50 protein-coding genes, 1 tRNA gene and 1 other RNA gene (1 of these 52 cut by a window edge) are annotated in these 57,274 nt (G+C 71.2%); 18 read left to right on the forward strand and 34 right to left on the reverse strand.

From position 1 onward, the window contains the following. Positions 1-516: LPXTG cell wall anchor domain-containing protein (locus ASE44_RS00525; protein ID WP_162235718.1), on the forward strand; the 516-nt coding region annotated here is incomplete at its 5' end. A 218-nt stretch (positions 517-734) separates the two neighbouring features. Here ASE44_RS00525 and ffs read toward each other — a convergent pair. Continuing rightward, an RNA gene (gene ffs / locus ASE44_RS18125) (signal recognition particle sRNA small type) lies at positions 735-831 on the reverse strand. Positions 832-985: 154 nt separating this feature from the next. Between ffs and ASE44_RS00530 the strand changes: the two genes are divergently transcribed. From ASE44_RS00530 to ASE44_RS00560, 7 genes are all read left to right on the forward strand, one after another. Then, positions 986-1,636, forward strand: coding sequence for an SDR family oxidoreductase (locus ASE44_RS00530; protein WP_056776438.1), 651 nt, complete (start codon positions 986-988; stop codon positions 1,634-1,636). Between the two features lie 298 nt (positions 1,637-1,934). Beyond that, the gene (locus ASE44_RS18335; RefSeq protein WP_056776441.1) at positions 1,935-2,504 is read left to right on the forward strand and encodes a hypothetical protein; all 570 of its coding nucleotides are present in this window, start codon (positions 1,935-1,937) and stop codon (positions 2,502-2,504) included. After that, on the forward strand, positions 2,501-3,544 hold the full coding sequence (locus ASE44_RS00540) for a MoxR family ATPase (protein ID WP_082455680.1): 1,044 nt from the start codon (positions 2,501-2,503) through the stop codon (positions 3,542-3,544). The genes ASE44_RS18335 and ASE44_RS00540 overlap by 4 nt, the downstream gene beginning before the upstream one ends. A 58-nt stretch (positions 3,545-3,602) precedes the next feature. After that, positions 3,603-4,973, forward strand: coding sequence for a DUF58 domain-containing protein (locus tag ASE44_RS00545; RefSeq protein WP_056776445.1), 1,371 nt, complete (start codon positions 3,603-3,605; stop codon positions 4,971-4,973). Continuing rightward, positions 4,960-7,437: a DUF3488 and transglutaminase-like domain-containing protein gene (locus ASE44_RS00550; RefSeq protein ID WP_056776448.1), complete on the forward strand. Its 2,478-nt coding sequence runs from the start codon at positions 4,960-4,962 to the stop codon at positions 7,435-7,437. Before ASE44_RS00545 ends, ASE44_RS00550 begins: the two co-directional genes overlap by 14 nt. Positions 7,438-7,533: 96 nt before the next feature. Further along, positions 7,534-7,621, forward strand: a tRNA-Ser gene (locus tag ASE44_RS00555). Between the two features lie 250 nt (positions 7,622-7,871). Further along, positions 7,872-8,315 carry a MarR family winged helix-turn-helix transcriptional regulator gene (locus ASE44_RS00560; protein WP_056776451.1) on the forward strand — a complete coding sequence of 148 codons (444 nt, stop codon included), beginning with the start codon at positions 7,872-7,874 and terminating at the stop codon, positions 8,313-8,315. A gap of 58 nt (positions 8,316-8,373) precedes the next feature. Here ASE44_RS00560 and ASE44_RS19025 read toward each other — a convergent pair whose 3' ends face one another. After that, on the reverse strand, positions 8,374-8,505 hold the full coding sequence (locus ASE44_RS19025) for a hypothetical protein (RefSeq protein WP_255353607.1): 132 nt from the start codon (positions 8,503-8,505) through the stop codon (positions 8,374-8,376). Positions 8,506-8,567: 62 nt separating this feature from the next. Between ASE44_RS19025 and ASE44_RS00565 the strand changes: the two genes are divergently transcribed. Next, complete coding sequence (locus ASE44_RS00565) at positions 8,568-10,115, forward strand: MATE family efflux transporter (RefSeq protein WP_082455566.1); 1,548 nt, start codon at positions 8,568-8,570, stop codon at positions 10,113-10,115. A gap of 111 nt (positions 10,116-10,226) precedes the next feature. Here the strand turns inward: ASE44_RS00565 and ASE44_RS00570 are convergent, their stop codons facing one another. Continuing rightward, positions 10,227-10,718 carry a GNAT family N-acetyltransferase gene (locus ASE44_RS00570; protein ID WP_056776454.1) on the reverse strand — a complete coding sequence of 164 codons (492 nt, stop codon included), beginning with the start codon at positions 10,716-10,718 and terminating at the stop codon, positions 10,227-10,229. Between the two features lie 45 nt (positions 10,719-10,763). Then, entirely contained in the window at positions 10,764-11,129 is a 366-nt protein-coding gene (locus tag ASE44_RS00575) for a hypothetical protein (protein WP_056777032.1), read from the reverse strand. A gap of 56 nt (positions 11,130-11,185) precedes the next feature. On the opposite strand from ASE44_RS00575, the gene ASE44_RS00580 reads away from it, so the two are divergent. Next, positions 11,186-11,902, forward strand: coding sequence for a DeoR/GlpR family DNA-binding transcription regulator (locus ASE44_RS00580; RefSeq protein WP_056776456.1), 717 nt, complete (start codon positions 11,186-11,188; stop codon positions 11,900-11,902). A 58-nt stretch (positions 11,903-11,960) separates the two neighbouring features. Here ASE44_RS00580 and ASE44_RS00585 read toward each other — a convergent pair whose 3' ends face one another. The 5 genes from ASE44_RS00585 to ASE44_RS00605 all read right to left on the reverse strand — a co-directional run bounded on the left by ASE44_RS00585 (position 11,961) and on the right by ASE44_RS00605 (position 17,130). Further along, the gene (locus ASE44_RS00585) at positions 11,961-12,707 is read right to left on the reverse strand and encodes a glycosyltransferase family 2 protein (protein WP_056776458.1); all 747 of its coding nucleotides are present in this window, start codon (positions 12,705-12,707) and stop codon (positions 11,961-11,963) included. Further along, positions 12,707-14,116, reverse strand: a complete 1,410-nt coding sequence (locus ASE44_RS00590; RefSeq protein WP_056776462.1) for a bifunctional PIG-L family deacetylase/class I SAM-dependent methyltransferase — start codon at positions 14,114-14,116, stop codon at positions 12,707-12,709. The genes ASE44_RS00585 and ASE44_RS00590 overlap by 1 nt, the downstream gene beginning before the upstream one ends. Beyond that, on the reverse strand, positions 14,116-15,138 hold the full coding sequence (locus ASE44_RS00595) for a hypothetical protein (RefSeq protein WP_056776464.1): 1,023 nt from the start codon (positions 15,136-15,138) through the stop codon (positions 14,116-14,118). Before ASE44_RS00595 ends, ASE44_RS00590 begins: the two co-directional genes overlap by 1 nt. 204 nt (positions 15,139-15,342) lie before the next feature. Next, complete coding sequence (locus ASE44_RS00600) at positions 15,343-16,353, reverse strand: 1-aminocyclopropane-1-carboxylate deaminase (RefSeq protein WP_056776467.1); 1,011 nt, start codon at positions 16,351-16,353, stop codon at positions 15,343-15,345. A gap of 108 nt (positions 16,354-16,461) precedes the next feature. Further along, positions 16,462-17,130, reverse strand: a complete 669-nt coding sequence (locus ASE44_RS00605; RefSeq protein WP_056776469.1) for a GntR family transcriptional regulator — start codon at positions 17,128-17,130, stop codon at positions 16,462-16,464. 197 nt (positions 17,131-17,327) lie between these two features. Here ASE44_RS00605 and ASE44_RS00610 point away from each other — a divergent pair, with 197 nt between their 5' ends. After that, on the forward strand, positions 17,328-17,861 hold the full coding sequence (locus tag ASE44_RS00610; protein WP_056776471.1) for a hypothetical protein: 534 nt from the start codon (positions 17,328-17,330) through the stop codon (positions 17,859-17,861). Positions 17,862-17,885: 24 nt separating this feature from the next. Here ASE44_RS00610 and ASE44_RS00615 read toward each other — a convergent pair whose 3' ends face one another. Then, entirely contained in the window at positions 17,886-18,488 is a 603-nt protein-coding gene (locus ASE44_RS00615; RefSeq protein ID WP_056776474.1) for an N-acetyltransferase, read from the reverse strand. Positions 18,489-18,531: 43 nt separating this feature from the next. On the opposite strand from ASE44_RS00615, the gene ASE44_RS00620 reads away from it, so the two are divergent. Beyond that, entirely contained in the window at positions 18,532-19,431 is a 900-nt protein-coding gene (locus ASE44_RS00620; RefSeq protein ID WP_056776476.1) for an aminoglycoside phosphotransferase family protein, read from the forward strand. Positions 19,432-19,440: 9 nt separating this feature from the next. Here ASE44_RS00620 and ASE44_RS00625 read toward each other — a convergent pair whose 3' ends face one another. The 10 genes from ASE44_RS00625 to ASE44_RS00670 form a co-directional block, all read right to left on the reverse strand. Further along, positions 19,441-21,402: a helicase HerA-like domain-containing protein gene (locus tag ASE44_RS00625; protein ID WP_056776479.1), complete on the reverse strand. Its 1,962-nt coding sequence runs from the start codon at positions 21,400-21,402 to the stop codon at positions 19,441-19,443. Between the two features lie 67 nt (positions 21,403-21,469). Further along, positions 21,470-22,984, reverse strand: a complete 1,515-nt coding sequence (locus tag ASE44_RS00630; RefSeq protein WP_056776483.1) for a cryptochrome/photolyase family protein — start codon at positions 22,982-22,984, stop codon at positions 21,470-21,472. A 118-nt stretch (positions 22,985-23,102) separates the two neighbouring features. Beyond that, positions 23,103-24,266: a Gfo/Idh/MocA family protein gene (locus tag ASE44_RS00635; protein ID WP_056777034.1), complete on the reverse strand. Its 1,164-nt coding sequence runs from the start codon at positions 24,264-24,266 to the stop codon at positions 23,103-23,105. A 23-nt stretch (positions 24,267-24,289) separates the two neighbouring features. After that, positions 24,290-25,132: a sugar phosphate isomerase/epimerase gene (locus ASE44_RS00640; protein ID WP_056014290.1), complete on the reverse strand. Its 843-nt coding sequence runs from the start codon at positions 25,130-25,132 to the stop codon at positions 24,290-24,292. A gap of 109 nt (positions 25,133-25,241) precedes the next feature. Next, the gene (locus ASE44_RS00645) at positions 25,242-26,603 is read right to left on the reverse strand and encodes an MFS transporter (protein WP_056776485.1); all 1,362 of its coding nucleotides are present in this window, start codon (positions 26,601-26,603) and stop codon (positions 25,242-25,244) included. A gap of 328 nt (positions 26,604-26,931) precedes the next feature. Then, a complete protein-coding gene (locus tag ASE44_RS00650; RefSeq protein WP_056777036.1) occupies positions 26,932-27,528 on the reverse strand; it encodes a TetR/AcrR family transcriptional regulator in 597 nt (198 codons plus the stop codon). A 178-nt stretch (positions 27,529-27,706) separates the two neighbouring features. After that, positions 27,707-29,215, reverse strand: coding sequence for an alpha-N-arabinofuranosidase (locus ASE44_RS00655; protein WP_056776487.1), 1,509 nt, complete (start codon positions 29,213-29,215; stop codon positions 27,707-27,709). A gap of 123 nt (positions 29,216-29,338) precedes the next feature. Further along, positions 29,339-30,355, reverse strand: coding sequence for a LacI family DNA-binding transcriptional regulator (locus ASE44_RS00660; RefSeq protein ID WP_056776490.1), 1,017 nt, complete (start codon positions 30,353-30,355; stop codon positions 29,339-29,341). A 43-nt stretch (positions 30,356-30,398) separates the two neighbouring features. Beyond that, positions 30,399-31,472 (reverse strand): LacI family DNA-binding transcriptional regulator, encoded by a 1,074-nt coding sequence (locus ASE44_RS00665; RefSeq protein WP_082455570.1) that lies wholly within the window; start codon positions 31,470-31,472, stop codon positions 30,399-30,401. Between the two features lie 245 nt (positions 31,473-31,717). Continuing rightward, entirely contained in the window at positions 31,718-32,503 is a 786-nt protein-coding gene (locus ASE44_RS00670; RefSeq protein WP_235522511.1) for a phosphatase PAP2 family protein, read from the reverse strand. A 113-nt stretch (positions 32,504-32,616) separates the two neighbouring features. Here ASE44_RS00670 and ASE44_RS00675 point away from each other — a divergent pair, with 113 nt between their 5' ends. Next, positions 32,617-33,045 (forward strand): YchJ family protein, encoded by a 429-nt coding sequence (locus ASE44_RS00675; protein ID WP_056777041.1) that lies wholly within the window; start codon positions 32,617-32,619, stop codon positions 33,043-33,045. 223 nt (positions 33,046-33,268) lie between these two features. On the opposite strand, the gene ASE44_RS00680 is transcribed toward ASE44_RS00675, so the two are convergent. Further along, positions 33,269-34,510 carry a multidrug effflux MFS transporter gene (locus tag ASE44_RS00680; RefSeq protein WP_235522512.1) on the reverse strand — a complete coding sequence of 414 codons (1,242 nt, stop codon included), beginning with the start codon at positions 34,508-34,510 and terminating at the stop codon, positions 33,269-33,271. 330 nt (positions 34,511-34,840) lie between these two features. Between ASE44_RS00680 and ASE44_RS00685 the strand changes: the two genes are divergently transcribed. Next, positions 34,841-36,727 carry an HSP90 family protein gene (locus tag ASE44_RS00685; protein WP_056777045.1) on the forward strand — a complete coding sequence of 629 codons (1,887 nt, stop codon included), beginning with the start codon at positions 34,841-34,843 and terminating at the stop codon, positions 36,725-36,727. Then, positions 36,724-39,633: a hypothetical protein gene (locus ASE44_RS00690; protein WP_056776491.1), complete on the forward strand. Its 2,910-nt coding sequence runs from the start codon at positions 36,724-36,726 to the stop codon at positions 39,631-39,633. The genes ASE44_RS00685 and ASE44_RS00690 overlap by 4 nt, the downstream gene beginning before the upstream one ends. A gap of 55 nt (positions 39,634-39,688) precedes the next feature. Here the strand turns inward: ASE44_RS00690 and ASE44_RS19070 are convergent, their stop codons facing one another. Then, positions 39,689-40,669, reverse strand: coding sequence for a cyclase family protein (locus ASE44_RS19070; protein ID WP_056776494.1), 981 nt, complete (start codon positions 40,667-40,669; stop codon positions 39,689-39,691). Positions 40,670-40,764: 95 nt separating this feature from the next. On the opposite strand from ASE44_RS19070, the gene ASE44_RS00700 reads away from it, so the two are divergent. Further along, positions 40,765-41,862 carry a hypothetical protein gene (locus tag ASE44_RS00700; protein ID WP_056776497.1) on the forward strand — a complete coding sequence of 366 codons (1,098 nt, stop codon included), beginning with the start codon at positions 40,765-40,767 and terminating at the stop codon, positions 41,860-41,862. A gap of 18 nt (positions 41,863-41,880) precedes the next feature. On the opposite strand, the gene ASE44_RS00705 is transcribed toward ASE44_RS00700, so the two are convergent. The 10 genes from ASE44_RS00705 to ASE44_RS00745 form a co-directional block, all read right to left on the reverse strand. Then, entirely contained in the window at positions 41,881-42,201 is a 321-nt protein-coding gene (locus ASE44_RS00705; protein WP_056776500.1) for a hypothetical protein, read from the reverse strand. 150 nt (positions 42,202-42,351) lie between these two features. After that, positions 42,352-43,869 carry an L-arabinose isomerase gene (gene araA / locus ASE44_RS00710; RefSeq protein ID WP_056014267.1) on the reverse strand — a complete coding sequence of 506 codons (1,518 nt, stop codon included), beginning with the start codon at positions 43,867-43,869 and terminating at the stop codon, positions 42,352-42,354. A 100-nt stretch (positions 43,870-43,969) separates the two neighbouring features. Beyond that, positions 43,970-44,677, reverse strand: a complete 708-nt coding sequence (locus ASE44_RS00715) for an L-ribulose-5-phosphate 4-epimerase (protein WP_056014264.1) — start codon at positions 44,675-44,677, stop codon at positions 43,970-43,972. Continuing rightward, on the reverse strand, positions 44,674-46,434 hold the full coding sequence (araB, locus tag ASE44_RS00720; protein WP_056014261.1) for a ribulokinase: 1,761 nt from the start codon (positions 46,432-46,434) through the stop codon (positions 44,674-44,676). The genes ASE44_RS00715 and araB overlap by 4 nt, the downstream gene beginning before the upstream one ends. A gap of 163 nt (positions 46,435-46,597) precedes the next feature. Further along, positions 46,598-48,313, reverse strand: coding sequence for a hypothetical protein (locus ASE44_RS00725; protein ID WP_056776502.1), 1,716 nt, complete (start codon positions 48,311-48,313; stop codon positions 46,598-46,600). Between the two features lie 58 nt (positions 48,314-48,371). Continuing rightward, positions 48,372-49,625: a multiple monosaccharide ABC transporter permease gene (mmsB, locus tag ASE44_RS00730; RefSeq protein ID WP_056014255.1), complete on the reverse strand. Its 1,254-nt coding sequence runs from the start codon at positions 49,623-49,625 to the stop codon at positions 48,372-48,374. Positions 49,626-49,656: 31 nt separating this feature from the next. Beyond that, positions 49,657-51,165 carry a multiple monosaccharide ABC transporter ATP-binding protein gene (mmsA, locus tag ASE44_RS00735; RefSeq protein ID WP_056014741.1) on the reverse strand — a complete coding sequence of 503 codons (1,509 nt, stop codon included), beginning with the start codon at positions 51,163-51,165 and terminating at the stop codon, positions 49,657-49,659. Positions 51,166-51,376: 211 nt separating this feature from the next. Then, positions 51,377-52,489: a multiple monosaccharide ABC transporter substrate-binding protein gene (gene chvE / locus ASE44_RS00740; protein ID WP_056014252.1), complete on the reverse strand. Its 1,113-nt coding sequence runs from the start codon at positions 52,487-52,489 to the stop codon at positions 51,377-51,379. Positions 52,490-52,596: 107 nt separating this feature from the next. Next, complete coding sequence (locus ASE44_RS18340) at positions 52,597-52,773, reverse strand: hypothetical protein (protein WP_157579740.1); 177 nt, start codon at positions 52,771-52,773, stop codon at positions 52,597-52,599. Between the two features lie 240 nt (positions 52,774-53,013). Further along, entirely contained in the window at positions 53,014-54,033 is a 1,020-nt protein-coding gene (locus ASE44_RS00745) for a serine hydrolase (protein WP_056776504.1), read from the reverse strand. 134 nt (positions 54,034-54,167) lie between these two features. On the opposite strand from ASE44_RS00745, the gene ASE44_RS00750 reads away from it, so the two are divergent. Then, positions 54,168-55,187 carry a LacI family DNA-binding transcriptional regulator gene (locus tag ASE44_RS00750; RefSeq protein WP_056014246.1) on the forward strand — a complete coding sequence of 340 codons (1,020 nt, stop codon included), beginning with the start codon at positions 54,168-54,170 and terminating at the stop codon, positions 55,185-55,187. 208 nt (positions 55,188-55,395) lie between these two features. Here ASE44_RS00750 and ASE44_RS00755 read toward each other — a convergent pair whose 3' ends face one another. Beyond that, positions 55,396-56,592 (reverse strand): ROK family protein, encoded by a 1,197-nt coding sequence (locus tag ASE44_RS00755; protein ID WP_056776506.1) that lies wholly within the window; start codon positions 56,590-56,592, stop codon positions 55,396-55,398. A 96-nt stretch (positions 56,593-56,688) separates the two neighbouring features. On the opposite strand from ASE44_RS00755, the gene ASE44_RS00760 reads away from it, so the two are divergent. Further along, positions 56,689-57,126 carry a GNAT family N-acetyltransferase gene (locus tag ASE44_RS00760; protein WP_056776509.1) on the forward strand — a complete coding sequence of 146 codons (438 nt, stop codon included), beginning with the start codon at positions 56,689-56,691 and terminating at the stop codon, positions 57,124-57,126. A 107-nt stretch (positions 57,127-57,233) separates the two neighbouring features. On the opposite strand, the gene ASE44_RS00765 is transcribed toward ASE44_RS00760, so the two are convergent. Further along, positions 57,234-57,274 carry the 3' end of a hypothetical protein gene (locus ASE44_RS00765; RefSeq protein WP_200920982.1) on the reverse strand. It continues 571 nt past the right edge of the window, so 41 of the gene's 612 nt are visible here — the last part of the coding sequence; its start codon lies off the right edge, out of view — the gene reads right to left on this strand; its stop codon occupies positions 57,234-57,236.

The raw sequence follows: 57,274 nt of genomic DNA on the forward strand, positions 1-57,274 counted from the left end.
AACACCGTCCTCGGCGCTCCGAGCATCACCAGCCCGACCGAGGGCCAGACGATCGTCGGCGACCGCGTCACGTTCACGGGAACCGGCGAGCCCGGCGCCTACATCGGTCTCCTGACCGTGCCGACCGCCGCCCTGGACGAGGTCTCCGCGAACGCCCGCGCTGCAGCCGAGCCGGCCGACCCCGCCGACGACATCCTCGTCGACGAGAACGGTCAGTGGAGCGTCACGCTCGCCTTCGCACCGAACGCGTACACGACCGTCGCGATCCAGAGCACCGTCCCCGCCCCCACCGAGGCTGACCAGATCTCGGCTCCGTCCGAGCCCGTGTCCTTCACCCTCGCTGCGGCTCCGGCCGCTGTCGCACCGGGTGCAGCCACGCCGCCGGCAGCCAACGCCGGGAACTCCCTCGCGTCGACCGGTGTCGACGGCACCGCGTTCCTCGGTCTCAGCGCCCTGCTGATGCTCGGTGGAGCCGCACTGCTCGTCGTCCGGAAGCGTCGCGCACAGCTCAGCTGATCTGACGCACTCCCGAGCCCCGGGGTCCTGCCACGTGCGGGGCTCCGGGGCTTTCATGTGCGTCCGCGGTCGACGGCAGACCGGCGCAGGAGCAGGAGATCGGCGCGAGAACAGGAGGAACAGGCCTCGGATGTCCTGCTGCGAGGCGGATGTCCTGCTGCGACGCGGACGGCCTGATCGTGCCGGGCCAGAGACGGGCACCGCATGCACCGAGCGCACGAAAAGACTCCCCGCGCACCCGCCAGAGCCCGGTTACCCTTGCTGCGTTTCCGCCCTGGGGGAGTTGGCCTGGATGGCGCCACGCGGGGAGCCGTCACCCAGTGTACCCGAGCCGCGACCGGGTTGCGTACGCTCCGCCGGAGGCGTTGACTGGCGGATCTGGGGCCACCGGCCGCAGACCCTCGATCGACCGCCGCTCCCACGAACGGGCGGCGCGAGGATCGACACCGCATCGAACGAGAGGACTCACATGACCGACGTCGTCATCGCCGGAGGACACGGACAGATCGCGCTGCACCTGCAGCGGCTGCTCGCCGAAGCAGGCCACACCCCCGCGGGCATCATCCGCAACCCCGAGCAGGTGGGCGAGCTCCAGGGCATCGGCTCCCGCGCCATCGTCCTCGACCTCGAGCACTCCTCGCCGGCCGAACTCGCCGACGAACTCGCCGGGACCGACGTCGTCGTGTTCGCGGCCGGAGCCGGCCCGAACAGCGGCGCCGACCGCAAGCTCTCCCTCGACCGCGACGGAGCCGTGCTCCTCGCCGAGGCAGCCGAACTCGCGAAGGTCCCGCGCTACATCATGGTGTCCGCGATGGGCACCGACGACTTCGACCCGGAGTCGGACGACGTCTTCCAGGTCTACCTGCGGGCGAAGTCCGAGGCGGACGCCGACCTGCGCGGCCGCGACCTCGACTGGACCATCGTCCGCCCCGGTGGCCTGACGGACGACGCGCCGACCGGCACGATCACCGCCGCGACGACCACCGACCGCGGCTCCATCCCGCGCGCCGACGTCGCCGCCGTACTGTTCGCGCTCATCGAGTCCGGTGCGGCCTCCCGCACGCAGTTCGAGGTCATCGGCGGCGAGACCCCGATCCGCGAGGCGCTCTCGGCGCTGTAGGACACGCGCTCCTCGACAGGCTCGGCGAACGGACCCCCGTTCCCGGGCCTGTCGTCGTTTCCGGAGCGCGCGGCCCGGGGCCTGGTGCCTGAGCCGGTCGCAGGGCAACGCAAGCGATGTGCCCGACGGCTCCGAAGATCTCCCTGACCGGTACCGACCCGGTGTGTGCGCGACGTGGTGCACATATGGAGTTCCTGTGGGCGACCCGTCCAGGGGTGTTACCTGTTCGTTATCAGTCCTAGGATCGGGCAGACGGGTTCCGGCCCGGACGATGCACGCAGCGCGACGGAGGCCGACGATGGACCAACGCTACGACCCCGCGTTCCAGCGCGGACACACCGATCAGCGCTCCCGCCCGAACGCCGTCGACTCCGGCCGTCGGAGCCGACTCGCCTCCCTCGAGGAGGTCGCCCCGCAGCTCATCCAGCCGCCGACCGACGGCCGCCCGGTCCGCCCGCCCACCGACGACCGCTTCGACGACGGCCCGCGCGCCCGCGTCGAGCCCTTCCGCCAGGGGGCGCCGGCCGGCGCCGCCCCGGAAGCCGGCCCGTCCGCCGAGGACCTCGCCCGCTGGGCCGACGAGGACGAGGAGGCCCGCGGCGCCGCATCGGCCAAGGCCGCGCAACTGGAACGCGCGCTGTGGGCGGTCGGTGTCGTCCTCGCGGTCGGCGGTGGCCTCGCCATCTGGTTCGCGACGAGCAACGGCTACCGCGGCTGGAACGGCACCGGCGACGGCCCACCGATGGCGTTCCTCATCTTCCAGACCATCCTGGCGATCGGTCCGTGTCTCGTGACCGTCGGACTCGCCACCATCGTCGGGCTGCTGTTCAGGCGTCTGCACGACCACGACCGCAGGAGCCGACCATGACCGAGCAGAGCAGTCTGGGCCGCACCACCAGGGACTCCGTCGCCGAACTGAACCCCGCGTTGACCGCCGTGGAGTTCCAGCTCCTCGCCGAACGGATCCTCGACAACGTCGAACGTGTCATCGACGGCAAACCGTTCGCCGCCCGCATGGCGCTCATCGTGATGCTCGCCGAAGGGCACCTGCTCATCGAGGACGTCCCCGGCGTCGGCAAGACGGTCCTCGCGAAGGCCCTCGCGGCCTCCGTCGGCAGCTCCGTCCGCCGAATCCAGTTCACGCCCGACCTGCTCCCCTCCGACGTGACCGGCGTCTCGATCTTCAACCAGGTGGACCGCGAGTTCGAGTTCAAGCCGGGCGCCGTGTTCGCGAACATCGTCATCGCGGACGAGATCAACCGCTCCTCCCCGAAGACGCAGTCGGCGCTCCTCGAGTCGATGGAGGAGGGCCAGGTCACGGTCGACGGCGAGACCCACGCGCTGCCGTCTCCGTTCACCGTCGTCGCCACGCAGAACCCGCTCGAGATGGAGGGCACCTACGCCCTGCCGGAAGCCCAGCGCGACCGGTTCATGGCGCGCATCTCCATGGGCTATCCCGACCCCGACGCGGAACTCGCGATGCTGCGCCAACGCGACACGGTGAACCCGCTGGACACGATCGGTCCGGTCGCCTCGCGCGGTGACGTCGAACGCCTCATCGCCTGGGCGCGCGGCGTGTTCGTCTCGCCGATCGTGGAGCAGTACTGCGTGTCGCTCGTGCAGGCGACGCGGGTGCACCCGGAGCTCCGCCTCGGGGCGAGCCCCCGTGCCACGCTGCAACTCATCCGCGCCGCGAAGGTCCTGGCAGCGCTCGACGGCCGCGAGTTCGTCCTCCCCGACGACATCGACCAGCTGCTCGCGCCGGTGCTCGCGCATCGCCTCATCCCGACGCGCCGCGCGGTGAGCGCCCACGACCGCTCGGGCGTGCAGGCGGTCGCCGAGGTGCTCGTCGAACTCCTCGAACGGACCCCGGTGCCGCACTCCGGCCGAGCCGAGGCGAGGTCCTGATCGTGTGCCCGCACGGCGATCGCCGGGCCCTGGTGACGCGCCAGGAGGTTCCGGGCCCATGAGGCGTCGGATCCCGCTGACGAGGCGCGCCGTCGGCGTGCTCGTGGCGGCAGGCGTCTGCCTCGTCTTCGCCCGCGGCATCGGTTCGCCGGAGCTGCTCGCCGCCGCCGGACTCCTCATCGCCCTCGTGGCCGCCAGTTTCGGCGCCGTCTACCTGGAACGCCCCTCGCTCCGGGTCGACCGCACGACGCGGCCGGACCTCGTCGCCGTCGGCGGTCGCATCTCGGTCGAGGTCTCCATCGCCGAGACGAGCGCCCTGCCGCACGTGCACACCGAGTGGAAGGACCGCATCCCGTCCGGGCTCGACGGCGACGCGAGCGGCACGCTCCCGAGCACGGGCGTCGCCGGTATCGGCTCCCGCAAGCGGACCGCCGAGTACACGGTGACGGCGCTGCGCCGCGGCCAGCACGAACTCGGTCCACTCGGCCTGGCGGTGAGCGACCCGTTCGGGCTGGTCGTCCGCCGGCGGAATGTCGGTGGAACCCACGCGGTCGTCGTCCTGCCGGAGGTCGTGGTCCTGCCGGAGATCCCCGCGCTGACCGCCAGCCGCGACGGCTCCACCCGCCCTTCGTCCCTGCGCGCGGGTGCCGGCGAGGACGACGTCATCGCCCGCCCCTACCTCCCCGGCGACGCGATCCGACGCCTGCACTGGCGGGCGAGCGCGCATCACGGTGAGCTCATGGTCCGGCAGGAGGAGCAGCGCAACGACCCCGAGGCGACCGTGCTCCTCGACACCGCGGCCGCCCACTGGGCCTGGCCCGACGACGACCCGTCCCACCTGCCGGCGTTCGAGCAGGCCGTCTCCCTCGCCGCGTCGATCACCGCGCACCTCGTCGACGCCGAGTACCGGGTGAACCTCGTCGGCGCCGGGAGCGAAGCCCTCTCCCGCGAGGTCGGCGCCGGCTCGTCGGCGAACGGCCTGCGCTCCAGCCCCGTCGGCGGCATGGGCGACGCACTCGAACGCGGCGGGCAGCACCTCGAGGACGACGACCTCGACGCCGCGCTGCTCGACCTCGCACTCCTGCGGCCGTCGCACGAGCCGACCCGGTTCCTCGACCTCTCCCCCGTCATCTCGGCACGTCGCACGCAGCCCGTCATCGCGATCCTCGGCGACGTGGAGGAGGGCGACCTCGGCGAACTGACGGCGGTCGCACGGCTCTCCCCGCTGCCCATCGCACTGCTCCCGGCCGGCGCGCGACGCCGGACGGTCGAGCTGCTGGAGCTCGCCGGGTGGCGATGCCACGTCGGCGAACGCGGGGCATCCTTCGCGGCGCTGTGGCTCGACAGCAGCGGTCCCGCCAGCGCCGCCGGGGCGTCACGGTCGACCAGCCGCCAAGGTCGTCGCGGGGGTGCGTATGTCCGTCGCTGAGGGACGTCGCGCGGCCGGGAACGCCAACGGGAGACGACCGACCGCCGGCCCCGCCTCACGCGACCGGGCTCGCCCGACCGGAGCCGGGACCAGCGGCGGATCGTGGTCCGGCGTCGACAGCGGTCGACCGGAAGACGCACGAGCGTCCGCGACCAGCGGAGACCTCCGACTCGCCCTCGCCGCGTTCGCCCTCCTCGTGACCGGCGGCCTCGGTTTCGGCCGCGTGCTCGACACGCTCGACTGGTGGGTCGTGGCGAACGTCGTCATCGCGATCGTCCTCGCCAGCGCCGTCCTCCTCCGTCGCACCAGGCTGCCGGCGGTGTTCGTATGGGTCGGCTCCGCGATCACCTGGCTGCTCACCATCACCATCGGCTTCGCGAGCGGCACCGCCATCCTCGGCATCGTGCCGACACCCACCACGGTCACCACCTTCGAACGCCTCCGCGACGCCGGGTTCCAGACCTTCCACGACGGGTCCGCGCCGCTCGACACGGACGCCGGGGTCGTCTTCGTGATGGCCGCCGGCGGTGGCCTCGTCGCCCTCGCCGTCGCCTGGCTCGTCCTCGGCCGACACGCGCCGGTCCTCGCGGGCGTCCTCGTCTTCGCGGTCTACGCCGGCCCCACCGTCGCCGTGTCGTTCCCGCTCGACCCCTGGGTGTTCGCCGCCGTCGCACTCGCCTTCCTCTGGCTGCTCCGCGAGGACGTGCGACGCCGGGAACGGTTGCGAGAGGCCGCCTCGGCCCTTGCGGCCGGCTCCACCCGACGGACGGGATCGACGGCGCTCGCGGGACGCTTCGGCAGTGTCGGCCCCGCGGTCCTCGTCGGCGCGGTCGCCGTGGTCGTCGCCCTGCTCACCCCGGCCGCGCTCCCCGACCTCGCCGTCCGCGACGTGACCGCCGGCGCCCGCGGCAACGGCCCCTTCGCCAACGGCATCAATCCGCTCATCTCCCTCGGCCAGAGCCTGCGTCGCCCGGCGAACACGACCGCGCTCGAGTACACGACCACCGCCGACGACGCGCCCTACCTCAAGGTCACCGACCTCAGCGACTTCACGGGCAACGTCTGGGGTCCCGACAACTCCGGCTACAACGACGGCAACTCGCTCGACGCCTTCCCCGCGCCGGCCGGGCTCAGCGAGGCGATCCCCGTGGAGACCTTCGAGACCACCGTCACGGTGGACTCGCTGTCGAGCCCGTGGCTGCCCCTGCCGTATCCGACGCAGAAGGTCGACGGGCTCCGCGGTGACTGGCGGTTCGAAGCCGCCGGGCTGACGGCGATGGCGGAACGTGGATCCACCCGTGGCCAGACCTACACCGCGACGAGCACCGCGATCCTGCCGACGGCGCAACAGATGCGCGACGTCCCGCCCGTCGCCGACCCGGCGTCCGCGGCCCAGTACCTCGAGCTGCCCGACGAGCTGCCGCAGATCATCCGAGACACCGCCGCAGAGGTCACGGCAACCGCCTCGACCGACTACGACCGGGCGATCGCCCTGCAGCGGTACTTCCGCAGCTCCTTCGAGTACTCCGAATCGGCACCCGTGGAGGAGGGCTTCGACGGCAGCGGCGCAGAGGTCATCGCGACGTTCCTCGAACGCAAGGCCGGGTACTGCATCCACTTCTCCTCCGCGATGGCCGTGATGTCGCGCGTCCTCGGCATCCCGGCGCGCATCGCCATCGGGTATCTGCCCGGCACGACCATCGACAACACGCCGTCGAACCGCGGCACCTACATCGTGACCTCCGACCAGCTGCACGCGTGGCCGGAACTGTACTTCGAGGGCGTCGGTTGGGTGCCGTTCGAACCGACCGCGAGCCGTGGGGTCGTGACGCAGTTCACCGACACGAGCGCTGCGACACCGGGAAGTGGATCGGTGAGTCCCGACAGCCGTCCGGCTCCGACCGCGGCATCGACGCCCACGCCGACGGCTGGGGCCCTCGGCGGATCGACGGCCACCCAGACCGGCGGTGGGCTGCCGGCCATGCTGGTGCCGCTCGCGGTCCTGCTCGGCGTGCTCGTGCTCCTCGCCACCCCCTCGATCGCCCGTGGTGTCCGGCGTGCGGCTGGGCGTCGACGGGCCCACGCCGCCGGGACCTCGGCCGGCTGGGCGTGGACGGAGTTCGTCGACAGCGCCAGGGATCTCGGGTTCCCGGTGACGACGTCGGAGTCGCCGCGTGGCTTCGCGGCGAGACTGCGCGGGCAGTTCCAGGTCGATTCGCCCGCGATCGAGCGGCTCGTCACCGCCGTCGAGCGGGAGAGTTACGCGCGGGCCGCCACCGACCGGGCGTCCGGTGGCGAACCTCCGGCGAGCGCCGACGCCGTCGAGGCCGCGCTCGGCGAGGCGAGAGCTGCCCTGCGCGCCGTGAGCCCGCCGATCGAACGGGTCCTGTCGGTGGTGTTCCCGCGGTCGCTCGTGTCGCACCGGGACCAACGCGTCGACTGGCGACCCCCTGCCGCGAGCTGATCCGTGGTGCCGAGCGGTGCGTGGTTCCGGCAGGTGGCGCGCGGGAGTCCGCGAACCAGGTATGCTGCTATCTGGCCGTTTTTCACAAACAGCCGAGGAGAATTCGCCTAGTGGCCTATGGCGCACGCTTGGAAAGCGTGTTGGGTTAACGCCCTCGGGGGTTCGAATCCCCCATTCTCCGCCAGCATCACCACAAACGCCCGACGCATCCGCGTGGGGCGTTCTGTGTTTCCGTAGCCCGTAGCCCGTTGCCAGCGCGGTGCGCTGACGTGAGCGCGGGTCACACGCGTGAGCGCGGGTCTCCGGAGGGGTGCGCCCGCGGCTCCGACCCGCGCCCAGGCCGAACGGTCACCGTTCGCGTCAGCGCACCGCACTGGCAAGAACAGATCATTCACGGGTTGACGGTTAGAGATCAAAGCGTTAGTGTTCTAACCATGGACGACGAGACACCCGCCTTCACCAGCACCCTGCAGATGGTCCGTTGGATCGGGTGGGCACAGCGCAAGGCCGGCGAGGACTGGATCCGCGCCCGCGAACTCAGTCACGAACAGGCCTTCGTCCTCGGGTACCTCGTCCAGCATCCCGGCTCGATCCAACGCGACATCGCCGAGGTGAGCCGAACGAGCGCCGCGAGCGTTTCGAGCCTCCTGCAGGGGCTCGAACGCCGAGACCTCGTCGAACGCCGCGCGGAGGACGGGAACGCGCGCACCAAGCGCGTCTTCGCCACCCAGCTCGGCGCCGACCTCATCGACGGGTTCGAAACCGCGATGGCCGACGCCGACGACAGCATCCTCACCCCGCTGGACCAGAGCGAACGCGACACCCTGCACGCTCTGCTCACGAAGCTCACGGCGAACCTGCCGCAGCCGACCCGCTGACCATCGCTCGGTTGACCCGAGCTCCCTGACCACGCGCCGAGACCACTCGCCACGCGCGTCACCCACCGCCGACGGCGACCGCGACCGCGACCGCCATCACGCTCGCCATCGCCATGACGGCGCTGTCCGTCGCGCCCGGACGCCCGCTGAGCTCGTCCGCCCAGCCCGCGACCGTTCCCCTCTTCCCCATTCACCCCTCGCCGCGCCGGCGCTCATCGTCGCGCCCGGAACCTGCCCGAAACGGAGCCTTCCATGCACCCCGAACACCACACCGATCACGAAGCCGACCCGTCCATCCCCGGCGACGCCGCTGCTTCATCGACCGCCGCCGCTCCCTCGACCGCCGCCACTCCCCCGACCGCCGCCACTCCCTCGACCGCCACCACGACCGCCGCCGACACGGTCGGCAGCAACCGCTGGTACCTCTCGACCGCCCCGATCATCCGAGCACTGGTCCACCTGTGCGTCCCGATGGCGGCCGCGCTCGTCGTCAGCGCCGTCTACAACCTCATCAACGCCGGCGTCGTCGGCTCGCTCCACGACACCACGCTGCTCGCCGCGATCACGCTCGGAGCGCCGATCCTCGGATTGATCATGGCCATCGGCGACCTGTTCGGCGTCGGCGGCGGCGCGCTCATCTCGAGGCTCCTCGGCGCCTCGGAACGCGACCCCGCGCAAGCCGGTGACATCAAACGCGCCGCCACCTTCGCCGTCTGGGGAGCCTTCCTCACCGGTGCCGTCCTGGGCGGGATCGGCCTCGTCTTCCTCGGCCCCCTCGTGTCGCTGCTCGGGGCGGATGCGGTCACCGCCCCGGCGACCTCCGCGTTCATCGGCGTCATGCTCGCATTCGTCCCCGTCATGGCGACCGCGTTCTGCCTGGAACAGCTCGTCCGAGCCGAGGGTGCCGCCCGTCAGGTGATGATCGCGCTCATCGCCTCCGCCGTCGCCAACCTCGTCCTCGACCTCGTCTTCATCCTCGGGCTCGGCTGGGGTGTGGCCGGGGCGGCGCTCGCGATGGGCCTTGCCAACCTCGGTGTCGTCGTCTACTTCGTCGCTTGGTTGCAGCGCAACAGCGAGCACGTCAGCCTGGCGCCGCGCTGGTTCACGCTGTCGCCGACGATCCTCAAGCCGGTCCTCAGTGTCGGCGTCAGCACGCTCCTGCAGTCCGGCTTCCTCATCGTCACCGCGCTCGTCCTGAACACGCTGGCCGCCGGCTACGGAGACGCACCGCTCGCCGCCATGGGGGTCGCGGTCCGGATCGCCCAGGTACCGGAGTTCCTCGTCATGGGGGTGACGTTCGGCGTGCTCCCCCTCCTCGCCTACGCGTTCGGCAAGGGTGACGGTGCGCGCCTCCGCTCGGCCCTTCGAGCCTCGGCCCTCACGGTCGGTGGGATCTCGGTGCTCTTCGCCGGTGTCGTCTTCGTCCTGCGCGAGCCGATCGTCTCCGCGTTCATCGCCGATCCGGCCGTCCTCGGGCTCGGCGTCACGATCCTCGTCGCGCAGCTCACCGCGATGATCGCCAACGGCTTCACCGGGCTCATCACCTCGCTCTTCCAGGCGACCGGGCGGGCGCTCGCCGCGACGGTCATGGCCGTCACCCAGGGGGTGTTGTTCGTCCCCATCGTGCTGCTCGGCAACCTCTGGTTCGGACTCGGGGGCATCGTCTGGTCGCTGACCGTGACGGAGGTCATCGTCTTCCTGGTGGGCGTGCTCCTCTGGCTGGGCTCGCGGGCGGCCATCGGCCGCGGGCTCGCCGCCGGCTCCCCGGAGCGAGCCGACACCCAACTCACCGACGCCTGACGGACTGCCAGCGCGGTGCGCTGACGTGAGCGCGGGTCACCCGCGTGAGCGCGGGTCTCCAGAGGGCCGCGCCCAAGCGTGCGACCCGCGCTCACGCCGATCGCACCGATCTCACGCGTCGAGGACCATCCGCATCACCGCGTTCTCGATGAGCACCCCACGACGCTCGACCCGCTGCTCACGGACTACGACGAAGTCATGACGCTCGAACACCGGCTGCGCCGTCCGACTCGCCTGCACGGTCACCTCCCGGAGTCCCACCGCCCGGGCTTCGTCGAGCACCTGACGGATGAGCGCGGAACCGACGCCGCGTCGTCCGGCGTCCGGATCGACGAACAGCATGTCGAGGTAACCGGTCTCGACGTCCAGGTCGGTGAATCCGACCACCGAGTCGTCGATGACAGCGACCCACGTCGTCACCGCGGCACGTCGGGCGGCCCAGTCGTCGAGTACCACAGCCAGCGGGTCGTCCGGCACCCATGCGGTGCGTTGTTCGGCCGTGTAGTGGGCGGCAGCGGTCACCCGCACCGCGCGTTCGAAGATTGCTCTGGTCGCTCGGGCATCGGTGTCGCGGTACGGGCGGATCAGGAGGTCGTCGAGCACGCCGGTCAGCCTAGCCGGACCGCCGCGACTCGGCGGGCGGCGGCGTCAGCCCTCGATCGCCGGGATCTCCGCGAGGTCGGCGTACACGGGGATCCCGCGCTCGCGGGCGATCGCGACGTCGGTGTCGGCACCGGAGGACTCACCCGGCAGCCGGAGCACCGCGTCGCAGTGCTGGAGCAGGCGCCTCGCCGTCTCGTACATGACGTCGCCGTCGCCGGCGGTGTCTCCGGCGTCAATCCCTCGGAGGATCGGCAGGGCGACCCATTCGCCGATCATCGGCACGTGGCCGAGGGCGTAGATGGGGGCCGCCGCGGCTTCGAGTCGTTCGAGGTTGCGGGCGATGGCGGCGGGGTCGCCACCGGTTCCGGAACGGTAGGGGCCGGCGATGAGGATCAGGAGTGGTGTGTTCATGCCCAGCACTGTAGCGTTAAGCACGCACAAACGTGCAACATCGTGAAGGAGTACGCATGCTGAGCGCACAACGTCGAACGCACCTCCTGGACCTCCTCGAGCGCGACGGCCGGATCGTCGCTAAGGAGGCCGCAGCCGCACTCGGGGTGTCGGAGGACTCGATCCGCCGGGACCTCCGCGACCTGGCCGACGCCGGCCAGTGCATCCGCGTCTACGGCGGAGCGCTGCCGGTGCCCGCGGCCGACCGCCCCTTCGCGGAACGCCTCTCCCTGGAGACGGACAGCAAGGAGCGCGTCGCCCGCGTCGCCGCCGCACGCATCCTCCCGGGCAGCACCGTCATCATCGACGCCGGCACCACGGCCCTCGCCCTCGCCCGCCTGCTCCCCGACGACCCGACCCTCACCGTCATCACGCCGAGCCCCGCGGTCGCGCTCGCCGTCGCCGAGCATTCGCCGGCACGCGTGATCATGGTCGGCGGCGAACTGGGGCGGCACTCGATGGTCACCAACGGAGCCCTTGCCACCGAGGCGATCCGACGGCTGAGTGCCGACGCGTGCTTCCTCGGCGTCACCGGGGTGCACCCGGAACACGGCCTCACCACCGGGGAACTCGACGACGCCGCCACGAAACGCGCCCTCGCCGAGCGCAGCACCGAGGTCTACGTGCTCGCTAGCGAGGAGAAGATCGGCGCCGTCTCCCGATACCCGGTGCTCGACCTCGACGAGGTCACCGAGGTCATCGTCGACCCGGAGGGCACGACCACGACCCCGTGAGGTGGCGTCAGGCGCGCCGGCGCGTCAGATGGCCGGGCCCGCCAGACGATCAGAGCGCTCAGACGATCGGGTAGGTCTCGGCGAGGAACGCCGCGTACCCGCCCGGCGTGCGACCACGGCGGCGCCCCGAGGTCTCGACCGCGCCGTCCAGCGTCGGCACGACCCGGAACCCCGCCGCCCGAGCCCGTTCGACGACGTCGACGTCCTCGTGCTCGGCCAGTTCGCGGAACCCACCGATCGCCTCGAGCCGATCGGCCCGGACACCGAGGTTCGCCCCGTGGACGTTCCCCGGCAGATGCCCGGCAGGATGCGTCTCCAGCCACCGCTCCACGTCGCGCTCGGAGAAGTCGCCGAAGTCGGGACGGACCGTGCCCAGCAGGACGTCCACACCGGCGTCGAAGGCGTCGGCGTGCACGGACAACCAGTCTGCCGGGACGCGGGAGTCTGCGTCGGTGTTCGCGATCCACCGCTCGGTCGGGTCGGCGTCGCCGAGTCGCGTCGCGGTGTCGACACCCGCGCGGCGGGCCGCTCCGACGCTGCGCTCCTCGATGACCACCACGGACGCCGCGGCTGAACCGGCGTCGTGACCGATCCCGCCGGCGCCGTCGTCGAGGCCGTCGAGGCGTTCCGTGACGATCCGGGCCGTGTCGTCACGGCAGTCGTCGAGGACCACGACGAGGCCCACCTGCAGGCCGGGGCGACGCCGCTGCACCTCAGCCCGGGCGACGAGCAGGGCGTCCAGGCAGGCGCCGATCAGCTCCTCCTCGTCGTGGGCCGGCACGACCACGTCGATCCGTCGCAGCATCAGGAGGTCAGACCGTCCACCGCGGCGACACTCGCCTCACCGGCCGGCACGAGGACGTCGAGCAGGAAGTCGTCCTCGACGTGCTGGACCGAGCGACGGCCGGGCCAGCGTTCGAGCAGCCGACGGTGGACGAGCTCGGCCGAGGTCGCCGCGTGGTCGTCCGGGTGACGCCAGTGGCACGCCACGATAGTGCCGTCCGGGGTGAGCGATCCGAGGATCCGGTCGATGACCCGGTCGAGGTCCGCCTCGGACAGGTAGTAGCCGACCTCGGACAGCACCACCAGGTCGAACTCGCCCGCCGGCCACTCGTCCGGCACGGTCCGGCGTTCGAAGCGGGCGGTGGGGACGTGTCGTCGGGCGAGCTGCAACGGCGCCTCGGCGATGTCGACACCGAGCACCTGGTCGCTGCGTTCCGCGAGCCGGGCCGTGAGCACGCCGGTGGCGCAGCCGAGTTCGAGCACCGAGCGGTATCGCTGGCGCGGCAGCGCGGCCAGGAGCACCTGACGCTTGCGCGCCTCGTACCAGGACCCGAAGTCCCAGCCGTCGGGGTGCTCGCGGTAGTGGTCTTCGAAGGACTCCTGCGACCGCGAGCCGTCGGCCTGCCCGACCGCCGCCGTGTGCACGTCCGGCTCCGCGGTGAGGTCGAGCGCCCGCTGGTTCGGGAAGAGCACCTCGAAGCGACGCGCGTAGTGCTGCAGGTGGTGGTGGTCGACGATGGCCTCGTCGCCGGGGGCGTCGGACAGCGGCTCCGTCTGTGACGGGTAGGCGTCCATCGCGGCGATCTTCGCCCCGTGCGCCGCGGCGTCGAGGGGCACGATGCGCGCCTCGTTCCACGGCAGCGTGTCGTCGTCGGTGTCGGCCCAGTGCCAGAGCCAGATCGGGAACTCGACGAGCGCGAGGTCGCGTTCGGTCGCGAGCGCGGCGGCGAGTTCCCCGGCGATGCGATGGTCGCGGTGGCCGTCGCCGCGCCAGGGGGCGACGATGAGCGGCCTCGTCCCGGCGGCCTCGACCGCCGAGCGCAAGGACGCGGCGATGCCGGAGCGTTCGGCGTCGAGCCCGCCGTCGGGGACCCGCAGGACCTCGTGGGCGACCTCGGTACCGAGTCGGGTGACGGCCTCGATGAACTCCGCCTCACGGCGGGGAGCGAGCTCCGCCGGGGTGGCGGTCGGCGAATCGGGGTGCGAGCGCTCGCCGAGCGTGACCAGGAGGACGGTGACGGGGATGTCGGCGGCTGCGGCTGCGGCGATCAGCCCGCCGGCGCCGAGCGACTCGTCGTCCGGATGGGGCGAGAGGACGACGAGGCCGGTCGCCTGCCGCCAACCGTCCCAGACGGGCAGGTCGAGCTCGTGCAGGCGCGTGCCCCAGGCGGCTGCGGAGGTGCCGGGGTCTCGGTGGTCGAAGGCGGGCATCAGTCGGCCTCCACCAGCATGCGGCCGTAGCGCGCGAGGTCGCGATCACCGTGGTCCTGCTGTACGTACAGCTCGAGGTCGGACATGCGCTCCAGGTAGGCCGGTTCCGCGGTGAGCGGGCCGGGTCCGAGTGCCCCGAGGACGCCGGAGCGGATCGCGTCCACCCTGGCCCTCACCGTCGACCGGACGCGCTGCGCGAGACGAGGACCGGCAGCGCCGTCGGCCAGGCCCCCTTCGATCGCCGCGGCCGCGTCCGCGATCGCCTGTTCCGCGATCGCGAGGTCGATCGCGGCGGATCCGAGGGTGCGGAGGAGGAGCTCGGCGTCAGGTCGTGCGCGTGCCGCGGTGAGCAACCGCTCGACGAGGGTGCTCGCGCCGCCCCACCAGCAGGCCGCGACGCCGATGCCACCCCAGGAGAAGCCGGGTCGCCGGAGGTACCAGCCGTCTTCGCCGACGGGTGCTGCGGGGACCACGTCGAAGCCGACGGGGGCGCTCGGGACGAGCGGCATTCCGCGGGCGAGCCAGGCGCTGTCGTCGGTCGTGACGCCGGGGGCGGCGAGCGAAACCGCGAAGAGGCGTCGCTCGTTCGGGCCGGTGTGGGCGGTGACGAGGGCGTCGCTGAGGCTCGAGGCGAGCGAGCACCACGGCTTCGTCCCGCTGAGGATCCAGCCGTCGTCGACGCGGACGGCGTCGAGCCGGACACCGGGCGCCTCGGCCGCGAAGACCCCCCACGTGGAGTCCGGGGAGGGGTCGAGCTCCGCCTGGCGCAGGATGGCGAGCGCGTCGAGGTGCGGTTCCACGACGCGCGCGAGCGTGACGTCGACGGCGGCGATCGCTCCGAGGCCCGCGAAGACGCGCCCCGCGGTGTGCTGTTCGAGCGGACCGACGAGCTCGACCGCCTGTCGGGTGAACGCGAGCCGCGATGCGAGATCGGTGATCGAGCCCGCCGCCGCAGCGTCGAGGGCCGGGAGGTCGAGAGCGGTGCCGCTGGTCGGCCAGGCGGTCGACTGCAGACGGATCATGCGATCCGGTTCTGGTGTCGGGGTTCCATCGGTGCGCGCATGCGACCTCCTCGCGTCGTGGATGCGTCCAGTTTCGCACCACTCCGGGCCACATCCCGCGGCTGGACCCGGGCGATCGTCCCTGATAGGGCGATCACCCGGATCTGGCGAGCGCGACGGGCCGATCCGCGGGGCGACCGGACGCCGTGCGAGGCGCCCGCAGGATCAGTCGCGGAACAGGGCGCTGTACGCGTTGATCGCCGGCTGCCCCCCGAGGTGTGCGTAGAGCACGTTGCTCGATGCCGGGATGTCACCGCTCGTCACGAGGTCGATGAGCCCCGCCATCGACTTCCCCTCGTAGACCGGGTCGATGATGACGCCCTCGAGTCGTCCCGTCAGCCGGATCGCCTCCATCGTCGATTCCACCGGGATCCCGTAGAGGTCGCCGGCCCAGCCCTCGAGCACGGTGATCTCGTCGTCGCGCAGCTCGCGGTCGAGCCCGATGAGCGCAGCCGTGTTGCGGGCGATGCGCGCCACCTGGTCGCGGGTCTCCTGGATCTTCGCGGAGGCGTCGATCCCGATGACCCGGCGGGGTCGATCCTGGCCGGCGAACCCGGCGATCATGCCCGCGTGCGTCGATCCGGTGACGCTGCAGACCACGATGGTGTCGAAGAACACGCCCAGCTCGCGCTCCTGCTGCTCGACCTCGGCGGCCCAGTTCGCGAACCCGAGCCCGCCGAGTCGATGGTCCGACGCACCCGCCGGGATCGCGTACGGGACGCCGCCGCGCTCGCGCACGTCGTCGAGAGCGCGCTCCCAGCTCGACTTGAAGCCGATGCCGAAGCCGGCGGGGTCGAGGCGCACCTCGGCGCCCATGATCCGCGAGAGCATGATGTTGCCGACGCGGTCGTTGACGGAGTCCGGCCAGTCCACCCAGTTCTCCTGCACGAGCACCGCCCGCATGCCGAGCTTCGCCGCGACCGCCGCGACCTGGCGCGTGTGGTTCGACTGGTACCCGCCGATCGAGACGAGGGTGTCGGCCCCCTGGGCGATGGCCTCGGGGATGAGGTACTCCAGCTTGCGGGTCTTGTTGCCGCCGTAGGCGAGACCACTGTTGACGTCCTCGCGCTTGGCCCAGATCGTCGCGCCACCGAGGTGGGCGGTCAGACGGTTGAGCTCGTGGACGGGGCTCGGCCCGAAGGTGAGCGGGTAGCGGGCGAAGTCGCTGAGGGACATGGTGCTCCTGGAGGTCGGTGGTGCGGCGGGCGTGCAGGTGGCGGTGCGATGCGGCTGATCAGTTCGGCGGGTGATGCCCGCGACGGGCTGTTCCGAGGACCGGGTTCCTCAGTCCTCGTCGAGGTGGGCGACGACGAGGTCGGCGAGCGTCGTCCAGTTGCCCCGGACGAGTGCGGCGGCGGCGTCGACGTCGCCCTCGGCGCACCGTTCGACGAGCGCGTCGTGCTGCGCGATCGAGCCCCGGGCGGCGACGGAGGAGAACCGGAGGCGTTCGACCCGGCGCAGCAGGGGCGTGACGGCTTCGAGCGCGTCGCGGACGAAGGGGTTGCCGGCGACGTCGACGGCCACGGCGTGGAACGCGTCGTCCGCCTCGAGCGCGGCATCGGTGTCGTCCCGCTGCAGGGCGGCCTCGAAGTCACGGTTGGCCGCGCGCATGCGGTCGAGGTCGGCGTCGGTCAGGTGCGGCACCGCTTCACGCACGGCGAGTTCGTGCATGGCCGCGGCGACGGCCTGTGCCTGCAACGTCGCCCGCGTGTCGACTGGGGCGACCACGGTCGACCGGCCGGGTTTCGCGATCACGAGCCCGCTGCGCGCCAGCCGGAGGATCGCCTCCCGGATGGGCGTCCGGCTCACGCCGAGCCAGCGTTCGAGGTCCGTGTCGACGAGCTTCTCCCCCGGCGTGAAGGTGCCATCGACGATCGCGTTCCGCAGGGAGCGGTAGACGTCGTCCCTGAGCAGGGCTCGGCGATGCGGCTGGGCGGTTGCAGGAGCGGGCATGCAATATATTGCACATCGCAGGCCGTCGAAGTCAAGGATCCAATCGCCTCCCGCCGACAACGGAGTCCCCGACATCCGACCGAAGTGGGACATTCGTCCTACTTGTCCCCCAGATGGCGGGTTGTCGCACCACTGAAAGCACGCCACGATGGTCGGCGGGGAAAGAGGTGCGCGTGATGCAACGGGGGGATGAACCGGTGACGGTCCGACCGCATCCCCGCATCCTGTTCAGCACCGTCCTGAGTGCCGCCATCGTCATCCTGCCCGTCTGGGGCGTCTCGCTCTGGCTCGTCGGGCCCGGGCCGAGCATGGAGCACACCTGGGTGGTCACCTTCGGCATCGTCGGCCTGGTCGCCCTGCCCGTGCTCGCGATCCTCTCGCGTCGCCAACGCATCGTCGTGTGCCACGACGGCTTCATCGAGCAACCCGTCCTCGGACGCCGACGGTTCGTCCCTCGTGAGGCGATCGGCCGCAGCCTGCTGTTCGAGTTCAGTGGTCGCGGCCAGCGGACGAGTGCACAGTTCTTCGTCTGCGACACGGAGAACCGGCCCCTGCTCCGCATGCGCAGCAGCCGCTGGGGCAACGACAGCATCGCGGCCGTCGTCGCCGCCTACGAGGGTCCGGTGGAGCGGCCTCGGCAGCCGGTGTCACTCGACGACCTCCGGGAGGACCACCCCGGTCTCCTCACGCCGCTCGAGCGCTTGCGGTGGGCGCGCGCCGAACTGCTCTAGCCCGCACCCGCGGATCGCCTCGCGTCAGAGCGCCTTCGCGTACCAGTGCGCGCCAGAATCGCCGTCGACGCGGGTGAAGCCCGTCCGCTCGTAGAACCGCTGTGCGCCGGTGTTCGAGACGCCGACCCCGAGGTGGACCCCCGGCACACCGCGTTCCGCGAGCAGACCGCAGAACGCGTCGATGAGCCGCCTCCCGAGCCCCATCCCCTGCGTCTCGGGGAGGAGGTCGATGTGCAGATGCGCCGGGTACTGCGCGAGGAGCTCCGGCGCCAGGCCGATCCGTTCCGTGGCCGAGCGGACGATCCCACGCTCCTGCTCGGAGGCCGCGCCGGACGATGCGGCGGTCTCATACTTCCCGACGACCGTCGGCCACCAGCGTTCGACGAACCACCGGTCGAAGGCGACGGTGTCCGCCGTCCCGAGGATGTAGCCGATCGGGCCGGCACCGGCGTCCACGAGGAGCGCCAGCTCCGGCTCGTGGTCGACGTAGGGCAGCGCGTAGACGTCCGGCAGCAGCTCGTCCGTGCTGAAGTGCCCGGTCGCGTCCGCCCCGGAGTCGCCGGTCCGGGTGCAGATCGTCGCGACGGCGGAACGGTCGGTGGGGCGGTAGGCGCGGATCTCGGTCACCGCGCCAGCCTAGACCCCGGCCCGGCTGTCTAGGCTGGCTCCCATGGAGTGGCGAGCGGGGACGGTCGACGCCGCCGTCGAGCAGTGGGGACTCGTCCGCGACGGCGACCCGATCGTCACGGCGTCGAGCCATCTGCTCCCGGTGACGCACCGCGGTCGACCGGCGATGCTCAAGGTCCCCCTCGTCCACGAGGAGGCGCTCGGTGGGCGGCTCCTCGCCGCCTGGCGTGGCGAGGGGTGCGCGGCGGTGTTCGCCGCCGACGAGCACTCGGTCGTCCTGGAACGCGCGGTGGGCGGGCGCGACCTCACCTCGCTGACCCGGGCGGACGACGACCTCGGCGCGATCGGGGTGCTCGGCTCGGTGCTCGGCGTCCTGCACGGGGCCGTCGCGGTTCCGGCACCCGCTGCGACCACGGCTCACGACACGGGCGACGTCCTCGCCGAACTCCCCTCGCTCGACGAGTGGTTCCGCGCGCTGCTGCTCACCGATGCTGCGGCACTCGGCGCGCTGACCGACGATGCGGCGAGCGCCGCGTTCCTCGGTCGCGGGCGGATCCTCGCGCGTCGCCTCCTCGACGACACGACGCCCGCCGACACGGTGGTCCTCCACGGCGACCTGCACCACGAGAACGTGCTCGAGTTCGCTCCCGGTGACTGGCGGGCGATCGATCCGAAGGGGATCGTCGGCCATCGGGTGTTCGACGCGGCGGCGATGCTCGCGAATCCGGACCGGGCGACGGCGCAGGACCCCCGACATCTCGAGCAGCGGGTGGAGCTGCTGCGTCGCTCGCTCGGGGTCGACCGGAGCACGATCCTCGCGTGGTCGGTCGCCCGGTCCGCGCTGTCCGCCGTCTGGTCGCTCCAGGACGGGGGCGACGAGGATGCGCGGGACACCATCGCGGTGGGTCTCCTCGCGGAGCGCGCCCTCGGTGCCGCCCGCTGAGGCCCGGGTTCAGCGGCGGCGGCGTGTCCCGAAGATCCCCTCGACGACGCCGGTGAGGATCGAGCGCGTCGCCTTCGAGCCGAGGATCTCCTCGAGCGGACTCTTCGAGGAGCTCGACGTCGACCTCGTGGACGTCCGCCTCGTCGTCCCGGCGGTCTTGCGGAGCAGCCGCTCGTATTCGGCGTCCGCCTTCCGCTGGGCGGCGGCCTGCGCCTTGTCCGCCGCGGCCTGCTGTTTCGCGAGTTCGGCGGCGATGCGCTGACGTTCGAGCTCTGCTTCCGCGGCGAGGGCGGCCTGGTTCGCCTCCTCGAGCTTCGCGGTCAGGATCTCCCGCGCCGACTCCCGGTCGACGGGCGTCCCGTACCGCGCGAGGAGCGGTGACGCAGCGATGGTCGAGTCGATCGCGGCGTCGGGTGTCGGCGACATGAGCCCCTCCGGCGCGCGCAGTCTCGTCCACGCGACCGGCGACGGTGCACCCTTCTCGTTCATCACCGTCACGACCGCCTCGCCGGTGCCGAGCGAGGTCAGCACTTCGCCGAGGTCGTACCCGGACGTCGGGTACGTCGACACCGTCGCCTTCAGGGCCTTCGCGTCGTCCGGGGTGAAGGCGCGGAGGGCGTGCTGCACCCGCGAACCGAGCTGCGCGAGCACCTCCCCCGGCACGTCCTTCGGGGTCTGCGTGACGAAGAAGATCCCGACGCCCTTCGAGCGGATGAGCCGCACCGTCTGGGTGATCTGCGCGAGGAAGTCCTTCGACGCGTCACGGAAGAGCAGGTGCGCCTCGTCGAAGAAGAACACGAGCTTCGGCTTCTCGGGGTCGCCCACCTCGGGCAGGGTGTTGAAAAGGTCGGCGAGCAACCACATGAGGAACGTGGAGTAGAGCGCCGGCTGGTCCTGGACCCCGGGGACCTCCAGGAGGCTGACGATGCCCCGGCCGCTCGGGTCGAGGCGGATGAAGTCCGCGGTGTCGATCTCGGGTTCCCCGAAGAAGACGTCGGCGCCCTGGTCGGCGAAGGTGATGAGTTCGCGCAGGATCACCCCGACGGTCGCGCCGGACAGGCCGCCGAGGTCCTTCAGCTCGCTCTTGCCGTCGTCGCTCGCGAGGTAGGTGAGGACGGCGCGCAGGTCGCTGAGGTCGAGGAGCGGGAGGCCGGCCTGATCGGCGTAGTGGAAGACGAGACCGAGGCTCGACTCCTGGGTGGCGTTCAACCCGAGGACCTTGCTCAGCAGCAGCGGGCCGAAGGCGGCGATGGTCGCCCGGATGGGGACGCCCTTGCCCACCCCGCCGAGCGCGAAGTACTCCGTGGGCGTGGCGGCCGGGGTCCAGTCCTGGCCGATGCCGCGCGTGCGGTCGAGCAGTTTGGGGCTCGACTCCCCCGGCGTCGCGATGCCGGAGAGGTCGCCTTTGATGTCGGCGGCGAACACCGGGACGCCCGCGGCGGAGAGCTGCTCGACGAGCCCCTGGAGGGTGCGGGTCTTACCGGTGCCGGTGGCGCCGGCGACGAGGCCGTGCCGGTTCATGACGCTGAGGGGGATGCGGACCTGCACGCCCGGAAGCGGATCTCCGTTGACCAGCGCACCCATCTCGAGCGCCGGGCCGTGCACGACGTAGCCGTCGCGGATCCGCACCACGTCGTCGAGACCGAGGGGGCCGGGGCCGATCGTGTCGGAGGTGAGCGCATCGGCGGGGAGCGCATCGGTAGCGAGCGGTTCAGCAGTCGCCGCGACCGCCTCCGACGGGACGACGGTGGTGGGCGCCTCGCCCGGAGCGCTGGCCGGAGCAGTGCCCGGTGCCCCGCCCGACGCCGTGATCCCGGCTCCAGCGAGCGCCGCCGCCGCTTCGGCGGCCTTCACCTTCGCCGCGGCGAGCGCCGCCTGCGCCTGGGCGGCTTCGAGTTCGGCCTGGGCCTGCTCGGCGGCAGCCTGGAGTGCGGCGATCTGCGGGTCGGATGCTGCATCACTGGGCGTCATGTGCCGAGCCTAGCGACGCGCTCCCCACCGGTCGAGGGGTCGCGTGAGGGCGGAACGGCCGCACCGCTCACCACTGTTCGCGCGTGCGCTCCTGGTCGACGACGGCGGCCAGGTCGGACAGTCGACGGAGTCCGGCGAGTGGCTGCGCCATGCGTGTGTTGTGTCGGATGCGCGGTTCGACGCGGTCGAGGAAGGCCCAGTACCCGGCGGTGAATGGACAGGCGTCGTCGCCCAACCGCACCTTCGGGTTGAAGACGCAACCCCCGCAGTAGTCGGACATCTTGTCGATGTACGCACCACCTGACGCGTATGGCTTCGTCGCGACGATCCCGCCGTCCGCGTGCTGCGACATCCCGATCACGTTCGCCGGCATGACCCAGGGGGTGCCGTCGACGAACATGTCGATGAACCAGTCGTTGAGCGCGACCGGGTCGTACCCGTGCTGCAGGGCCCAGTTGCCGAGCACCATGAGCCGCTGGATGTGGTGCGCCCACCCGTGGCGGCGCATGCCGTCGATCGTCTCGCGGAGGCAGTTCGACTGGATGGCGGCGGCGTCGAGTTCGCGGAACTGACGTGGGAGCGGCTCGTGCGCTCCGAGGGCGTTGTGGCTCGTGCGGTACGGCTCGCCGAGGTGCCAGTAGAGGTGCCAGACGTAGTCGCGCCAGCCGATGATCTGTCGGGTGAAGCCCTCGACGCTCGCCAGGGGTGCGCGACCGGCGTGGTACTCCGCGACCACGGTCTCGACGGCATCACGCGGGTCGAGCAGGCCGAGGTTGAGCGGCGCGCTCAGCAGGGAGTGCGCCATCGTCCAGTCGCCGCCGAGCATGGCGTCCTCGAACGGCCCGAAGTCGCCGAGCCTCGTCTCGATGAAGTCCGCGAGCGCCGCCTCCGCCTCGGCCGCGGTGGCCGCGAAGCGTCGGGGTCCGTCGTCGCCGACCAGCTGGACCAGCCCGTCGCGCTGCCACCGGTCGAGGTCCTCCCGGACCTCCGCGTCGATGTCGTCCTCCGCCGGCCAGAACGGCTCGGGCAGGCCGAGCCGGGCGGCGCCCTTCGGCGGCGGGTTCCGGTTGTCGTGGTCGTAGTTCCAGCGTCCACCCTCGGGCTGATCGCCGCGCATGAGGATGCCGGTGCGCTCACGGACGGTGCGGTAGAAGTCCTCGAGGAGGAGCCGCTTGCCGTCCCGCGTCGACGCCCACGCTGCGAAGTCCTGCTCCGCGGTCACGAAGCCGCGACTCGGCAGCACCCGGAGACCGCGCTCACGGACGAAGCGCCGAGCCGTCCACGAGGGCGGATCGATCACCTCGAGGTCCGCACCGACGTCGATGACGTCCTCGTACCGGTCGACCTGGTGGAACTCGGCCCGGTCGCCGAGCTCGGCGGCCCGATGCCGGATCGCCGAAAGGAAGAGGTGGGCCTTCGCCCGGTGCATCGGTCGCTTGGTGAAGGTCGACCGCGACTCGACGAGCAGCATCGGCCCGCCGTCGTCGAACGCCGGGCCCAGTTGCCCGGTGAGGATCCACCGACGGCGAGCGGGAGCAGCTGCATCGTCGTGCTCGGCGACGCTCCGACCGGTGGTGTCCATCGCCTCAGGGTACGCGGGACGACGGACACCACCGGGGGCTTGCCGAGCCGGTCGGGCTCTGCTGCCGGCCCGGCCGGCCCGGCTCAGCTCAGCTCAGCTCAGCTCGGCTCGGCTCGGCTCAGAGGGTCGCGGCGAACGGGTCCCAGTCCTCGGCCACGAGCGGCACCGGTGCGACCCGGCTCTCCACGTCGACGGTCTGACCGGACACCACGGACTCGTCGATCGACACGAGCGTGTCGAGCACGTGGTACCCGAGCGCTCCCGAAGCGAGCGGCTGACCGCCCGAGCGGATCGCGCGCGCGAGGTCGAGCACGCCCGTCCCACGGCCGGCGAGCACCCCCTCGGTCGGTACGACCTCCCACTCCGGTTCCTGCTGCATGCGCTCCATCGGTGCCGGACGGGTGATGCGCACCTCGCCGGTGAACATGTTGGGGTCGGGGATCACGAGGGTCCCCTCCGTGCCGGTGATCTCGACGACGCCCATCTTGGCGAGCGGCGACTCGAAGCTGAACACGCTCTGGCTCACCCCGCCGTCGACGAAGCGGGCGATCGCACTGACGTGCGTCGGCACCTCGACGGCGAACTCCGTACCGACCCGACCGCCCTGCTGGATCGTGCGCGTCGCCCGCCCGCGGGATCCCGCGGCGGAGACCGACGCGACCGAACCGAACACCTGCACGAGCGTCGTGAGGTAGTACGGGCCCATGTCGAACAGGGGTCCGCCGCCCTTCGCGAACAGGAACTCGGGGTTCGGGTGGAAGATGTCCGGGCCCGCGTACTGCATGACGGTCTGCGCCGTGAGCGGCTGCCCGATGTCACCCCGGGCGATCGCGCGACGCGCGGACTGCACGCCGGGCCCGAGCACGGTGTCGGGGGCGATGCCGACGAGGAGGCCGGCGGCGTCCGCCTGCCCGAGGAGTGCCAGGCCGCTCGCCCGGTCCACACTGATCGGCTTCTCGGTCCAGACGTGCTTGCCCGCGGCGATCACCTGGGAGGCGACCTGCGCGTGGACGGCCGGGATCGTGAGGTTGACGACGAGCTCGACGTCCGGATGGGCGATGACGTCGGCGGCGGTCCCCCAGGCGCCGACACCCCACTTCTCGGCCTGCGCCTTCGCGCGGTCGACGTCGAGGTCGCCGAGGATGACGACGGTCACGTCGGGGAACGCGGTGAGGTGCTCGAGGTAGGTGTCGCTGATCATGCCGGTGCCGATGAACCCGACGCCGACGGGGCCGCTGCCCTGCGCTGCGCGGGTCCGCGTGCCGGGTGCCGCCGCGGGCATCGTGCCGTCCGCTGCCGCGGCCATCAGCGGGCCACCGCTTCGGTCGAGACGAGCTGCTCGGCGACGAGCGCGTCCACGCTCGCCTGGATGCCGTCGAAGATGTCGCCGGCGCCGTAGTGGTCGAACTCGATGATGGCGAAGCGGGCCGATGGTGCCGCAGCGAGGGATTCGCGCAGCGGCACCTCGCCCTGCCCGAACGGGCGCTGGTCGAGGCTCGTCGGCGCGAACGGTGCGGCCCCCGGCGCGAAGGGGTCCGCGGGGAGCAGACCGTCCTTCACGTGGAGCGCCTGCACCCGGTCGCCGAGCCGGGCGAGCAGCGCCGGGACGTCCTGCCCGGCGGTCGCCGCCCAGAACAGGTCGACCTCGAGCGCGACGTCGTCACGCAACTGCTCGGCGAAGACCTCGAACGCGCTCCGGCCGCCGAAGGACGCGACGAACTCCTGCGAGTGGTTGTGGTACCCGACGCGGAGCCCGTGGTCGGCTGCGCGCTCGGCGGCGTCGTTCAGGCGTGCGGCGGTGTCCGCGACCGCGGCTTCGTCGAGCCAGCGGTCGGGGCTCACGAAGGAGTCGATGACGATCTCGAGGCCGAGCGCGGTGGCGGCGGCGAAGACGTCCTCCTGCGAGGAGACCGGCATCACCTGGTCGCCGAACCGGATCTCGTCGGAGAGGAGGGTGGCGTGGCCGGTGCGGGCGGCGAGCCCGTGGCGGTCGAACGCCTCGCGGAGCTCTGGGGCCCGGGAGACGAAGTCGAAGGCTTCGACGTCGCGGAGGCCCATCCCGGCCAGCCGGGCGAGCGCGGCGTCGAGTCCGTGGTCGAGGTGCTCCTTGATGCTGTAGAGCTGCACGGAGAGCGCTGGTGCGGTCATGGTGTTGCCGTCCGTTCCGACGCCGACGTTGGCGTCTGTGGTGATGGTGGTGGTGTCGCAGGTGTGGTGTCGCGGGAGTGGTGTCGCGGGGCAGGCTGGTGGCGGTCGCTCAGCCGCGGGTCGCGATGGACCCGGTCACTGTGCCGTCGGCGTTGCGGATCATGCGGTGCCGGACCGGGAGGATCGTCAGCGCGCCGAGGACGCAGATGACGCCGGCGCCCCAGAACAGCGCCGTGTAGTTGTTGCCGAGCCCGCCCAGCCCGAGCAGGACCGCACCGACGGCTCCGGCGAGCGACTGCGGCAGGGCGTTCGCGATGTTCAGCACCCCGAGGTCCTTGGCCGCGTCGTCCGGGTTCGGGAGCACGTCCACGACGAGCGCCGTGTCGACCGCCACGTACACGCCGTACGCCGCGCCCATGATCGCCTCGACCACGTAGAACATCGGGACCGTCGTCGTGTGGGCCAGCAGCACGAGCCCCAGCGCGAAGACGACCGTCGAGCCGATCACGAAGACCTTGCGGTTGAGCATGCGGTCGGAGAGCCAGCCGCCGACCTTCGCGAGCACGACGAGCGCGATCGTGTAGATGAGGACGCCCAGGGTCAGGGTGTTGACCGCCTCCTGCTCGGTCAGCCCGACCTCCTCCTGCAGGAAGAACAGCCGGAACGCGACGAAGAGGAAGGACGCGAGCGTGAGCAGGAACCGCGAGAGCCAGACCCAACCGAAGTCGGGGTGCTTGAGCGGGTTCACCCAGAAGGTGAAGAGCAGTCCCTTCCACCCGCCGACATCCGGACGCTTGGTGATCGGGCGGTCGGGCAGGACGAAGCAGTACAGCCAGACGGTGATGAGCGCGAAGACGGCGGGCGCCACGAAGAGGAGCACCATGTTCGTGACGAACCAGCTGGCGACGAACGCTGCGGCGAGGATGCCGAGGTTCTGCATGACGCCGACGTTCGCCGAGACGCTGCCGCGCTGCTCAGGCGGCACCTGGTCGGCGATCGTGGTGAGCAGCGGGCCGAGGATGGCGTTGCCGGTGAGCTGCGCGAGGCACCAGCCGACGATGAGCACCGGCACGCTGGGCGCGAGCGCGACGATGGTGAGCGAGACGACGAAGCCGATCGCACCGAGGAACATCCACGGACGACGACGGCCGAAGCGCGAGAGCGTCAGGTCGGAGAGGCGACCGATGACCGGGTTCGCGACGAGGGCGAACAGGGCGGCGATCGAGAGGACGTTGCCGTTGACGACGGCGGCCTGATCGCCCGGGACGAGCTGCTGCGTCTTCAGCGCGAGGCTGACCGTGACCGGCGCGAGCAAGGCGACGAACAGGCCGAACTGGGCGAGGGCCATCGTGCTGACGACCCGCTTCGACGCCCGCTCCGTGGGGCCGCTCGGGCCGGTGACCAGGCTGATGTAGGGGCCGCTCGAGGCTCGCTGGCCGGTGGGTTTGGGGCCGCGGGGGGTGTTGGACATCCGGATTCCTCTCAACGCTGAGCTGCGGACCGGCTCTGGTCCACGGATGGTGCGGTGCTGACGCGATCGCGGTAAACCGATCACTGCACGGCTTTGAGTATATCCACGAAACCCGAGTGGTCAATAGGTTTTCACGGATCCACCCGACGCCTGTGGTGGAGTGCCAGCGCGGTGCGCTGACGCGAGCGCGGGTCATGGAGGTGAGCGCGCCCCTCCGGAGACCCGCGCTCGCGCAGGTGGGGCGCGCTCGCGTCAGCGCACCGCGCCGGCACCACCCGAACACTCACGCGCCGGAGCACCGCGCTCGCACCGGAGCACCGCGCTCGCGTCAGCGCACCGCGCCGGCGTCGTCCCGGACGAGGAGGTGCCAGGCGCGCTCGAGGTCGCCACCCATGTCGATCGACGGATCGAGACTCCACTGCACCTGCAGTCCGTCCGCGATGGCGATCATGATCCGCGCCACGTGCTCGGCATCGAGCTCCTCTCGCACGACGCCCTCCGCCTGTCGCTCACGCACGACCTCGACGAGACTCCGCCGCACCCCCGCGACGTGCTCGACGAAGAACTCCCTGGCCGGGTGGGCCGGATCACCCGCCGCGGCGGCCATCGTGAGGTAGAGCTCCACGAGTCCCGGGACGTCGCTGTTGTGCCGCATGACGGCGACGAGCCCCTCGATCGCGTCCTGCGACCCGGTCGCCGCGAACTCCTCGGAGTCGACGGCGTCGCGGACCCGCAGGATCGCGGCGAACAGGTGCTCCTTCGATGCGAAGTAGTGCATGAGCCCGGGCAGGCTGACCCCGACCTCGCGGGCGACCTCGCGCAACGACGTGCCCCGATACCCCTCGCGCGCGAAGACCGCGAGGGCCACGCGCAGGATCTCCTCACGCCGCGCGACGCCCTTCGCGTAGGATCCCCGAGCCGTCATGTGCTGATTGTAGGGCTGCGCGACGAGGGCGACGAGGGGGTTCCCCACTCGTCGCCCTCGGGTGCCCTCGACCAGGTCCACAACTCAGGACCGGCCCGGCGCGTCGGTGCATGAGCCGGCCCCCGGCAGGCGCCACGCCGCAGCCGTCCTGAATTGTGCACCACAACCCCCGAACACGTCAGGCGCCGAGCGCGACCGCCGTCCACGACACCGGCGGCAGCGTGATCGTCAGGGTGCCGTCGGCGAGGACGGCGCTCTCGTTGGCGACGAGGCCGACGCGCTCGCGGTCGTCGATCGTGTTCTTCGCGTACACGTCGTCGTCATGGATGCCGTTCGCCTCGACGACCGAACCGATGCCGAGGGCCGAGACGTCGACCGTCACCGTGATCGCCTCGTCCTGGCTGCGGTTCACGAGGAAGACGGCAGCGGTCCCCGCCTCAGCGTCGTAGGTCGCGACCGAGTCGACGAGCGGTGCGTCGCCGTGCACCTTCGTGGCGTAGCTGGCGACCTCGATGCGCGGTGCGATCACCACACCGGCGGCGAGGCGGCTCGTGACCGAGAACGGGAAGAAGGTGGTCTGCCGCCACGCCTCCCCGCCCGGCTCCGTCATGATCGGGGCGATGACGTTCACGAGCTGCGCGAGGCTCGCCGAACCCACCCGGTCGCTGTGCTTCAGCAGCGTGATGAGCAGGTTGCCGAACACGACCGCGTCGGCGACGGAGTACACGTCCTCGATGAGCCGGGGCGCGTAGGCCCACTCCTCGATCGTGCCCTCGATGCCGTTCCACTCGTCGAGGTACCAGACGTTCCACTCGTCGAAGGAGAGCTGGATCTGCTTGTCGGAGTGGCGCTTGTGCTGCACGTGGTCGGCGGCCGCGACGACGGTGCGGATGAAGTACTCCATGTTGAGCGAGGAGGCGAGGAACGAGCCGAGGTCGCCGTCGCGCTCCTGGTAGTAGGCGTGGCAGGAGACGTAGTCCACCGAGTCGAAGCTGTGCTCGAGGACGGTGCGCTCCCAGTCACCGAAGGTCGGCATGGAGGAGCTGGACGAGCCGCAGACGACGAGCTCGAGCTTCGGGTCCACCATCTTCATCGCCGACGCCGTGCGGGCGGCGAGCTTGCCGTAGTCGTCGGCGGACATCGCGCCGACCTGCCACGGGCCGTCCATCTCGTTGCCGAGGCACCACATGCGGATGCCGTAGGGCTCCGGGGCGCCGTTGGCGATGCGTTGATCCGACAGGGCCGTGCCGCTCGGGTGGTTCGTGTACTCGAGGAGGTCGAGCGCCTCGAGGACCCCGCGGGTACCGAGGTTGACGGCCATCATCATCTCGCTGCCGGTGAGCTTGCACCAGCTGGCGAACTCGTCGACGCCCACCTGGTTGGTCTCGAGCGAGTGCCAGGCCAGGTCACGACGCACAGGCCGGTCCTCGCGGGGGCCGACGCCGTCCTCCCAGCGGTAGCCGGAGACGAAGTTTCCGCCCGGGTAGCGGATGGTGCTCGTGCCGAGTTCCTTGACGAGCTCCACGACGTCGCCGCGGAAGCCGTCGGCGTCAGCCGTGGGGTGGCCGGGCTCGTAGATGCCGTCGTAGACGCACCGACCGAGGTGCTCGACGAACGAGCCGAAGATCCGGCGGTTGACGGGGGCGACCGTGGCGTTCGGGTCGATCGCGAGGCGTGCGGTGACCATGGGCGGTCCTTTCGATGGACGTCGTCGTCGTTTTCCAACGTTGAAGGTAAACGTTGTAATTGCAGTCTGCCCGCGGGTCCCCGGGCTGTCAAGCGCGACGATGCACGCCGGAGCGGGAGGTCGTCAGCGGGTGGTCGACTCGCGTTGGACGAGCTGGAAGTCGGCGTACACCCGGCGAGCGGGCCGAGCGTCGTCGTCGGTCGATTCGATGCGCTCCACCAGGAGGTCGACGGCGGTGGACGCGATCTGCTCGCGGCCGGGCGCGACCGTGGACAGCGACGGCAGGGAGTACCGGCCCTCGTCGATGTCGTCGAAGCCGATGACGGCGACCTCCTCCGGCATGCGGATCCCGCGCTCGGCGAGGACCCGGATCGCTCCGAGGGCGAGAGCGTCGTTGAACGCCACGATCCCGTCGAACCGCAGGCCCTCGTCGAGCATCTCCCGCATCGCGACCGCACCGTCGAAGCGGTGCCAGACCGCGACGTCGCGCACGAGCTCGGGGGCGACGGGCAGACCGGCGGCCTCGAGTGCGGCGCGATAGCCGGCGAAGCGGAGACTGGCCGAGCTGACCAGGTCGCCGCGGTGGGCGCCGAACGCGACGACCCGCCGACACCCGATCGACAGGAGGTGCTCCGTCGCGGCCCGGGCCCCCTCGGTGTTGCGCATGGTGACGTGGTCGTTCGGCGCGTTGAAGATCCGCTCCCCCAGCAGCACCATCGGGATGGAGACGTCCTCGATGACCGCCAGGTCGTCGTCGCTCAGCTGCAACGCGCTGTAGAGGACACCGTCGACGGCCCGCAGCCGGGCCCCGCGCAGCAGGTCCGCCTCGCGCGCCAGGTCTCCACCGCTCTGCTCGATGAGCAGGGACAGGCCGCGACGGGCGGCCGCGCGCATGACGGCGTCGGCGAGCTCGGCGAAGTACGCGTTGCGGAGGTCGGGGACGATGAGGCTGATCACGCCGGAGCGACCGGAGCGGAGACCACGGGCGGAGAGGTTCGGCCGGTAGCCGAGTTCCGCGATCGCGGCGAGCACCCGCTCCTTCGTCGCCGCCTTGATGTGCGGGTAGTCGTTGACGACGTTCGAGACGGTCTTGGCGGACACACCGGCGAGCTTCGCCACGTCGTGCAGGGTGGTCGCCATGATCCTCCTCGGCGGCGGCCGCATCGGCCGCTCGGTACGCACTCTACAACGTTGAAGGGATCGCGCTCCGGCCGCCGGCCGCGTCCGTCGCGGACGTCGTCGCCCCGCCCCTCGGCGCCGTCGACTCCCGCGGCACCACACGGAAGCCACTGACGACCGCGCGCGGTGCCTGCGGCTCGCCCGTCTCACCGATCCGCTCGATGAGCAGCTCGACCGCGCGCTCGGCGATCTCCTCGCGGCCGATGTCGACCGTGGACAGGGCCGGCAGGGCGTAGCGCGTCTCGTCGAGGTCGTCGAACCCGATGATCGCGACGTCCTCGGGGATCCGCCGCCCGGCGTCCTGCAGCACCCGCATCGCGCCGAGCGCCATCGCGTCGTTGAACGCCACGACCCCGTCGAACGGGATCCCCGAGGCGATGACCTCACGCATCGCGTTCGCGCCGTCGCTCCGGTGCCAGCTGACGACCGTGCTCACGTAGTCCGGGTCGGCCTCGATGCCCGCCGCGGCGAGCGCCTCCCGGTAGCCCTGCAGTCGCAGCTCCGCGGGCCCGAGGGTGTCGTGGGGGTCGGTGCCGAGGGCGACGATCCGGCGCCGCCCCAGGGCGAGCAGGTGTTCGGTCGCCGCGCGGGCGCCGTCGACGTTCGCCATGGTCACGTGGTCGCGCTCGCCGTCGAAGACCTGCTCGCCGAGCACCACCATCGGCCCGTCGGGGAGGAGGGCGCTGTCCTCGCGGTCGAGGCTGAGCGGGCTGTAGAGGATGCCGTCGACGAGCTGCATGCGGGGGCCGCGGAGGATCTCGAGTTCGACGTCGCGACCACCGGCGACCTGCTCGATGAGGACCGAGAGCCCGCGCGCCCGCGCCTGGCGCATGACCGCATCCGCGAGTTCGGCGAAGTAGGCGTTGCGGAGGTCGGGGATGATGAGGCTGATGACGCCCGAGCGACCGGAACGCAGGCTGCGGGCGGAGAGGTTCGGCCGGTAGCCGAGTTCGGCGATCGCCTGCTCCACCTTGGAGCGGGTCGCGTCGCTGACGTAGGGGTAGTCGTTGACGACGTTCGAGACGGTCTTGATGGAGACACCGGCGCGCGCGGCGACGTCATGCATCGTGATCGACACGCGTCTCCTCCCGGCCCGGCTCAGCTGTCAGCAGACTACCCGTCCGGCGTCACCCCCGGCGTGACCCGCCTGGGGATGGTGGCCGTCGCCAGCGCGGTGCGCTGGACCGAGCGCGGGCCTGTGGCGTGAGCGCGACCCTCCGGAGGGGTGCGCTCACGCCGGAGCCACGCGCTCGCGCCGGTGCGGTCGGTTTCGGGCCGGCGCACCGCGCTGACCCGACCGCGAGCTGGCCGAGTCGGGGTCCGTCAGGCGTCGGCCAGCGGGACGCGTTTCTTCGGTTCCGCCGACATCCGTTGGAGCAGCGGGACTGCGACGATGAGCGCGACGCCGGCACCGAGGAGGAGCCCGCCGACGGTGTCGCTCACCCAGTGGGCGCCGAGGTAGGTCCGCGACAGCATCATGAGCAGCGTGTAGGCGACCCCGATCAGCCAGACCCAGACGCGCGGGAAGATGATCCCGAACGCGACCGCGATGGTCGCGGCGTTGGCACTGTGGCCGGAGGGGAACGACCCGAAGTCGGCGTGCACGAGGATGTCCTCGGGCCTCGACCGCCCGACGATGTTCTTGATGACCTGCACGGCACCGGCGCTCAGCGCGGAGACGAGTCCGAAGTACAACGCGGCCCAGGGGCGACGCAGCAGCAGAAGCACGGCGATCCCGAGCAGCGGCACGACGAAGATCGCGACGACGCCGCCGCCCAACCAGTTCATGACGAGCGCTGCTTGGACGAGCCACGGGGAACGCTCCTCGAGCACCTCCTGCATCCACTCCTCGTCGAACCCGAACGGGGCGTTCGGCCCGCGCTGGAAGAGGAGGACGCCGAGCAGGAGGACGAGCACCACGGCGATGGCACCGCTGATGAGCGGCCACCGGCGGGACACCTTCGCGGCGAGCTTCGGGTCGGGTCGGATCGACGACGGATCGGGGTCCATCGCGAGTGCACCCTGCTCGTCGAGCGTCGGCGGGACGCTCTCGTGGAGCTCCGGAGCCGGTCCGGCTGCGGGGTCGTCGTGGTCGTCAGGTGCCGTCATCGTCCCATCATGCCGTGTCGGGAATGGATCGCGCGGAGGCTTGCGCCCAGCGGATGGAGCCGCACGGACCCCGTGGTCCCGACGCGGACGCCGGCGCGGGCGATACTGGGACGATGACCGCCGACGACCCGACCGCACACCTCGCCGACGACGCCCGATGCCCGTGCCTCTCCGGCGAGACCTACGGCGCCTGCTGCGGACGGCTGCACCGCGGCGAGGCTGCGGCCGCCACGGCGGAGGCGCTCATGCGGTCACGCTTCTCGGCGTTCGCGGTCGGCGACGCCGGCTACCTCCTCCGCACGTGGCACCCGAGCACGAGACCGGCTGCGCTCGACCTCGACGACACGCTCCGCTGGTACCGACTCGACATCCTCGCCACGGCACGCGGCGGTCTGCTCGACACCGAGGGCATGGTCGAGTTCGTCGCGCACCACAAGATCCCGGGCGTCCGCGGCTCCGCCGGGAGCCAGCACGAGCGGAGCCGGTTCTCGAAAGACACCGGTGCCTGGACCTACGTGGACGGCATCGACCCCGGAGTATGAGCGGGGGTCGTCGCCCGAGCCCACGGTCCAGCCAGGGACTCCAGCGCGGTGCGGCGACGCGACCACACCGAAACCGGCGCCAGCGCGGTGCGGTGGCGCGAGCACACCCGGATCGGCGCCGGCGCGGGTCAGCGCGGTGAGCGCGCCCCTCCGGAGCACCGCGCTCGAGCCGTAGCCCCGCGCTCGCGTCAGCGCACCGCGCTGGCGCAGCACAAGAGATGCGTCAGCCGGCGAGCGCCGGGACCTTCTTCGGCTGCACGATGAACCAGAGGGCGCAGACCGACACGACCGAGGTGGCGGCCATGACGGTACCCATCGGGATCGCCGTGCCGATGCCGAACACCCCGACGATGGGCGAGATGATCCCGGCGAGACCGAAGTTGAGCGCGCCGAGGAGCGACGCCGCCGTTCCGGCCTCGTGTCCGTGGTTCGCCAGGGCGAGGACCTGGACCGCCGGGAAGCCGAACCCGCAGGAGAGGATGAAGAAGAACAGGGGCACGAGCACCCCGAACAACCCGACGTCGGCCATGGTGAGTGCGACGATCGTGAGCGCGGAGATGAGCTGGACGATCGTGGTGCAGGCGAGGATCCACTGCGGCCCGTACCAGCGCATGAGGCGCGAGGAGATCTGCACGCCGGCGACGATCCCGAGCGAGTTCACGGCGAACAGGAGTCCGTACTCCTGCGCGTCGAAGTCGTAGACCTCCTGGAACAGGAACGAGGAGCTCGACAGGTAGGCGAAGAGCCCGGAGAAGCTCATGCCACCGATGAGGGCGACTCCGACGAAGACGCGGTCGCTGAACACCGAACGGTAGCGGTCGCGGACGGTGCTGTGACCGGCGTCGCGACGCCGTGCGGGCGGCAGGGTCTCGACGATCCACAGCGACACCGCGACCACGACGAACAGGCCGTACGCGGCGAGGAAGACGAACAGCCCCCGCCAGTCGAGGACGAGCAACAGCTGCGACCCGATGACCGGGGCGGCGATCGGCGCGAGGCCGTTGACGAGCGCGAGGCGCGACAGCATCCGGACGAGGGGCTTCCCGCCGAAGAGGTCGCGGACCATCGCCATCGCGACGACACCGCCGGCTGCGGCACCGGCACCCTGCAGGACCCGGAACACCATGAGCCAGCCGATGTCGGGTGCGAAGGCCGCACCGACCGAGGCTGCGATGTGGATGCTCGTCGCCAGGATGAGCGGCAGGCGACGACCGACCTTGTCGCTCCACGGCCCCATGAAGAGCTGCCCGACCGCGAACCCGATGGTCGTGCCCGTGAGGGTCAACTGGATGAGGCTGACCGGGACGTCGAGATCCTGTTCGAGGATGGGGAACGCGGGCAGGTAGAGGTCGATCGTGAACGGGCCGAGCGCGGTGAGGGCGCCGAGCACGAGGATGTAGACGAGGCGCTGCCGGCCTGAGAGCGAGTCGCCCGGGTGGACGACGGTGATTCCTGCGGTGTGCACGGGTGTACGGATTCCTAGCGAGGTGTGGGTGGAGCGGGAGGCGGTGCGGAACCGATGTCGAATCGATTCGAGAACGAGGATCAAGGCTAGCAGCCGGTGGCACCGTTCCGCGACGACATCCGCCGCCTGATCCGTCGCGACCTCGCTCCACAGCCGTTGTGCGGCGGGCTGACCGCGCGGTTCCCGCAGGAGGGACCCAGCGTCCGTTTCGCGACGCCCGCTAGGCTGTTCCGGCTGCAGGTGACCGCGGTCGAGACGTCCGCCAAGCCGCCTGACCGGAACCGGTGGCCCGCCGGTCTCCGACGCAGCAGCCGCCGACGGAAGAGAGCCATGCCAGACGACGCCCGAGCCCCGCTGCCGTTCCAGGTCGACCTCCGCGGAGTCGTCGACCTGCTGAGCCGGCACATCTACTCCGGCCCGCGCGTCTACCTGCGCGAACTCCTGCAGAACGGTCGCGACGCGGTCGCCGCCCGTCGCGCCGAAGACCCGACGGCACCCTCCGGCGCGCTGCTCATCACCCCGCATGTGGCTGGCTCACCCGGCGGCGCCGGCTCGCCCTTCCGCTTCCAGGACAACGGGATCGGGCTCACGCGCGACGAGGCGGCCGAGCTGCTGGCCACGGTCGGGCGCAGCTCGAAACGCGGCGACCTCGACGAGCTCCAGCGCGGCGACTACCTGGGCCGGTTCGGCATCGGACTCCTCAGCTGCTTCATGGTCGCCGACACCATCACCGTCCACAGCCGCTCGGCCCGCGGCGGACCGGCCATCGAGTGGATCGGCCACACCGACGGCACCTTCACCATCCGGGAACTCGACGAGCGGACGACCGCCGCACGCCCGATCGGCTCGGAGGTGCTGCTGGAGCCGCGCCTCGACGGCCCGCTCCACGACGGCGGCCTGCTCGGACACGGGGCGGTCCTCGGCCTGGCGACGAGTTTCGGGCGATACCTCGACCTCGACGTCGACGTGGTCGACCCGACGACGTCGACCACCACGCGCGTGAACGTCGAGCCGGTGTTCCGCACCCCGACGACCACCCCGCGGGAGGAGCTGCTCGCGTTCGGCGAGGAGCTCCTCGGCACGCGCCCCTTCGACGCCGTCGAGATCGTGGTGCCCGGCACCGACACCCGGGGCACCGCCTTCGTCCTGCCTTCGCCACCGCCGCCGGGTGCACGGCAGGCGAGCCGGGTCTACCTGGGCGGCATGCTCCTGAGCGAGCAGGTCGACGACCTCCTGCCGGACTGGGCGTTCTTCGTCCGCTGCATCGTCGACACCACCGGCCTTCGCCCGACGGCCTCGCGCGAACAACTCGTCCAGGACGACGCTCTGGAGTTCACGCGGGAGGCGATCGGCGCCGCGCTCCGACGCTGGATCCTCGACCTCGCCCGCCAGCGCCCGCACCGCTTGCAGGAGTTCATCGGCGTCCATCAGCTCGGCATCAAGGCCATCGCCGCGCACGACGACGACCTCGCGACCGCGGTGGTCCGGTGGTTGCCGATCGAGACCTCCGCCGGCACCATGACGATCGACGAGCACCTCTCGCAGACCGGGGTCATCCGGTACACCGCGACGCGGGACGAGTTCCGGCAGATCGCCGCGGTCGTCGACCCGGCCTCCCCGATCGTCAACGGCGGGTACGTCTACGACCAGGAGATCCTCGAGCGCCTGCCGTCGTTGATCGACGGCGTCCGGGTCGAACGGGTGACGGTCGCCGACGAGCTCGACAACCTCGAGCCACCCCACCTCGACGACCTCGCCACGACGACCGCCTTGGAAGACCGCGCCAGCCGCGTGCTCGACGAGGTCGAGTGCCGGGTGTCCGTCAGGCGCTACCGCCCCGACGATCTCGCGGCCCTGTACGTCGCCGACCCCTCGGTGCTCCGCCGCCTCGAACGCCACCGTGCGGCCGCCGTCGCCCCCGGCATCTGGTCCCAGGTCGTCGGCGCGGTCGACTCCTTCCTCGCCGAGGCGAAACCGGACGACGGCGATGCGACGGCCGCGGCACGCCTGTGCCTGAACTGGAACGCGGCGCTCGTGCGCCGGCTGGCCACGCTCGGCGACGACCTCGTGTTCGAGCGCAGCATCCAACTCCTCTACGTGCAGGCGCTCCTCGCCGGCCACCGCCCGCTCGAGGCCCGCGACCGCCGCATGCTCGACGCAGCCATGACCGACCTGATCGGCCTCAGTGTCGGTCTCGACGACAAGGAACTCCGATGAACGACTCCGCAACCACCCCCGTCTCCACCGACCTCGACCCCGACGCGAGTGTCGACGACCTCCTCGCGGAGGCCGACACCCTGCCGTGCGGCCCCGCCGAGCGCGCGCTCCTCGACGAGGCGCTGCGACGCGCCGACGCGGCCGGCGACGAGGAGGCCGCGTACGCGACCCGGATGCGGCTGACCCAGTCCGCCCACATGACGGGCGACACCGACACCATGTTCAGCTCCTTCGGGTGGTGCGTCGGCAAGCACGACGCCGACCCGCAGCGCTTCCCGATCACGGTCGACGGCTGCGACCTCCTCTTCCAGTACAAGTGGATGGCCGGACGGTTGTCGACGAACCCGACCTTCTCGCTCGCGCAGATCGAGGCCATGCACCAGGACATGCAGGCCAGGTACGCGGCGGCCGGTGCCACGATGAGCGGCGTCGTGCAGTCGCAGTTCCACATCGCGACGGTCACCGGACGGCTCGACGAGGCGGCGACGCTCCTCGAACGCCGGTCGAGCATCGAGGACGACCGGTACAGCCACTGCGAGGCCTGCGTCCGCAACGAGGACGCCTGGTTCCATCAGCTCCGCGGGCACGACGACGAGGCGATCCGGATCTACGACGAGATGTTCGAGAACCGCATGAGCTGCGGCGAGGAGCCGGAGACGAGCGAGGCCCAGGCGCTGCTCCCCTACCTGCGCGCCGGCCGACTCGACGACGCCAAGGCGGCCCACCAGCGCAGCTACCGGGTGGCGCGTTCGAACGCGGACGGCTTCGGCATCATCGCCGACCACCTGATCTTCTGCGCGGTCACCGGTAACGAGGCACGTGGCCTCGCGATGCTCGAGCGTCACCTCCCGACCCTCGTCAACGACCCCATCAACCTGTCCGGGCACACCGACGGCCTCACCGCGGTCGGCGTGCTCCTCGACGCGGTCACGCGGGCCGGCCACGGTGGGCTGCCGGTGCGTGGCGCCGACGCCCCCGAGCTCGCGCGATACCTCGGGATGGCGCCGGCCGACGCCACCGACGGTGCCCCGCGCGACGACGCGGACTGGACCGTGGCCGCGATCGCCGAGCGGGCGTGGGCCTCGGCCGAACGGCTCGCCCGGGCGTTCGACGAACGGAACGGCAACGACTTCCGCACCGCGCGGCTCGAGGCGGCTCGCGCGCTCGCGACGGAGCACTGGGACCTCCCGCTCTCCGTCGAGGGCTTCGCCGCACCCGTCGTCGAACCGGAGCCGGCGGCCTCCGCCGCCGAGTGGCGCGAACGCACCTCGGCCCTCCTCCAGAGCGCCGACACCACGGGGGCGATCGTCGCGGCCGAACAGGGTCTCGCCCTGTTCGCCGACGAGTCGGACCCGGACGAGAACCTCCGCGCCGGGCTCTTCGGCGTGATCACGCAAGCGGCCGTCATCGAGGGCGACGAGGGACGCGCGGGTGCTGCGTGGACCGACCGCGGCATCGCTCTCCGTGCCGCCGGCCGAAACGCCGTCGCCGAGCTCGAGGGCCGGTTCGGTCCAGCGCTCCTCGGCACGGCCACGGAGGACCGACTCACGGCGCTGCTCGCGGAACTCGACGAGGCCCGCCTCGTCCCCGTCGATCCCGACCGGCTCATCCACACCCTGGTCATCACCGCCCGGCATGCCTTCGAGCTCGCCGGGCAGCAGACCGAGCAGGAGGCGGCGGAGCGCTTCATGGGGATCGCCGACCGACTCGCCGGCGAGGCCGTCCTCGCCGCGGCCGTCGACGATCCCGGCGAGGCCGGCCCCCCGGCGCGGCTGCTGCACGCCCACCTCTTCGCGGTGACCGGACGGATCCAGGAGGCCGAAGAGCTCCTCGACCCACTCCTCGAGCCCGGGCAGCGGGCGTCTGTCCGGCTCCCGGCGCTGACTCTCCGCACCCGCATGCTCGGCGGAGCCGGGGCGTTCGCCGAGGGGGTCGCCCTCGCCGACGAGCTCGTCGGCCTCCAGACCACGCTCGGCAACCGGCTCGGCATCATCCAGGCCTGCACCCTCTCGGCCGCGCTCCTGAGCGACGCCGACCGCGACCGCGAGGCGGCGGCCCGGATGCAGCTCGCGATCACGCATGCTCGGCGAGCCGAGGTCGAGGACGTCGATTCGCTCACCCTGCAGCTGGCCCGGTACCTGCAGTTCGCCGGCGACGCCGCCACGGCCCTCGAGCACTATGACGAGGTCTACCAGGCGCGGCGCGAGCAGGCGGCCCCCGGTGAACTCGCGGACCTCCTCGCGAACATGGGCGAGGCGGCGCGCATGATCGGCGAACACGGCATGGCGTACGGGGTGTGGCGTGCTGCACTCGACGACGCCGCCGCGGTCGGGAACGACCAGGTCGTCATCCGCACGGGCTTCGGTCTGAGCACCCTGCTCCTCCAGTTCGAGGACGACGATGCGGTCGAGGTCGTCGACCAGGCCCTCGCGGCAGCGCGTCGTCTGGAGGATCCGCAGCTGCTCGTCCAGGCACTCCAGCGGGCGGCGAGCGCACGGGCGGCGTTCGGCGACGACACCGGGCTCCCCTTGTTCGAGGAGGCCCGCGGGCTCGCGACCGCGCACGAGGCGGCGTGGCTCGTGGCGGACATCACCGACTCTGAGGCCAGGGCCCTCGGCGCGCTCGGACGGGCCGACGACGCGACGGCGACCGCCCGTCGCGCGGCGGCGGGGTTCGTGGCGGCCGGTGACGAGAACGGTGCCGCGGTCGCCGAGGTGTTCGGGGCGCGATCACGTGCGGCGGTCGACGACCACCTCGGCGCGGTCGAGCTGTTCCGTTCCGCGCGCGGGCGGCTGCCTGCGGGTTCACCGGACTGGACGACGGTCACGGCCGAACTCGCCGACGCGCACGAGCGGTTGGAGCAGCACACGGACGCCGCGCTCCTGCGCGCCGAGATCGAGGAGTGACGGACGCCGTCGGACGGGTGCCCGGAGCGCCCGTCCGACGGCGACGGTCCCCGGCCTAGGGCAAGCGGGCGAAGGCGCGCACCGGGAACGTCGCGAAGCCCTCGACGAGTGGTGGGGTGGCGGTGAACGTCGCGCCGCTCGCGGGCAGCTGCTCGAGACCGGTCAGGTGCTCGACCACCTGGATCCCGGCGTCGAGCAGGAGGGAGTGTGCCGGGCGCGCTCCGCCGGAACCCGGCTCGGTGTCGTCGATGTTGATGGAGTCGATGCCGACGAGGACCACGCCCTGCTCGACGAGGTGTCGGACACCGTCCTCCGCGAGGTAGGGCGCGTTCAAGCGGTACGCGTCGGTCTCGAAGTGCCGGTCCCAGCCGGTGTGCAGGAGCACGGCGGTCCCGCGCAGCTCGCGGTCGAGGAAGACGTTCGCGTCGATGCCGCGCTCGGACGAGTCCTCGAGGTGGAAGACCTCGGCCGGGAGGTCGACGAGTCGGTCGAGCGTCAGGCTCGCGAGGTCGCCTCCGCCGGCGTAGCGGTGGAACGGGCTGTCGAGGTAGGTACCGGTGTTGCCGATCATCTCGATGACGTCCATCGCGAACTCGGTCCCCTCCGCGTAGTTCGCGCGTGAGTCCTCGCGGGTGAGGAAGGGGCGGATCACCGGCTCCGGCAGGCCCGGGTAGGTGCGGAGTCCGGCGCGGATCGGGTGGCTCAGCTCCACGAGCCGTCCCTCCGGGCGCGGCCGCCGCTGCGTCTCAGCCGTCGTCTCAGCGGGGAGCTCGAGCCCCGCGGCCGCCGCTGCAGCGAGGATGCCGCGCGAGCCCTTGTGCTGTTCGCGCACGATCTCGAGCTTCGTGATGCGGATCTCACCGACCATCGCCAGCCCGAGGTGGGTGACGAGGAGCCGACCGACCTCCTGCTGCTGCGCTTTCCCCTTCGCCTGGGCGACGGCCGGTGGCAGGTCGAGGCGGAAGTCCTCGACGGCGAGGCCACCGCCGTTCAGGAAGCTGACGGAGGCATCGAGGACGGCGCGTTGTTCGGTCATGCCTTCATTCTGGCGCGTGGCCAGAGCCGCGCCGAGGGATTCCCGGCCATGCCTCGCCGATTTCCGGCCACGAGCGCGGAAGTAGGCTGAAGGACGTGCAGGCGCTCCCCGAACCACTCGACACGAGTGCGCTCACCCGACCGTTTCCCGGCCACGAGGTCCGAGCGCAGTGGCCGACCTTCGTGGCGGAGGACCGCGACGCACGCGATCGCATCGGGCGACTCCGACGGCTCACCACCACCCTCGGCGCGTTGGGCGGGCTGTTCGGCATCTTCTTCTTCGGGCTCGTCGGCCTGCTCGCCTACGCGCAGGTCGGCAGGAACGCCGGTGGGATCGCCTTCGGCATGGGCACCCTCGTGGTGGTCATGATCCTCCTCGCCGTGATCCTCGTCCGGATGACCATCCGGGTCTGGTCGCGCAGGACCCTGAAGCGCACGCACCTCCGTCTCGCCGCCTTCGCCCAGGCGAACGGGTTCGACTACCGGGTCGGTCCCATCGCCCTGCAGCGCGACATGCCCTGGCGGAGCCGCGGGTCCGCGAACCTGCACCGGGTGTTCCGGAGCCGGGAGCCGCGCGGCATCGAGATCGCGAACTACGAGGTCATCGGCAACCGCAAGAACCTCGCGGCCCCCTTCGGCGGCTACTGCGCGCTCCGGATGCCCGTCGCGCTCCCCCACATCCTGCTGCGCGCCCAGGACGGCCGCCGCCGAGGCATGACCGGTGCCGGCGCCCCGGCCGACGCGCAGCGCCTCAGCCTCGAGGGCGGGTTCGACCGCCACTTCCAGCTGTACTGCCCGATCGGCTACGAGGCCGACGCGCTCTACCTGTTCACGCCCGACGTGATGGCACGCCTGCTCGACCACGTGCGGGGCTTCGACGTGGAGATCGTCGACGACTGGCTCCTGCTCGTGACCACCAAGGACCTCGTCACGACCAGACCGGAGGACTGGCAGGACATCGCCGACGCCGTCGATGCGCTCGACGACCGCGTCGAACGCTGGGCCCGGTGGCGCGAGACCCGAGGTGACCGACGGAGCGCCGCGGCGGACGAATCGCCCTCGACGGCGACGGCGGCCGGCCGGGTCAGCACCCGTGGTCGGCGCCTCTCCGTCCGGATGAGCCTCGACGACATCCTCATGTGGAGCGCGCTCGCACTCTTCGTCGTCGGCTTGGTCTTCGGGCTCCTGCGTTAGCCGGCCCGAGCGGTCCGGTCAGTCGCCGTACTCGTCGAGAAAGGTGTCCGAGTCGGCTTGGAGTGCACAGCCCTCCGCCGCGGCCTCCTCGGGCGTGCGGTCGCCGGCGTCGACGATCCGGCTCGCCTGCTCCTCGATGCAGCGTTCCATCGCCCGCTCGGCGGCCGCCGGATCCGCCGCGGCGAACCCGCCCGTCACCGCGACGATCGCGAGGACCGCGCCGACACCGGCGACGAGGACGGTCCCGCCGATCGCGAGCCGCCAGCCGAGCCCGGTGCGTCCGGTCGCCGCTTCCTGGTCCTGCCCCGGTGCCCCGGCCTGCTCGAACACGTCCGTCATCGGTCGACCCCCGTCGTTCCTCGCGCCACCCCCGGCGCCTCGCCTCAGGCTAGCAAGCGCCGACGTCGGACCGCACGATCGGTGACGCCGGAACGCAGGACGGCCTCCCACCGTGCGGTGGGAGGCCGTCCTCATGGGACTGCTGGGTGCTTAGAAGCCCTGGGCCAGACGGTAGTAGGCGTTGTTCCAGCGCACCTCACGCTGGAAGTCGCGCGTGGTCGTCGACTCGTCGATCACGAGCAGCTCGGTCTTCGCGATCTCGGCGAAGTCGGCGAACACCTCGACCCCGACGGCCGTCGACATCACCGTGTGGTGCGCGGCACCCGCGGTGAGCCAGGCGGCGGCCGACGTCGCGAAGTCGGGAGCCGGCTTCCACACGGCACGACCGACGGGCAGCTTCGGCAGTGCCTCGATGGGCTGGACCACCTCGACGACGTTCGCCGTGAGCCGGAAGCGGTCACGCATGTCGCTCATGGCGACGACGACGGCCGGGCCGGAGTCGGCCGTGAAGACCAGGCGCACCGGGTCCTCCTTGCCGCCGATGCCGAGCGGGTGCACCTCGAGCGTGGCCCGCGCGGAGGACAGCGTCGGGCTGACCTCGAGCATGTGCGCCCCGAGGATGAGCTCGTTGCCGGGCTCCATGTGGTACGTGTAGTCCTCCATGAGCGAGGCGCCGCCGGGGAGGCCTGCACCCATGACTGACGCGGCGCGCACGAGGACGGCCGTCTTCCAGTCACCCTCGGCACCGAAGCCGTAACCGTCGGCCATGAGGCGCTGGACGGCGAGACCGGGCAGCTGGCGCAGCTCACCGAGGTCCTCGAAGCTCGTCGTGAACGCGGCGAAGTCACCGGCCTCGAGGAACGAGCGCAGGCCGAGCTCGATCGCGGCGCCGTAGCGGAGCGACTCGTGCCGCTCGCCGCCCTTCCGCAGCTCGGGGACGACGTCGTACAGCTCCTCGTACTCGGCGACGAGCGCGTCGATGTCGGCGTCCGTCGAGGCGTGCACGGCCTCGGCGAGTTCGTTGACGCTCCAGGTGTTCACCTGCACGCCGAACCGCAGCTCGGCCTCCGTCTTGTCACCCTCGGTGACGGCGACGTAGCGCATGTTGTCGCCGAAGCGGGCGAGCTTCAGCTCGTGCGTGGCGGCCCAACCGGCTGCGGCGCGCTGCCAGGTGCCGACCTCACGCTGCACCCGCGGGTCCGACACGTGCCCGACGACCGTCTTGCGGGCGACGCCGAGACGGGTCTGGATGTAGCCGAACTCGCGGTCGCCGTGGGCGGCCTGGTTGAGGTTCATGAAGTCGAAGTCGATCTCCGACCACGGCAGCTCGACGTTCGCCTGCGTGTGCAGGTGCAGGAGCGGCTTCTGCAGGGCGTCGAGGCCGGCGATCCACATCTTCGCGGGGCTGAAGGTGTGCATCCAGGTGACGAGGCCGATGACGCTGTCGTCGGCGTTCGCGTCGAGCATCGCGCGACGGATGGACTCGGAGTCCTTGAGGACGGGCTTCCACTCGATCCGGACCGGGACGTCGGCGGCGGCGCCCAGCTCGGCTGCGATGGCCTGTGACTGCTCGGCGACCTGGCGGAGGGTCTCCTCGCCGTAGAGGTTCTGGCTGCCGGTGAGGAACCAGACGGTGTAGTGGTCGAGGGTGGTGGTGGGCTTCGGCATGGGTGGGTCTGCTTTCTGGTCTGGAGTGGTGTGCGCGGTCCCTGCCCGTCGACGAGCTCAGGGATGGGGAGGGATCAGGGACCGGGGTGCGGTGGCTGGCCTAGAGCGCGCCCTGGGGCGCCTGGCCGTAGACGTTCTGGTAGCGGTCGAACAGGGCGTCGATCGCCTCGGTCGGCATCGGCTTCGGCTCACCCAGCTGCCGCGAGATGTGCACGGTCCGGGCCACGTCCTCGACCATGACGGCCGCCTTCACGGCGTCCCGCGCGTCCTTGCCGATGGTGAACGGACCGTGGTTCTGCATGAGGACGGCGCGCGAACGGTGGCCGGTCAGCGTCTCCACGATGCCGCGACCGATCGAGTCGTCGCCGATGATCGAGAACGGCCCGACGGGGACCTCCCCGCCGAACTCGTCGGCCATGGCGGTGATGACGCACGGGATCGGCTCGGCGCGTGCAGCCCAGGCGACGGCGTAGGTGGAGTGCGTGTGCACGACCCCGCCGACCTCGGGCATGTGCCGGTACACGTAGGCGTGCGCGGCCGTGTCGCTCGAGGGCGACCGGTCAGAGCCGGGCGTGCCCGGGATGACGTTGCCGTCGAGGTCGCAGAGGATCATGTTCTCGGGCGCGAGGTCGTCGTAGTCGACGCCCGACGGCTTGATCACGAACAGCTCGGCGCCGGGCACCCGACCGGAGACGTTGCCGCCGGTCCAGATGACGAGGCCGTAGCGCACGAGCTCGCCGTGCAGCTTCGCGACGTCGGCGCGGACGCGGGCGATCGCGACCTCGATCTCCGGTGAGTAGGTGTTCACGAGGTTGCTCCTTCGAGGGCGGTGGTCTCGGTGTCGGACGGCAGGCGGTCGGAGCCGCCACCGAGGGCGGCCCGGCGGAGGCGCTTCAGCCGCTTCATGACGTCGTTGGCTCCGCGACCGAAGTAGTCGTGGAGGGTGGCGTACTCGGCGTAGAGCAGGTCGTACGCGTCCGCCGCGGCCTCGTTCGGCGTGTAGACGGCGCGGTCGACCTTGCCCATCGCGGCGCTGGCCGCCGGGACGTCCGGGTAGGCGCCGGCCGCGACGGCCGCGTGGATGGCGGAGCCGAGGGCGGGACCCTGGGCGCTCGCGGTGATCGAGATCGGCAGGCGCAGGATGTCGGAGTAGGTCTGCATGAGGAACGGGTTCCGCTGCAGGCCGCCGGCGACGATGAACTCGGTGACGGGCACGCCCGAGGCGTTGAAGGTCTCGACGATCTTGCGCGTCCCGAAGGCGGTGGCCTCGAACAGCGCCCGGTAGACCTCTTCGGTGCGAGTGGAGAGCGTCAGGCCGAGGACCGTGCCGGAGAGTTCGTGGTCGACGAGCACCGAGCGGTTGCCGGAGTGCCAGTCGAGCGCGACGAGCCCGTGGGCACCGACCGGCTGGTCCTGGATCAGGGAGGTGAGGTACTCGTGGATGCTGACGCCGCGCGCGGCCGCCTCCTCCGTGTACCGGGCGGGGACCTGGTTCTCGACGTACCAGGCGAAGATGTCACCGACGCCGGACTGGCCCGCCTCGTAGCCGTACAGGCCGGCGATGATGCCGCCGTCGACGACGCCGCACATGCCGGGGACCTCGCGGAGGACGTCGCCGTTCATGACGTGGCAGGTGGACGTGCCCATGATCGCGACCATCTGGCCGGGCGAGACCGCCTGTGCCGCGGGGGCGGCGACGTGGGCGTCGACGTTCCCGACCGCGACGGCGATGCCCTCACGGAGCCCGGTCCAGGCCGCGGCCTCCGCGGAGAGGGTGCCGGCGGCAGCGCCCAGCTCACCGATCTCGTGCTCGACCTTGTCGTCGGCGAAGCGCTCGAACGCGGGGTTGAGGGCGGCGAGGAACTCGTGGCTCGGGTAGGCGCCGTCCTGGTAGATGCCCTTGTACCCGGCGGTGCAGGCGTTCCGGACGTAGCGTCCGGTCAGCTGCCAGATGATCCAGTCGGCGGCCTCGACCCAGTGGTCCATGCGCTCGTAGAGCTCCGGGTCCTCCTCGAGCAGCTGGAGTCCCTTGGCGAACTCCCACTCGCTGGAGATGAGTCCGCCGTAGCGCGGCAGCCAGGACTCGCCCCGCTCGGCGGCGAGTTCGTTGATGCGGTCGGCCTGCGGCTGCGCGGAGTGGTGCTTCCACAGCTTCACGTAGGCGTGCGGGCGGTCGGCGTACTCGGGCAGCTCGTTGAGTGGGGTGCCGTCGGCGATGACGGGGACCATCGTGCAGGCCGTGAAGTCGGTGCCGATGCCGATGACCGCCGCCGGGTCGATCCCGGCGGCCTCGACGGCGCGGGGCACGGCGGACCTGATGACCGCGACGTAGTCGGCCGGGACCTGCAGCGCCCAGTCGGGCGGCAGGGTGGCGCCGGTCGAGGCGAGTTCGCGGTCCATGACGGCGTGCGGGTAGTCGAGCACCGCGGAGCCGAGCTCAGCGCCGTCGGACACGCGGACGACGACGGCCCGGCCGGACAGGGTGCCGAAGTCGACGCCGATCGTGTAGGTCTCGCCGGAGGCGGCTGACGCGCTGGGGGATGCTGCGGTGTGCTCGGTGTTCACCGGCTGGACTCCTTCGTCTGGTGGTGCTGGTTCGTCGGGTGGTGCGGAAGCCTGCGGCGTCCGTGGGACGCTCGGGGTGGGTGGGCCGGGGTCGGGTGGAGGTTCGACGGCGTCCGGGCCGATCCCAGTGTACAACGTTGTACATCGGCCTGGCCAGCGCCGCTCATGCGAGCCCGCCCATCGCATCGAGGACGGCGAGGACCGCGTCCCGATGCCCCCTGGCGTCGCGGTCGGGACGGGTCTCCCCCACCGCCCGGCCGTTGCGGACGGCGATGACCCGGTCGCAGACCTCGACCAGCGCGGACGGGTCGTCGCCGGCCACCACGACCGCGCGACCGGAGGCGGCGATGGCGCGGATGAGGTCGACGCGTTCGGCTGCACCGGCGTCGCGGCGGTCGCCGAACGGTTCGGCCAGGAGCACCACCCGCGCCGGTGTGTCGAGGAGCGACCGGAGTGACTCGGTGAACTGCTCGGCGGTCGGGCCGCGATGCGCACCGGGCAGTGCCGCGGCCAGTCCGTTCACCCCGGTGGTCGCCGGGTACGCCCGGCGGCCGTCCGCGAGCCCGGTCGAGACCATGCGGGTGAGCGACGTCGGCGACACGCTCGAGGGCACGCCGCCGAGGAACGCGAGGTCGTAGCGGATCGGATGTTCGGTCGTGTAGAGCAGTCCGGCAGCGCGAGCGCGGTCCATGGTCGAGACGTCGACGGTCTCGTCGGCGATGCTGACCGCGCCGCGCACCGTGGCGCCGTACGAGCGGCCGAACAGGCTGAGGAGCACCTCGCCGGCACCGGAGTCGAGGGGGCCGAAGAGGCCGAGGACCTCGCCGGGTGCGCACGCGAAGCTCACCCCGTCGACGACGGTCCTGGTGGCGTCGGCGGGGTGGCTCGCGTGCCACTGCTCGACACGCAGCCCGCCCGTGCGCTCGATCGGGCGGGTGTCGCGATCCGGGCAGGACCGCGCGCTGTCGCTCGTGCGGTCCACACCACGGAGACCCGCGGCGCTCCCGAGGCCCACTGCCAAGGCGTCGAGCACCCGCCGCTCATCGGCCGCGTCCGACACCGGGAGCGTGCGGGGGCCGTTCGCGCCGGATCCGGTTCCGAGCAGGGTGACCGCCGATGCGACGGCGGCGAGACCGGTGACCGTCCCCGTGACGAGCAGGACCACCGGAGCGGTCCCGGTCGGCCGGGGCGTGGCGGCGACGGAGCGCAGGGCGGTCTGCCAGCGCTCGCGTTCCGGCGTGGACAGTCCGGCTCCGGACTCGTCGACGATCACGACGGCGGCTCCGGCTGCGACCGCTCTCGCGAGCTCGACGAGTCGGCGTTCCAGAGCGGTCAGCTCCGCGACCGCCGTGGTCGGCTCGGTCGTGAGGCCAACCGTCGCGAGCGCGCGGACCACGCGGTCCCGGTCGCTCCCGCGCGCATCGCCGCCGGGACGGCCGAGGCGGAGGGCGGCACGGACCGCGGCGCCGAAGCCGTCGACACCCGAGCCGTGCTCGTTGCCGAGCAGGACGTTGTCGCCGACGTCCTGCGTCCAACTGATCGCCTGGCCGCCGGTCACCACGGCGATCCCGGCCGCACTCGACGCCGCACGGGAAGCGAGGGCGACGGCCGTCCCCGCGATGCGCACGACCTCGGCGGTCCTGCGTCGCCGCCGTCCGCCCGCGGCGCCGGAGAGGGCGTCGACGAAGCGCCGCGTCGCCGACCGGGACCCGACGACCGCGTGGACGACGCCGGCCTCGACGGCGAGCACCGTCTCGTCACCGTCGAGCACCTCGAGTGCGGGTACCGACGGGGCCGTCGCATCACCGCCCGGACCACGCACGGAGGCGAGCGCCCCGGCCTGTTCGCCGGTGCGCTCGCCTCCGTGGTTCGCGGTCATCGCTGAGGGTGACTGGTCGTTCGTGCTGGACAGCTCGCCGCCTGAGCGGGGCTGCGGATCAGCGTCCGCCGCTGCGGCGCTTGTTGTAGACGTCGAAGGCGACGGCGAGCAGGAGCACGAGGCCCTTGACGGCCTGCTGCCACTCGATGCCGAGGCCGATGATCGACATACCGTTGTTCAGGACGCCGATGATGAGACCACCGATGATCGCGCCACCGATGGTTCCGACACCACCCTGCACCGCGGCTCCACCGATGAACGCCGCGGAGATCGCCTCGAGCTCGAAGCCGTCACCGGCCTTCGGACCGGCGAGGTTCAGGCGGGCCGTGAAGATGAGGCCGGCGAGCGCCGCGAGGAAGCCCATGTTGACGAACAGGAAGAAGTCGACCTTGCGCGTCTTGATACCGGACAGCTCGGCCGCGTGGCGGTTGCCACCGATCGCGTAGATGTGGCGACCGAAGACGGAGCGGTTCATCACGATGCCGTACACGAGCACCAGGACGGCGAGCACGATGAGCGTGACCGGGATGCCCTTGTACGCGGCGAGAGCGTAGACGAAGAAGCCGATGCCGGCGGTGATCAGGACGAGCTTGGCGACGAACCACGGGAACGGCTCGGTCTCCTGGCCGTACTTCTGACGGCCGAGGCGCGTGCGGACCTGCTGCACGACGAGGCCGATGACGGCGATGACGCCGATCCCGAGCGTGAGCGGGTCGATCGGGAAGTCACCGAAGACGTCGTTCAGGAAGCCGTTGCCGAGGGCGCGGTACTCGCCCGGGAAGGAACCGATGTTCGCGTTGCCGAGGACCACGAGCGCGAGGCCGCGGAAGATGAGCATGCCGGCGAGCGTCACGATGAACGCCGGGATGCCGACGTAGGCGATCCAGAAGCCCTGCCAGACGCCGACGAGGGCACCGATGGCGAGCGAGAGGATGACCGCTATCCACCACGGCATCTGCATCTGCACGGCGAAGACACCGGAGACGGCGCCGACGAAGGCCGCGACGGAACCGACCGACAGGTCGATGTGGCCGGCGATGATGACCATCACCATGCCGATCGCGAGGACGAGGATGTACCCGTTCTGCACGATCAGGTTGGAGATGTTCTGCGGCCGCAGCAGGATGCCGTCGGTGATGACGGCGAAGAACACGACGACGAGCAGGAGGGCGATGAAGATGCCGTTCTTGCCGAGGTCGCTGAGGATGTGGGTCAGCCAGCTCGTGAACCGGTTCGTGGCCGGGTTGACGAGGCCGCCGGCAGCGGTGCCGTCCCCTGCCGGGACGGTGGGTTTGGTGTCCAGATCGGACATTGCGGTTCTCCTTCGATCCGTCCGCGCCCGCTTAGCGGGGCTTCTCCATGGTCATGAGCTTGAGGAGCGCTTCGGGGTTCGCTTCCTCGATCGGCAGTTCGCCGGTGATGCGGCCCTCGCTGAGGGCGTAGATGCGGTCGCAGATGCCGATGAGCTCGGGGAGCTCGGAGGAGATGACGATGACGCCCTTCCCCTCCGCGGCGAGGCGGTTGATGATCGTGTAGATCTCGTACTTCGCGCCGACGTCGATCCCACGGGTGGGCTCATCGAGGATGAGGACGTCGGGGTCGGAGTAGATCCACTTCGACAGCACGACCTTCTGCTGGTTGCCACCCGAGAGCTTGCCGGTCTTCGCGAGCACGTTGGGAGCCTTGATGTTCATGCTCTTGCGGTACTCCTCGGCGACCTTGTACTCCTCGTTGTCGTTCACGAGTCCGCCGCGTTCGAGCTTCTTCAGCGAGGCCATCGAGATGTTGCGCTTGATGTCCTCGATGAGGTTGAGGCCGTAGTACTTGCGGTCCTCGGTGGCGTACGCGAGGCCGTTCGCGATCGCCTCCGACACGGTGCGCGTGCGGATCTCCGAGCCGTTCTTGAAGACCTTGCCGCTGATCCGGCTGCCGTACGACTGGCCGAAGAGGCTCATCGCGAACTCGGTGCGCCCGGCGCCCATGAGGCCGGCGATGCCGACGATCTCACCGGCACGGACGTTGAGGTTCACGGCGTCCACCATCACGCGGGTCGGGTCCTGCGGGTGGTGGGCGGTCCAGTCCTCGACGCGCAGGATCTCGGCGCCGATGTTCGGTGTGTGGTCCGGGTAGCGGTGCTCGAGGTCGCGGCCGACCATGTCCTTGATGATGCGCTCTTCGGTGACGTCGTTCTTCACGATCGTCTCGATCGTCTTGCCGTCGCGGATGACCGTGACGGTGTCGGCGACCTTCTTGATCTCGTTGAGCTTGTGGCTGATGATGATCGACGTGATGCCCTGCTCCTTGAGGTGCAGGATGAGGTCGAGCAGGTGGTCGGAGTCCTCGTCGTTCAGGGCGGCGGTCGGCTCGTCGAGGATGAGGAGCTTCACGCGCTTCGAGAGGGCCTTCGCGATCTCGACGAGCTGCTGCTTGCCGACACCGATCTCGAGGATCTTCGTCGTCGGGTTCTCCCGCAGACCGACCCGGGCGAGCAGGGCTGCCGCCTCCTGGTTGGTGCGGTTCCAGTCGATGAGGCCGAGCGGCCCCTTCAGCTCGTTGTTGAGGAAGATGTTCTCCGCGATGGAGAGGTAGGGGCTGAGCGCCAGCTCCTGGTGGATGATGACGATGCCCTTGGACTCCGAGTCACGGATGTCCTTGAACTCCATCGTCTCGCCCTCGAACACGATGTCGCCCTCGTAGGTCCCGAACGGGTACACGCCCGACAGCACCTTCATGAGGGTGGACTTGCCGGCACCGTTCTCGCCGCAGATGGCGTGCACGGTACCGCGCTGCACATCGAGGGTGACGTTCGAGAGGGCTTTGACGCCGGGGAAGGTCTTGATGATGTTGCGCATCTCGAGGATGCTCGTCGTCTCGGCTGACACCTGAGTCTCCTTACTGGTGGTCGTCGTTGAGCCTGGCCGGTGACCTCAGGCACGTCGTCCGACTCAGGGACCGGACATGGTCACTGAGGTGGTCGAAGCGTCGAGGTGCGGACCCGGGCCCCGAGACAGGCTCGGAGAGCGGAATCCGCTCCCCGAGCCCGACCGGGGACTTCGGTGGGTGTTAGCCCTTGATCTCGTCTTCGGTCCAGTACCCGGAGTCCACGAGGACCTCCTGGATGTTGTCCTTGACGACGATCTGCGACTCGAGGAGGAAGGACGGGACGACCTTCTTGCCGTTGTCGTAGTCCTCGGTGTTGTTGACCTCGGGCTTCTCACCGTTCAGGACGGCGACGGCCATCTTGACGGCTTCGCTCGCCAGCTGGCGGGTGTCCTTGAAGATGGTCGCGTACTGCTCGCCGGACTCGATGGCCTTGACCGAGTCGAGCTCGGCGTCCTGGCCGGAGATGACGGGCCAGCCGTCGCCCACCGAGTAGCCGGCGTCGGTCAGCGCCGAGATGATGCCTCGCGAGATGCCGTCGTAGGGCGACAGGACCGCGTTGACCTTGGAACCGTCGGAGTAGGTCGACGTGAGGATGTTCTCCATGCGCTTCTGCGCGGTCTCACCGTCCCAACGGAGCGTTGCAGCCTGCTCGAAGGAGGTCTGGCCACTGGCGACCGTGAGGGTGCCCGCGTCGATGAACGGCTTCAGCGTGTCCTGCGCGCCGTCCCAGAAGAACGTGGCGTTGTTGTCGTCGGGCGAGCCGGCGAACATCTCGATGTTGAACGGACCGGCGGGTGCGCCCTCGGTGGGCTTGCCCTCGAGGTCGACGAGGCCGAGGCCGTTGAGGACCGAGTTGGCCTGCTGCACGCCGACCTTGTAGTTGTCGAACGACGCGTAGTAGTCGACGTTCTCGCTGTCGCGGATGAGGCGGTCGTAGGCGATGACGGGGATGTCGCCGTCCTTGGCCTCCTGCAGCACGCTCGTGAGCGTGGTGCCGTCGATCGACGCGATGATCAGGACGGAGGCGCCCTTGGTGATCATGTTCTCGATCTGCGAGACCTGGGTGGGGATGTCGTCCTCGGCGTACTGCAGGTCGACCTTGAAGCCCTCCTTCTCGAGCTGCTCCTTGACGGCGTTGCCGTCCTGGATCCAGCGCTCGGAGCTCTTGGTGGGCATCGCGACGCCGACGAGCTTGCCGTCGCCTTCGCCGCCGCCCGATCCGCCGCTTGCGCCGCCGGAGCAGCCGGCGAGCGACACGACCATCGTGCCTGCGGCCAGCGTGGCGAGGAGCATTCTCTTCTTCACTGTGTGGTTCCTTCCCTAGGGGGTTGCTTGGACGTCGTTGTCATGCGCAGGTCGAACGGCGTCGATGTGTCCAGCTCATCGAGGCCGCTCGTCGGCTACGTGGCGTTCGCGGGTGCGGGTGCGGACGCCTCGTCGTGGTGCCGGCGAGGGTGCAGGGAGAGGTGGCCGGCGGGAAGCCGGGCCGAGAGGGAGTCGTGGTCGGTTCGATCGGTGCCGCGGTTCGGGAGGAGGCTCATCGCCCACCTGCTCGCTCCGTTGCGCTTCGTTCCCACGTCGACTTCCTCGTCACTCCGAATGTGACCGTTCACATTGTGTGTCACACGATAGCCCCAGACCTCCACCCGATGTCAAGTCGGGATGTGTCTCATTTTCATAACCGGCGATCGTCGGGGTATGGTCGCGCTCTCAACGACGTGGTTCCGGGGCGTGCGCGGGGCGCGCGGCGGCCGTGCGCGACGCGCTCGGACGGCGGGTACCGGCGCTGCCGATCCCAGTGGTGGTGCGGAAGTCGCCTAGAGTTCTGCGTCGATGGCGCGGATGACGTCCCACGCGCCGTCCTCGGAGTTCGACAGCACGACGACGTCGATCGCGTCGGCCGCCGTCGGGCCGAAGTAGGTGCGGACGATGCCGCTGGCACCCGGGTTGACACCGTCGAGGTACATCGAACGGACCTGACCGTCCTCGTCGACGTCGAACTCGAATCCGAAGCCGTAGGAGATCTCCTCGTCGACCTCGATCTGCGGGGAGGTGAACTCCTCGGTCAGCTCGGCGGTGAGGAGCTTCGCGTCGCGGGCCGCGCGCAGGAAGGTGACGAGGTCGGCCGCCGTGGACTGCGCACCGGCGTCCGGGCCGCCGAGCGGCGGGAAGGCGTCGACGTTCGAGTGCCAGACCCCGTCGTCGTCGACGTCGCCACCCTCCGCGAGGCCGGGCTCGCCCGTGCGGCGGTCGGCGAAGCCGGAGTGGTCCATGCCGAGCAGCGCGAACACCTGCTGCTCGATGAGCTCGCGGTACGGCAGGCCGGTCACCCCTTCGAGGGCGAGCCCGAGCAGGACGTAGCCGGCGTTGACGTAGTTCGCCTCCTCGCCAGGCGCCGCGAGCGGCGGCTTGTGGGCGAAGAGCGGCAGGAGGTCGGCGGTCTCGCGGATCGACGAGGCCGAGCGCTCGGCCCACAGCTCCTCGTAGCTCTCGCCGGCGGTCTCGTCGGCGTCGTCGGCGATGCCCGAGGTGTGGGTGAGGAGGTGGATCAGCTGCACGTCCCGGCGGATGGTGGTGCCGTCGAGGTCGACGTACTCGTGGATCGACTCGTCGAGGTCGATGTGCCCCGCGTCGACCTGCTGCAGCACGGCGGCAGCGGTGAACAGCTTCGTGATCGAGGCCGTGTCGAACCGGGTGTCGAGCGTGATCGGCTCGTCGCGCTCCCGGGAGGCGAGCCCCCGTGCGACCTCGAAGAGCGTCTCGTCTCCGCGCTTGACGAGCACGACGCCCGAGAAGTCGGTGGCTTCGATGACGCGGGCGACGCTTGCGGTGTCCATCCTCCAACGGTACCGTCGTCGGCTGCTCGGCGGCTGCACGGAGGCCGACGGAGCCGATCCTTCGGCGGCCTGAGGCGTGTGCATAATGGGTGCAGCACGAAATGTGACCGTGCACATCGAGGTCCGAGGAATCCGTGAGCGACGACGCCGAACGGGGGCGAGCCCCCAATATCCGCGATGTCGCGCGCCTGGCCGGGGTCTCCCACCAGACCGTGTCCCGAGTGCTCAACAACCATCCGAGCATCCGCGACTCCACGCGCGACCGCGTGCTCGCCGTCATGGACGAGGTCAACTACCGCCCGAACCGGGCGGCCAGAGCCCTCGTGACGAGCCGGTCGCGGACGATCGGCGTGCTCGCCAGCCAGCGCTCCCAGTACGGTCCGGCGAGCATGATCCAGGCCATCGAGAACGCGAGCAAGGACGCCGGGTACCTCGTCAGCACCTCCAACCTGCCCGACACCAGCGAGGTGTCGATCGTCGCGGCCGTGGAGCACCTCCTCGCGCAGTCGGTCGACGGCATCGTGGTGATCGCGCCGCAGGTCCGGGTGTTCCGCGCCATCGAGGAGCTGCAGGTGCGGGTCCCGTTCGTGGCGGTGCAGTCCGGCGGCGACCTCGACGACCACTCGATCGGGGTCGACCAGGTCGCCGGTGGACGCTTGGCGACGCGGCACCTCATCGAGCTCGGGCATCGCAACATCTACCACCTCGCCGGTCCGCAGGACTGGATCGAGGCGGAGGCGCGCATGCGTGGGTTCCTCGCGGAGATGAGCGCCCAGGACGTGCCGACGACGGCGCCGATCCTCGGCGACTGGACGGCCGACTTCGGGTATCGCGCCGGCATCGAACTCATGCGGGTGCGCGACTTCACGGCGATCTTCTCCTCGAACGACCAGATGGCGCTCGGGCTCATCCACGCGATCCGCGACGAGGGCTACGACGTGCCGCGGGACGTGTCGATCGTGGGGTTCGACGACATCCCCGAGGCGTCGCACTTCTGGCCGCCGCTCACGACGGTGCGTCAGGACTTCGACGAGCTGGGGCGGCGCTGCGTCGCGCATCTGCTCGGCAATCTCGAGGTCGACGCCGTCGGCTACCGGGGCACGATCGAGCCCGAGCTCATCGTGCGGAAGTCCGCGGGTCCCCCGGCCTTCTGACCCCGGGTGGGTGGTGGGGGCCTGGAGCCTGGTGCCAGCGCGGTGCGCTGACGCGAGCGCGGCTCACACGCGTGGGCGCGCCCCTCCGGAGACCCGCGCTCACGCGCTCAGCCCGCGGTCGCGCCGATGCACGCAGAGTCATGCCAGCGCACCGCGCTGACGCCGGGTGGGGACGTCTCACGTCAGCGCACCGCGCCGGCGGACGGACTCACCAGGCGGCGGGGTCCGCGATGAGGCGGTCGAAGGCGAGTTCCGCCGCACCGATGAGGAGGAGGTCCTGCCCGAGCTCCGCACGCACGATCGCGACGTCCTCGAACGGCGGGACGAGCGCCCGCTCACGGACCGCGTCGTGCAGCTCCTCCGAGGCCAGTTCGAGCACGATCCCGAGGTGCCCGCCGAGGACGACGAGCTCGGGGTCGAGGATGTTGACCGTCCCGGCGAGCGCCCGCCCGAGCGTCCTCGCCTGCCGGACGACCTCCTCGCGCATCGGCCCGGCCGGATCCGCGGCGATGCCGGCGGCGAGTGCCGCTTCGAGGACCGCGTCGTCCCCGGCGACGAGCCCGGCGACGCGGAGCAGCTCACTGCGGCGGACGGCGTCTTCGAGCGCGTTGCCCGCGGCCGTCGCCGAGGTGTGCCCGAACTCCCCCGCGTAGCCGCGCGCACCACCGACGGGGCGGCCACCGGCGATGATGCCGCCGCCGATACCGCTCGCGCCACCGTTCAGGTAGACGAGGTCGTCGATGCCTCGGCCGGCCCCGAAGGTCCGCTCCGCCCTGGCACCGAGACTCGCGTCGTTCGCCGCGAACACCGCCCGGCCGGTCGCGGCACGCAGCCGTTCGACGAGCGGCTCGTCGACCCAGCCGAGGTGCGGCGCGAGCCGGACGACCCCGTCGGCGTCGCGCACGAGTCCGGGGACCGCGAGCCCGATCCCGCCCCCACCCTGCGCGTCGTCGGGCAGGCGTGCGGCCAACTCGGCGACCAGCTCCGCGATGATCGCCGTCGCCTCGCCTGCCGTCGGGGTCGTGTCGACGTCGCGACGCACGCGTTCGACGACCTCGCCACCGAGCCGGACGGCCGCGACGGTGATCGCGTCGAGCTCCGGGTTCGCCGCGAAGGCGACGGCTCGGCGGCCGGCAGAGACGAGCGGCGACGGACGACCGACGCCCTGCCCGCCGACCGGGACCGACTCCGTGACGACGCCCGACGCTGCGAGTTCCGTCACGAGCGCGGCGACCGTCGAGCGGTTGAGCCCGGTCGCCCGCGTGAGTGCGGACCGCGACTGCACCCCGCCCTGGTGGACCAGCTCGACGATCCGCCCGAGGTTGCGACGGCGCACCGAGTCGAGCCCGCTCCCGGTGGCCTGACCACCCGTCGGAGCGGTTCCGCCCGTTGTCGCCTCACCCACACGTCCACCTCTGCTCGATCCCTCCAGTGTCCCTCACCGGCGGCTCCCCCGGCACCTGCGCGTGCGAGCGACGGGCACGGATGGTTGACTGGACGGATGCCCACCGCATGGACACTCCGACCGGCCACGCTCGACGATGCGACGTGGATGGCCGAGGTGCGCGCCGTCGTGATGCGCCCCGACCTCGAGCGTCTCGGGCGCTACGACGAGACCCGCGTGCGTCGACGGTTCCTCGACGCGTACCGGCCGGAGCACACCTCGGTGATCGTGCTCGACGGCGTCGCTGCCGGGTTGTTCGCGATCCGCCCGGAGCCGGAGGAACGCTGGTTGGAACACTTCTACCTGGCCCCCGAGCACCAGGGCGCCGGCCTCGGTACCGCGGTCCTCGCGCAGGTGCTGCGCGACGACGGCGACCCGCGCCCGTTCCGCTTGAACGTGCTGCAGGGCAGCCCGGCCCGTCGCCTCTACGAGCGCCACGGCTTCACGCTGGAACGCGAGGACGACGTCGACGTGTGGATGGTCCGCCGGGGCTGAACACGCTGCGCCGCGGCAAGCGGGGATCGACACCAGAGCAGGACGTGAGGATGCAACCGGTCCTGCCACCGCGCGGATCTCCGGCTGCTTCGCGGCCGCGGAGCAGCTCAGGCGGGTTGCCGGACCGTGGTGACGATGTCGACGAGGT

Source organism: Plantibacter sp. Leaf1, assembly GCF_001421315.1.
Classification (GTDB): Bacteria; Actinomycetota; Actinomycetes; order Actinomycetales; family Microbacteriaceae; genus Plantibacter.

What these genes read in the sequence shown, in the direction of transcription:
- ASE44_RS00530 (WP_056776438.1), top strand. Translation starts at nt 986, where the DNA reads ATGACCGACGTCGTCATCGCCGGAGGACACGGACAGATCGCGCTGCAC.
- ASE44_RS18335 (WP_056776441.1), top strand. Translation starts at nt 1,935, where the DNA reads ATGGACCAACGCTACGACCCCGCGTTCCAGCGCGGACACACCGATCAG.
- ASE44_RS00540 (WP_082455680.1), top strand. Translation starts at nt 2,501, where the DNA reads ATGACCGAGCAGAGCAGTCTGGGCCGCACCACCAGGGACTCCGTCGCC.
- ASE44_RS00545 (WP_056776445.1), top strand. Translation starts at nt 3,603, where the DNA reads ATGAGGCGTCGGATCCCGCTGACGAGGCGCGCCGTCGGCGTGCTCGTG.
- ASE44_RS00550 (WP_056776448.1), top strand. Translation starts at nt 4,960, where the DNA reads ATGTCCGTCGCTGAGGGACGTCGCGCGGCCGGGAACGCCAACGGGAGA.
- ASE44_RS00560 (WP_056776451.1), top strand. Translation starts at nt 7,872, where the DNA reads ATGGACGACGAGACACCCGCCTTCACCAGCACCCTGCAGATGGTCCGT.
- ASE44_RS19025 (WP_255353607.1), bottom strand. Translation starts at nt 8,505, where the DNA reads ATGGGGAAGAGGGGAACGGTCGCGGGCTGGGCGGACGAGCTCAGCGGG.
- ASE44_RS00565 (WP_082455566.1), top strand. Translation starts at nt 8,568, where the DNA reads ATGCACCCCGAACACCACACCGATCACGAAGCCGACCCGTCCATCCCC.
- ASE44_RS00575 (WP_056777032.1), bottom strand. Translation starts at nt 11,129, where the DNA reads ATGAACACACCACTCCTGATCCTCATCGCCGGCCCCTACCGTTCCGGA.
- ASE44_RS00580 (WP_056776456.1), top strand. Translation starts at nt 11,186, where the DNA reads ATGCTGAGCGCACAACGTCGAACGCACCTCCTGGACCTCCTCGAGCGC.
- ASE44_RS00585 (WP_056776458.1), bottom strand. Translation starts at nt 12,707, where the DNA reads ATGCTGCGACGGATCGACGTGGTCGTGCCGGCCCACGACGAGGAGGAG.
- ASE44_RS00590 (WP_056776462.1), bottom strand. Translation starts at nt 14,116, where the DNA reads ATGCCCGCCTTCGACCACCGAGACCCCGGCACCTCCGCAGCCGCCTGG.
- ASE44_RS00595 (WP_056776464.1), bottom strand. Translation starts at nt 15,138, where the DNA reads ATGATCCGTCTGCAGTCGACCGCCTGGCCGACCAGCGGCACCGCTCTC.
- ASE44_RS00600 (WP_056776467.1), bottom strand. Translation starts at nt 16,353, where the DNA reads ATGTCCCTCAGCGACTTCGCCCGCTACCCGCTCACCTTCGGGCCGAGC.
- ASE44_RS00605 (WP_056776469.1), bottom strand. Translation starts at nt 17,130, where the DNA reads ATGCCCGCTCCTGCAACCGCCCAGCCGCATCGCCGAGCCCTGCTCAGG.
- ASE44_RS00620 (WP_056776476.1), top strand. Translation starts at nt 18,532, where the DNA reads ATGGAGTGGCGAGCGGGGACGGTCGACGCCGCCGTCGAGCAGTGGGGA.
- ASE44_RS00625 (WP_056776479.1), bottom strand. Translation starts at nt 21,402, where the DNA reads ATGACGCCCAGTGATGCAGCATCCGACCCGCAGATCGCCGCACTCCAG.
- ASE44_RS00630 (WP_056776483.1), bottom strand. Translation starts at nt 22,984, where the DNA reads ATGGACACCACCGGTCGGAGCGTCGCCGAGCACGACGATGCAGCTGCT.
- ASE44_RS00635 (WP_056777034.1), bottom strand. Translation starts at nt 24,266, where the DNA reads ATGCCCGCGGCGGCACCCGGCACGCGGACCCGCGCAGCGCAGGGCAGC.
- ASE44_RS00640 (WP_056014290.1), bottom strand. Translation starts at nt 25,132, where the DNA reads ATGACCGCACCAGCGCTCTCCGTGCAGCTCTACAGCATCAAGGAGCAC.
- ASE44_RS00645 (WP_056776485.1), bottom strand. Translation starts at nt 26,603, where the DNA reads ATGTCCAACACCCCCCGCGGCCCCAAACCCACCGGCCAGCGAGCCTCG.
- ASE44_RS00650 (WP_056777036.1), bottom strand. Translation starts at nt 27,528, where the DNA reads ATGACGGCTCGGGGATCCTACGCGAAGGGCGTCGCGCGGCGTGAGGAG.
- ASE44_RS00655 (WP_056776487.1), bottom strand. Translation starts at nt 29,215, where the DNA reads ATGGTCACCGCACGCCTCGCGATCGACCCGAACGCCACGGTCGCCCCC.
- ASE44_RS00660 (WP_056776490.1), bottom strand. Translation starts at nt 30,355, where the DNA reads ATGGCGACCACCCTGCACGACGTGGCGAAGCTCGCCGGTGTGTCCGCC.
- ASE44_RS00670 (WP_235522511.1), bottom strand. Translation starts at nt 32,503, where the DNA reads ATGACGGCACCTGACGACCACGACGACCCCGCAGCCGGACCGGCTCCG.
- ASE44_RS00675 (WP_056777041.1), top strand. Translation starts at nt 32,617, where the DNA reads ATGACCGCCGACGACCCGACCGCACACCTCGCCGACGACGCCCGATGC.
- ASE44_RS00685 (WP_056777045.1), top strand. Translation starts at nt 34,841, where the DNA reads ATGCCAGACGACGCCCGAGCCCCGCTGCCGTTCCAGGTCGACCTCCGC.
- ASE44_RS00690 (WP_056776491.1), top strand. Translation starts at nt 36,724, where the DNA reads ATGAACGACTCCGCAACCACCCCCGTCTCCACCGACCTCGACCCCGAC.
- ASE44_RS19070 (WP_056776494.1), bottom strand. Translation starts at nt 40,669, where the DNA reads ATGACCGAACAACGCGCCGTCCTCGATGCCTCCGTCAGCTTCCTGAAC.
- ASE44_RS00705 (WP_056776500.1), bottom strand. Translation starts at nt 42,201, where the DNA reads ATGACGGACGTGTTCGAGCAGGCCGGGGCACCGGGGCAGGACCAGGAA.
- araA (WP_056014267.1), bottom strand. Translation starts at nt 43,869, where the DNA reads ATGCCGAAGCCCACCACCACCCTCGACCACTACACCGTCTGGTTCCTC.
- ASE44_RS00725 (WP_056776502.1), bottom strand. Translation starts at nt 48,313, where the DNA reads ATGACCGCGAACCACGGAGGCGAGCGCACCGGCGAACAGGCCGGGGCG.
- mmsB (WP_056014255.1), bottom strand. Translation starts at nt 49,625, where the DNA reads ATGTCCGATCTGGACACCAAACCCACCGTCCCGGCAGGGGACGGCACC.
- mmsA (WP_056014741.1), bottom strand. Translation starts at nt 51,165, where the DNA reads ATGCGCAACATCATCAAGACCTTCCCCGGCGTCAAAGCCCTCTCGAAC.
- chvE (WP_056014252.1), bottom strand. Translation starts at nt 52,489, where the DNA reads ATGCTCCTCGCCACGCTGGCCGCAGGCACGATGGTCGTGTCGCTCGCC.
- ASE44_RS00745 (WP_056776504.1), bottom strand. Translation starts at nt 54,033, where the DNA reads ATGGACACCGCAAGCGTCGCCCGCGTCATCGAAGCCACCGACTTCTCG.
- ASE44_RS00760 (WP_056776509.1), top strand. Translation starts at nt 56,689, where the DNA reads ATGCCCACCGCATGGACACTCCGACCGGCCACGCTCGACGATGCGACG.